Origin of the sequence: Streptomyces sp. CA-294286 (genome assembly GCF_050947155.1) — a bacterium.
Classification (GTDB): Bacteria; Actinomycetota; Actinomycetes; order Streptomycetales; family Streptomycetaceae; genus Streptomyces.
In genome coordinates, this window is the sequence record NZ_CP192005.1 from 5,092,561 (window position 1) to 5,149,726 (window position 57,166).

The following is a 57,166-nucleotide window of genomic DNA, read 5'->3' on the forward strand; positions in this document are numbered from 1 at the left end:
GCGCGAGCGCGGACACGACCTGGGCCAGCGCGAACGCGAAGGCACCGGTCGCCAGCCACGACTTCACCGCACCTGTGCTGCTGAACCCGGCGAGGTTGAACGCCGTGCCGGCCGGGTCGTGGATCCTCCCGTATGCCCCGAGTGCGACCGCGACCGCGACGGCGACCAGCGCCGGGACGATCCAGCGGGCGGCCCCGGGGCGGCCGCGGCCGCGCACGGGGGAGGGGAACGACACGGTCGGGGCATGGGGGTCGACGTTGCTCATGGCGGGGTCACTCACTCCCTGGGGGCGCCGGGCGGGAAGGGGGGCAGGAGCGGGTTCCGTCACGGGGAGACCGGGCGGGCGACGAGCCGTGTGTCGTCGACCAGCGCGGTTCCGGTGTCCGGGTCGAGCTCGGGCGCGGCGGCGGGCCTGCCGTCGCGGGTGAGGATGCCGACCTGGCGGCCGTCCGGCAGGACGATCCACCCTGCGTCGACCTCGGCACCGCGTACCTGCGAGGTCGCACGGTAGAGGCCGGCCGGCTTCGTCGCCCTGACGAGTGTGAAGTTCTGTTCCCGGCCGGTGACCGCGACCGTGCCCGTGAGAGTTCCCGCACGGGCGGAGGCTTCGAGTCCGGCGCCGTTCCTGCCGGTCAGACGCATGCTGCCGTCCTCCTTGACGGCGCCCTTCAACCAGGACTCACGGGTGCGGCCGTCGCAGTAGTACGCCACCGCCTCGCCGTCGCGCACGGAGACGGAGACCGCGGCCGACCCGTCGGTGGTACGGCCCGCGTAGACGGTTTCGGAGGCCGGGGCGGACGTCGCAGGGCGGGCCGGGGCAGAGGTGGGGACAGGCGGGGGAGCGGCGGACGAGGACGGCGCTTGCGTGGGTGGCGACGAGGTGGAGGAGACGGGCGGGGCGGGCGGGCCGGGTGTGCCCGGTGTGCCCGGTGTGCTGGAGGGTGCGCCGCCGCTCGCGTAACCCGATTCCTTCGTGCCGGTCGTCGCGTTGAGCGACAGCATGAAGGCGGCGAGTAGCAGCCCCGCCAGGAGCGTGTGGAGGGGACCGGAGCGTTTCAAGGAGGGCCTCCCCAGTGCGCCGGGTAGGCGGCGCCGGACCCACCATGCAAGCGGACCCGGGGGCGGCGCGTCCATAGCCAGGACGGGCCGGAACGCGCGGCCCGCAAGCACGTGGTGACTGCCTGAGTGGCGGCGTGACCGCGCCTGGGCGAGATTGATCGAGTCCGGCGAGTCCGTGACCGGACCTGGTCCTCGGACCCGTTCGCGTCTCGGCTCCCGACCCTCCTCGTACCTTCTCGAAAGGCTGGACCATGGCGGGCAACGACCTCGGCAGTCTCCTCGGCGGTCTTCTTGGCGGCAGCCAAAGCGGCAGCGGCACCGGCGGTGTCGGCGGCTCCGGTTCCGGCAGTGCCGGAAACATCCTGGGCGCACTCCTCGGCGCCCTCGGCGGCAGCAACGGCGGCGGTGGCAAGGAAGGCGGCAGCCCGCTCGACGGCCTCCTGGACATGCTCAAGAAATCCGGCCTCGGGGAGCAGGCGGAGTCCTGGATCGGCACCGGCGGCAACCAGCCCGTCAGCGGTGCGGAAGTCGCCCGAGCGCTGCCCGACGACGCGCTGCAACAGGCCGCGGGCCAGGCCGGTGTGAGCCCGCAGGAGGCTGCCGACACGCTGGCCCAGGCGCTGCCGCAGGCGGTCGACAAGCTGACCCCGACCGGCTCGCTGCCGCGGGCGGCCTCCCTGGAGGACCTCGTCCGCCAGCAGCAGCTCTGAACCGACGCGCGTCCCGCCCGGCCGCCCCTGCCCGTACGTACGACCCCACCACGGCACGGGCGGCCGGAGCCGTTGTCGGTGGCGGCCACTACGCTGATCGGAACGCCTCACCACCGCCTCGCCCCCGGCCCGGCACCCTCGTTCCGACCCGGCGCCCGCGCCGCCCTGCCCAAGGACCTCCCGTGAGAACCGCACTCGTCATCGGCACCGGCCTGATCGGCACGTCGGCCGCCCTCGCCCTCGCGGCGCGCGGCGTCACCGTGCACCTCGCCGACCACGACCCGGACCGCGCGAGCACCGCGGCGGCCCTCGGCGCGGGGACCGACGAGGCGCCGGAGGGCCCCGTCGACCTGGCCGTCGTGGCCGTGCCGCCCGCCCACGTGGCGCGGACCGTGGCGGACGCGATGCGGCGCGGTCTGGCGCGCGGCTACATCGACGTGGCCAGCGTCAAGGGCGGGCCGCGGCGCGAGCTGGAGGCGCTGGGCTGCGACCTCGCCCCGTACATCGGCACGCACCCGATGGCCGGCAAGGAGAAGTCCGGTCCGCTCGCCGCGAGCGCCGACCTCTTCGAGGGGCGACCGTGGGTGCTGACCCCCACCCGCGACAGCGACACCGAGGTCTTCAACCTGGCGCTGGAACTGATCGCGCTGTGCCGGGCGGTGCCCGTCGTCATGGACGCCGACGGGCACGACCGCGCGGTCGCCCTGGTCTCGCACACCCCCCAGCTCGTCTCCTCGATGGTCGCCGCCCGGCTGGAGGAGGCCGACGAGACGGCGGTACGGCTCTGCGGGCAGGGCATTCGCGACGTGACCCGGATCGCGGCGTCCGACCCCCGGATGTGGGTGGAGATCCTGTCGGCGAACCCGGGGCCGGTCGCGGACGTGCTGTCCGGGCTGGCCGCCGACCTGGAGGAGACCGTGCAGGCGTTGCGGGCCCTCCAGTCGGGGGACGAAGCGAAGCGGCAGGGCGGCGCGGACGGCATCGAGGACGTGCTGCGCAGGGGAAACACGGGGCGGGAGCGGGTGCCGGGCAAGCACGGGTCGGCCCCCTCCGCGTACGAGGTCGTGGCGGTGCTCATCAGCGACCAGCCCGGCCAACTGGCCCGGATCTTCGCCGACGCCGGGCACGCCGGGGTCAACATCGAGGACGTACGGATCGAGCACGCGACCGGCCAGCAGGCGGGCCTCGTCCAGCTCATGGTGGAACCCGCCTCGGCGGACCCCCTGGCGCGGACGCTGGTGGAGCGCGGATGGTCGCTGCGACGGTAGGAAACGCCGGCCCGCCGGCCCGGGAGACGGTGGTGGGCGGACCGCGGTGAGCGGGGTGGAGGCGGCCGTCCGGCCTGCCCGTAAGGGGTACGCCATTCAGCCGGTACCGTAGATGGTTGGCAGCACTGTGGTCTGCCTCGTCAAGCCCGTGTTCTCAGGAAGGTGCCCGACACCGTGGAAAACGCCGCCCGGACCGTCCCGGCCGCAGTGATCGTCGCCATCGACGGCCCCTCCGGCACGGGCAAGTCCAGCACGTCCAGGGCCGTCGCCGCCAAGCTCGGCCTCAGCTACCTGGACACCGGCGCGCAGTACCGGGCGATCACCTGGTGGATGCTGACCAACGGCGTGGACGTCACGGACGCCGCCGCCGTGGCCACCGCCTCCGCCAAACCCGTCATCGTCTCCGGCACCGACCCGTCCGCCCCGGCCATCACCGTCGACGGCCAGGACGCCTCCGGCCCGATCCGCACCCAGGAGGTCACCTCCCGGGTCAGCGCGGTCAGCGCCGTGCCCGAGGTGCGCACGCGCATCACCGAACTCCAGCGCGAGATCGCCCGCGCGGCCGAGGGCGGCATCGTCGTCGAGGGCCGTGACATCGGCACCACCGTGCTGCCCGGCGCGGACCTGAAGATCTTCCTCACCGCTTCGGCCGAGGCCCGCGCGGCCCGCCGCAGCGGCGAGACCAAGGGCGCCGACGTCGCCGCCACCAAGGAAGCCCTGATCAAGCGGGACGCGGCCGACTCCGGCCGGAAGACGTCCCCGCTCGCCAAGGCGGACGACGCGGTCGAGGTCGACACCACCGACCTGACCCTCGACCAGGTCATCGAGTGCGTCGTCACCCTGGTCGAGGAGAAGCGGGCCGGGAAGTGACCGACGCCAGCGCGCGCAGTGCGCGCGGCGCCGCCGTCGGGCGGGGCATCGGCATCGGCCTGATGTACGGGCTGTGGCGGCCGCGGGTGCTGGGCTCCTGGCGCGTCCCGGCCACCGGGCCGGTCATCCTCGCCGTGAACCACACCCACGGCATCGACGGACCGATGCTGATGGGGACGGCGCCGAGACCGGTGCACTTCCTCATCAAGAAGGAGGCCTTCGTGGGCCCCCTCGACCCGTTCCTGCGGGGTATCGGACAGCTGAAGGTCGACCGCCACGGCGTCGACCGGAACGCGATCACCGACGCGCTCGGTGTGCTCGGCGACGGCGGTGTGCTGGGCATCTTCCCCGAGGGCACGCGCGGCGAGGGCGACTTCGCGTCGCTGCGCGCGGGACTCGCCTACTTCGCGCTGCGGTCGGGGGCGCCGATCGTGCCCGTCGCGGTGCTCGGCAGTGCACGGCGCAGAAGCCGACTGATATCTGCGGTGCCGCCGCTGCGCAGCAGGATCGACGTCGTCTTCGGCGACCCGTTCGCGGCCGGCGACGGCAGCGGACGGCGTACGAGGAAGGCGCTGGACGACGCCACGGTCCGGATCCAGGAGCGGCTGACCGCCCACCTGGCCGGGGCGAGGCGGCTGACCGGCCACTGAGGCGAGGACGGCAGCGGGGGCGGGAACGGCCGCCGGGGCGGGAAGCGTCATCGGTGGCGGTGAGCGAGACTTGAGTAGTGGGCCGCGGGGAAACGCGGCTCATCGATGATGATTGAGGAACGGACTTCATGAACGACCAGATCCACTCCGGCGACGAGCACGGACCCGAGCAGGGCGCCTCGCACGGTGCGCTCGGCGACGCCGAGTACGCGGAGTTCATGGAGCTCGCCGCGCAGGAGGGCTTCGACCCCGAGGACATCGAGGGCGCCCTTGAGGAGGCGTCGGCCGGGCCGCTGCCCGTCCTCGCCGTCGTCGGCCGCCCCAATGTCGGCAAGTCGACCCTGGTGAACCGCATCATCGGCCGCCGCGAGGCCGTGGTGCAGGACAAGCCGGGCGTCACCCGCGACCGCGTCTCCTACGAGGCCGAATGGGCGGGCCGCCGCTTCAAGGTGATGGACACCGGCGGCTGGGAGCAGGACGTGCTGGGGCTCGACGCCTCCGTCGCCGCCCAGGCCGAGTACGCCATCAAGACCGCCGACGCGGTCGTCTTCGTCGTCGACTCGACGGTCGGCGCCACCGACACCGACGAGGCCGTCGTACGGCTGCTCCGCAAGGCCGGCAAGCCGGTCGTGCTGTGCGCCAACAAGGTCGACGGCCTGTCCGGCGAGGCCGACGCCGCTTCCCTGTGGTCGCTCGGCCTCGGCGAGCCGCACCCGGTCTCCTCGCTGCACGGGCGCGGTACGGGCGACATGCTCGACGCCGTCCTGGAGGCACTGCCGGACGCGCCCGCCCAGACCTTCGCGAACGGCACCCCGCTCGGCGGCCCGCGCCGCATCGCCCTCATCGGACGCCCCAACGTCGGCAAGTCCTCGCTGCTGAACAAGGTGGCCAAGGAGGACCGCGTCGTCGTCAACGAGCTGGCCGGCACCACCCGCGACCCGGTCGACGAGCTGATCCAGCTCGGCGGCGTCACCTGGAAGTTCATCGACACCGCCGGCATCCGCCGTCGCGTGCACCTCCAGGAGGGCGCGGACTACTACGCCTCGCTGCGCACCGCTGCCGCGGTGGAGAAGGCCGAGGTCGCCGTCGTCCTGATCGACGCCAGCGAGTCCGTCTCGGTGCAGGACCAGCGCATCATCACGATGGCCGTCGAGGCCGGACGCGCCATGGTGCTCGCCTTCAACAAGTGGGACACCCTCGACGAGGAGCGCCGCTACTACCTGGAGCGCGAGATCGAGACGGAGCTCGCCCAGGTCGCCTGGGCCCCGCGCGTCAACGTCTCCGCCCTCACCGGCCGCCACATGGAGAAGCTGGTGCCGGCGATCGAGACGGCGCTGGAGGGCTGGGAGACCCGCGTCCCCACCGGCCGCCTGAACGCCTTCCTCGGCGAGCTCGTCGCCGCCCACCCGCACCCGGTCCGCGGCGGCAAGCAGCCCCGCATCCTCTTCGGGACGCAGGCCGGTGCGAAGCCGCCGCGGTTCGTGCTGTTCGCCTCGGGCTTCCTGGAGGCCGGCTACCGGCGCTTCGTCGAGCGCCGTCTGCGCGAGGAGTTCGGCTTCGAGGGAACGCCGATCCACATCTCGGTGCGGGTGCGCGAGAAGCGCGGCCGCAACAAGTAGGCGGGCGGCGCCTCCACCAGGCGCTAGTAACCCCTGCGGGGGCCGGGCGGCAGTGCGGCGGGAACGTGGTTCCCGGGGTGCTGCCGCCCTTGGCCGTGCTGGGTGTGCAGGTTCTGCCACGTGCTGTACGGGGCGACGTAGTGGCCGGTCTGGTGCTGGCCGGGCTGCGGGTGCGCCGGGAGACCACTGCCGACCCGGTGGCCGTGGTGCAGGCCCATCCCGGTGCCGAAGGCCGTGAAGCCGAGGTCCTCCTCGCCGCTCCGGTCGCCCGGCAGGGCACGGAACGACCTCCGGTACTCGGAGTAGAGCGCGTCGTAGATCGGCGTGTACGAGGTGGGGTGCGGCTGGGGCTCCTGGGACGGCCGCATGGCGGGGATCTGGCTCTGGAACGGGCGAGTGGGGTCGTATGAGTGCACGTCTGTGCCAACGACCCCACTGCCTCGCGGATGCGGGTACGGAGTGCATCCGGACCCTCCGCCTCCGGATCACTCTCGCGCCGGATCTCCCGCCGCCCCGGCTGCCCCGCGCGGCCGGACGTGCCGGCGGCGAGCGACTGTCAGGTGCCCGCCAGCGGCAGCGTCGCGGCGACCAGCTGCCCCTCTGCGGCCGCCTTGTCCAGGGCGCTGCGCAGCAGGTCCTCACGCGGCTGCTGGCCGATCGAGCCGACCGGAGCCGCCAGCACGAGGACCTTCTGCGACTTGTTGGCGGCGGACCGCCACGAGTCGGTGACCTGGAGCGGACGGTGCGCCTGCCACCAGGCGACCGGGGTGCCGCCGGCGGCGCCGGGCTGCAGGACGGCGTGCAGCTGCCCGGCGGCGAGCAGTACGGACCACCCGGGCAGGGAGGCGGGCATCGCCTTCAGGTCGGCGACCGGCTGGAAGCCCTGTTCGATGAGCAGCGGCAGGAACTCGTCCCCCGCGTCCGCGCCCGGCCGGGCGACCGCCGAGGTCGGCTCCACGACCAGCGCGGGCTGCAGCTCGCCCTCGATGAGGACGAGCCCGCTGGTGACCCCGAGCACGGCCTGCTCGGGCGAGCCGTCCCCGGCCGAGCCGTCCTGGCTGGCGGTGATGGAACGGACCGCTCCCTGGAGCTGCTCCTCGGCGACCGGGACGACCTGGGAGGGGATGCAGGTGGCGTGCGCGAAGGCGAGCACGGCGGTCTCGTCGCCGACGAACAGCACGGTGGAGGTGGCCTCCTTCCCGGAGTCGCCGGGGGTGCGGCAGGAGGTGCAGTCGTAATTGCCGGGGGCGTTCTCGCCGGCGAGCAGCCGGTCGGCTTCTTCGTCGCCGATCTCGGCGCGTACGTCGTCGCTGACGTCGAGCATGCGCGACACGGTTGGCTCCTAGAGCTGAGTACTGGCGCCGGGCGGATCCCGGAGCTCAAGAAGACAACGGGCCATCCGCGGCCGGGGTCACGCGCGGAAGGGCACCGAATCGACCCGGACACGCCTCCCGGACCCGCCTGCGCGTACGCACGTTCCCTTGTGCCGGGCCCGCGCGGCACCGGAGCGCGGACGGCGGACAACGGGAGCCACGGCGAGCCGTCGTCGAGTGACGGCAGGCAGCCGCGACGGAGCCGGACCGGTCGCCCGACCGGGTGGGGGGCCGCCCTCGCTCTGCGCGCCGTGCGCGTGCGTGCGGGGCGGCGGTGATGGGGTGGCCCCGTGCTGAAGCCTCGATTCCGTCTCGCGTCCTGCGCCGTGCTCGGCGCGCTGATCGCCCTGGCCCCGCTGCCCGCCGCCGCAGCCCCTGCCGACCCGGCCGCCCCCTCCGCCCCTACCCGCGCGGCGCCACGCGCCGCCGGGATCTCCGAGGCCCCCGCGTGCGCGGCGAGCCAGTGGCCGTGGAACTGCCTCGCCGAGTGCGAGAGCGGCGGCGACTGGGCCGCCAACACCGGCAACGGCTACTACGGCGGGCTCCAGTTCGCGCAGCCGACCTGGGAGGAGCACGGCGGACTCGGCTACGCGCGCCGGGCCGACCTGGCGACCCGCACCCAACAGATCGAGGTCGCCGAGGAGGTGGTGAGCACCCAGGGGTGGGGCGCCTGGCCCGAGTGCTCGAAGCGGTACGGGCTCACCGACCGCCGTGTCCACATCGTGAAGGCGGGCGAGACGCTCTGGTCCATCGCGGCGAGGTACAAGGTCGCCGGCGGCTGGACGAAGCTCCACGAGGTCAACAGGGACGCGGTCGGCCCCCGTCCGGACGGGCTCCGCACCGGGACCTGGCTGGTCATCCCCGAGGGGGCGGGGCGGGGAAGGGGCGGACACGACGACCGCCGCCAGTTCGGCCCGCCGGCCGTCGTCACGCCGAGCGGGGCGAGGAACGCCTGAGCAGGGGCGGCGGGGGACACTCCGCGGCCGGGCCCGCCCACCAGCGACCGCGCCCGGCGCCCGCGGCCACGGCGGTTCGAACGCAATGCCCTGCATCCGACCCGTGTCCGGGGGCGGGCAAGTAAAGTCCTCAGCTGAAGGAACGGCGGCCGACCACACGACCGGGCCGTCGAAGACCAGGGGGACTCACCGGCGCATGCACATCTCTTTCCTGCTCCACAACGCGTACGCCGTAGGCGGCACGATCCGCACCACGTTCAACCTCGCCCAGACCCTCGCCGAGCAGCACGACGTGGAGATCACCTCGGTCTTCCGGCACCGCGACGAGCCCGCCATGACACCGCCTCCCGGCGTGCCCCTCAGTTACCTCGTCGACCTGCGCGGCCACAGCCCCGAGTACGACGGGAACCGGCCCGAGCACGCCAGGCCCGCCCGCGTCTTCCCGACCGGCGACGGCCGCCATCCCCAGTACAGCCGTCTCACCGACGAGCGGATCGGCGCCCACCTCCAGCGCCTGAAGGCCGACGTCGTCGTCGGCACCCGGCCGGGCCTCAACGTGCACATGGCCCGGCAGGCCCGCCGCGACACCGTACGGATCGGCCAGGAACACCTCACCCTGGACAGCCACCGCTACCGGCTGCGCCGCGAACTGCGCTACCGCTACGCACTCCTGGACGCGGTCACCACCGTCACCGAGGCCGACGCCCGCTCGTACCGGGAGAAGCTCAACCTGCCCGGTGTGCGCATCGAGGCGATGGCCAACATCGTCCCGCCCGCCCGGCTCGCCCCCGCCGACGGCGAGGCGAAGATCGTCGTCGCGGCGGGCCGGCTCGCCCCGGGCAAGCGCTACGACCTCCTCATCAGGGCCTTCGCACAGGTCGTCGCCGCCCGCCCCGACTGGAAACTGCGCATCTACGGAGGCGGCGAGACCGCCCCGAAGCTGCGCGCCCTCATCGACGAACTGCGACTGCACAACCACGTGTTCCTGATGGGCATCGCCAACCCCCTGGAAGCGGAATGGCCCAAGGGCTCCATCGCCGCCGTCACCTCCGACCTCGAAGCCTTCGGCATGACCATCGTCGAGGCGATGCGCTGCGGCGTGCCCGTCGTCTCCACCGACTGCCCGCACGGCCCCCGCGAGATCATCCGCGACGGCGTCGACGGCCGCCTGGTCCCCATGCGCGACGCGGACGCCGTCGCCCGAGCCCTCCTGGACCTCGTGCAGGACGACGGGCTGCGCAAGCGGATGGGCCGCGCGGCCTTCGAGAACTCCGCCCGCTTCGACCCGGCCGAGATCGCCGAACGGCACGCCGCGCTCTACGCCGACCTCGTCGCCCGCGGCACCAACGACCGAACCCGCGGCACTCTGCGGGACAACCTTCACCGCGTGCCGGGTGTCCTCATCGACGAAGCCTTCACCCTGCGCCGCAAGGTCCTCTCCACGCTCCGGAAAGGGCGTACCGCATGACCACCTCTTCCTCCCCCACGCCGCCGGCGGCCGGGGACGACGCCCCGGCCGTGCCGCGTGCCGACTGCACCGCCGACTCCGCGGGCGGAGTCACCTTCGACGTGGCGGTGGCGGCAGCGCCGGACGCCGCGCTCGTACTGCGCCGCAGCGGCAGGGCCGGCGAGGACGTACGGCTGCCGCTGACGCCCGTCTCGCCGGGCCGGCTGCGCGCCGTGCTGCCCAGCACGGTCGACCTCCCCGAGGGCCGCTGGGAGGCCCATGTGTACGGCGGCGGAGCCGACCTGACCGTCCGGCCCGGCATCCGTGACCTGCGGGCCCTGGTCAGCCGTACGCCCGACCCCCGCACCGAGGCCGTCGCCGTCCGCATCCCGTACGCCACCGCGGACGGCAGCCTCGCCGTCCGGAGCTGGCGCCGCGCCCCGCACGCCGAGGCGGGCGACATCCTCTTCGGCACCGGGTCGATGACCGTCGAGGGGCGGCTGTACGGCGCCGAGCTGGGCTCCGGCGCGGTCGTCGAGGCCCGGCTGCGCGGCGACCGGGACCGCGTCCACCGCGAGCCGGTGACGGGCGCGGAGCACGCGTTCTCCTTCACGCTGCCCTACACCCCTCTCGCCGCCGGACGGGACGGTGCCAAGCAGGCATGGGACCTGTGGCTGACGGCGGCCGACGGCACGCCTGCGATACGGGTGGGTCGCCTGCTCGACGACATCGCGGACAAGCAGCCCGTCTTCAAGTACCCGGTGCTGCCGGTGGGCGACGACGGCAAGACCGTGGCCTTCCCGTACTACACGCTCGACAACGACCTCACGGTCCAGATCGGCACTCCGTAGTCTCCCGGACGCCCTGCCCGCCCAGGTCTCGCGGACCGTACCTGTCCGCGCAAGACCTGGCAGACTCCGCACCATGTTGGAGACCTCGGCCAGGCTGCTGCGTCTGCTCTCGCTGCTCCAGGCCCACCGCGAATGGTCAGGACCCGACCTCGCGGAGCGGCTCGGCGTCACGCCCCGCACCGTACGGCGCGACGTCGACCGGCTCCGCGAGCTGGGCTACCCCGTGCACGCCAGCCCCGGCACCGGCGGCGGCTACCAGCTGGGCGTGGGCGCGCAGCTGCCGCCGCTGCTGCTGGACGACGACGAGGCGGTGGCCGTCGCCGTGGGCCTGCGCAGCGCGGCGGGGCAGGGCATCGAGGGCATCGGCGAGACCTCCGTACGCGCCCTCACCAAGTTGGAACAGGTGCTGCCGGACCGGCTGCGCCGCCGGGTCGGCGCACTGAACGCGTTCACCGTGCCCATGCTGCACGGCCGCCGCGGCGGCACCGTCGACCCAGGGGTCCTCACCGAACTCGCCGCGGCCTGCCGGGACTCGACGCGGCTGCGGTTCGAGTACCAGGACCACGCCGGCAGCACCACCCGCCGCACCGTGGAACCGCACCGCCTGGTGTGCACGGAGCGCCGCTGGTACCTGGTCGCCTGGGACACCGACCGCGCGGGCTGGCGCACCTTCCGCGCCGACCGGATCACGCCGAAGCCGCCGCACGGACCGCGCTTCGCACCACGGGAGGCACCGGCCGAAGACCTTGCGGCGTACGTCTCCCGGGGAGTCTCCACGGCGGCCTATCTGGAGACCGCCGTACTGCGGCTCCTCGTACCGCTGGAGGCGGCCCGGGAGGTCGTGGGCCCCAGCGACGGTGTCCTGGAGGCCGAGAGCGAGAAGACCTGCCTGCTGCGCACCGGGGCCACGAGCCTGGACGTGATGGTGATCCACGTACTGCTGACGGGTCTTGAGTTCGAGGTGGTGGAACCGGTGGAGCTGACGGAGCGGATCACTGCGGCCCGTGATCTCCTCGGGCGTGCTCTGGATCGAGCGGCCCCGGTGTGACCTGGGTCTCGCGCTGGAGCGCGGCGATCTCGGGGTGGTGGAGGTCGAAGGCGGGGGACTCGGAGCGGATCTTGGGCAGCGTGACGAAGTTGTGCCGCGGCGGCGGACACGAGGTCGCCCACTCCAGCGAGCGCCCGTACCCCCAGGGATCGTCCCGGTCCACCTTCGCCCCGTACTTCGCGGTCTTCCAGATGTTGTGGAGGAACGGCAGGGTGGAGAGGCCCAGCAGGAATGCCCCGCTGGTGGAGAGCATGTTCAGCGCGGTGAAGCCGTCGGCGTCGAGGTAGTCCGCATAGCGGCGCGGCATGCCCTCCGCGCCCAGCCAGTGCTGCACCAGGAACGTGGTGTGGAAGCCGGCGAACAGGGTCCAGAAGTGGATCTTCCCCAGCCGTTCGTCGAGGAGCCTGCCGGTGAACTTCGGCCACCAGAAGTAGAAGCCCGCGAACATGGCGAACACCACCGTGCCGAACACCACGTAGTGGAAGTGCGCCACCACGAAGTACGAGTCGGTGACGTGGAAGTCCAGCGGCGGCGACGCGAGCAGCACTCCGGTCAGCCCGCCGAACAGGAAGGTGACCAGGAAGCCGATGGACCACAGCATCGGCGTCTCGAAGGACAGCGAGCCCTTGAGCATGGTGCCCGTCCAGTTGAAGAACTTCACCCCCGTCGGCACCGCGATCAGGAACGACATGAAGGAGAAGAACGGCAGCAGCACGGCTCCGGTGGCGAACATGTGGTGCGCCCAGACCACCAGCGACAGCCCCGTGATGGCCATGGTCGCGCCGATCAGCATCACGTAACCGAAGATCGGCTTGCGGGAGAAGACCGGGATGATCTCCGTGATGATCCCGAAGAACGGCAGCGCGATGATGTAGACCTCGGGGTGGCCGAAGAACCAGAACAGGTGCTGCCAGAGCAGGGATCCGCCGACCTCGGGCGCGAAGACCATCGACCCGAACCGCCGGTCGGACTCCAGCACGAGCAGTGCGGCCGCGAGCACGGGGAAGGCCACCAGGATCAGGATCGAGGTGAACAGCACGTTCCAGGTGAAGATCGGCATCCGGAACATGGTCATGCCGGGCGCGCGCATCGCGATGATGGTGGTCAGGAAGTTCACCGCGCCCAGGATCGTGCCGAAGCCCGACAGGGCGAGCCCCATGATCCACAGATCGGCCCCCATGCCGGGGGAGCGCTCCATGCGGCTGAGCGGAGTGTAGGAGGTCCAGCCGAAGTCCGCCGGACCGTTGGTCACCAGCAGCGAGCCGAGCACGATCAGCCCGCCGAAGAGGAACAGCCAGTACGAGAACATGTTCAGCCGCGGGAACGCCACGTCGGGCGAACCGATCTGGAGCGGCATGACCGCGTTGGCGAACCCGGCGAAGGTCGGCGTCGCGAACAGCAGCAGCATGATCGTGCCGTGCATCGTGAACGCCTGGTTGTACTGCTCGTTCGACATGATCTGGATGCCGGGTCTGGCCAGCTCGGCCCGCATCAGGAGCGCCATCAGGCCGGCGATCAGGAAGAACCCGAACGACGTGATCAGGTAGAGGTGCCCGATCTTCTTGTGGTCGGTGGTGGTCAGCCAGTCCACGACCACCCGTCCGGGCCGCCGCTCGCGGCCGGGCTCCGCGGCAGTCGTCGCGACGGTCGTCGTCCCCATCGTGCCCCCTCGCAGTCCGCGCCCGGGTCAACTCGACACATGATGCGCGTGAGTACCCCGAACCGACAGAGGGCATGCGTGATCGGATGTGTGCGGCAGATGTGGTAGTCGGACGGGATCCGTGCGAGTGGAAGCGGAATCGTGCATTCCGAATCATTGGCCGGGTCTTCCGATTTCCCTCGAAAAGCCCGAGGGGTGGAGGAGGGGAAAAAGGAGCCGAGGTGAATTCGAAGTGAACGTGAGCACGTCAGAATCCTGAGGGCGAGGCGGCATTCGCCCGCACAGAAAGGGCCCTATCGAGTGAAAGGGCATCCGCCAAACTCCTGTCGTGATCTTGTGACACAAGCGTGACCGGGAAGGTATCGGGGACGTACGGTGGCACCCATGGCACCCCTACCGACACCACCCGCCCAGCCCGAGGACACCCCCGACCGCTACGTGGGTCTCGCCGTCGACGAGGCCACCAGGAGCGCCGAGGAACACGGCTGGAGCACCGTCAGGACGCTCCCGCCGGGCACGATCATCACCATGGAGTTCGTGCAGGGACGGCTCAACTTCGAGGTCCGGGACGACGCCGTGACCCGCTGCTGGGTCGGCTGACCGACCCCGTCGCGACGGGGACCGGGCCCGCATACGCGCGAAGGCCCCGGGCCGCTCGCCAGGAGCGGCCCGGGGCCTTCGCCGTGCCTTCGCCGTGCCTTCGCCGTGCCTTCGCCGGGCCCGCGCCGGGACTGCCCGGCGGGCAGTCCCGGCGCGGGCCGTCGGCCGGGTCAGCGCGTGGCGTGGGGCGCGTGCGTACCGCTCTTGTGCGGCTGCGGGGGCCGCCGGCTGCCCGCCGGGGCGACCGACGGGCGCTCGGACCGGACCGCGTGCGGACGGGCCTGGAGGTGTCCCGGAACGGCCTGGGACGCGGGACGCGCACTCGCGTACCGGCCGCCGCCCGCACTCACCGGCTCGCGGCCCGAGGCGGGCTCGACCGCACCCGGGAGTACGGCGGGCACCGTCGCCGGAGCCCCGGGAGGCACCGCCGCGGCGGAGACCGCGGCGGGGGCCGGTACCAACGCCCCGCGCGAGCGCCACCGCTCGCGCACCGCGAAGACGAACGCCTCGGCCCGCCCGATCAGCGGCTCGAACCAGGGCAGCGCCAGCAGGATGAGCAGCCCCGCCGCCCAGCCGAGCAGCACGTCGCTCAGCCAGTGCGTACCGAGATAGACGGTGGTCGCGCCCACGCTGAGGGCGACCACCGCGGAGAGCACCGAAAGCCAGCGTCTGGCCCTGGGCGTGGTGGCCAGATACGCGAGGATTCCCCAGGTCACGACTGCGTTGGCGGTGTGTCCCGAAGGAAATATATCGCCGCCCGCGTACAGCTCGGCGGAGCCGATCTGCGTCGCGTAGTGCGGGCCGAGACGGCCGAGGCCGATCTTCACCGCGCCCACCGTGACGTTGAGCAGCAGCAGCGAGGTGGCCAGCGTGAGCAGCGGGCGCAGCGTGTGCTGGCGCCAGGAGCGCCAGCCGAGCCAGGCCGCGACCATCACGGCGGTCGGGCCGCGCTGGCCGAGCACCACGAGGTAGTCCAGGAATGCGTGCAGTTCCGGCCACTGCTCGTACGCCCGGAAGAGCATGACCTTCCAGTCGAGCAGGACGAGCCAGGAGCTGACCAGCACGGCCCAGACGATGGCGAGGTAGAACGCCAGCGTCGAGCCGAAGAGAACCTTGCGGGTCCCGCTCATGCGGGGGATCTCTATCTTCGGCGGCTCCGGTTCCCGGTCCAGCCGGGCAAAGATTCGGTCGATACGCACCCAATCGACGTTACCGCGAGTGCGTGACGGGCCCGACCGGTCCGAGGTCTTTGTGATGACCATGTGATGTGGAGTGTGTCTCATCTCAAGGTTTGTTCCGGGCCGCGCGGGAAAAGGCGGGGGCGTTGTTCCCTATTCACTCCGGCACACTCCCGCAACTCGCTTTGAATTCGGTGAATTCCCGTGGGCGGGTCGTCATCAGAAATTCCGCCCTCCGCGCGACGGCCGTCCGGACCGCCCGCCCGTCGGCCGTCGCCGACCCGTGCCGCCGCCCGCGGCGGACCGGCGGGGGAACCGCGCGGGCCCCGTCGAGCGTGCTCCCGCGTGGCGCACGCCACACCTGCCGGGGCGTTTCCGTGAGAGATGGACCACGCGCCCGGGGGGTGAACTCGCGTACGCTGACGGCTCGCTCGCCCGTCGATGCCGGGCCCACCAGGTCGTATGAATTCGTGACGTATGAATACATACAGTGCCGGCGGTCCGCCGAGCGCGAGAGATTCTCTGGGAGGTCACGTACATGGCAGGGACAACCACGGCCGGCGCCGAGCTGACTGCGGGAGGTCCTTGGCGACGGCTCCTCTCGGGGCAGGGCGCCAACCGCTGGGTCGTTCTCGTGGTGCTCTGCGTCAGTCTGATCCTCGTCGCGCTCGACTCGACGATCCTGCACATCGCGGTCCCCTCGGTCACCGAGGACCTGCGTCCCGGCTCCGTGGAACTGCTCTGGATCGTCGACTCCTACCCCCTGGTCTGCGCGTCGCTGCTGATCCTCTTCGGCACGCTCGGCGACCGGGTGGGGCGCCGTCGCATCCTGCTCCTCGGCTACGGGCTGTTCGGCTTCGCCTCGGCGATGGCCTCTCTCTCCGAGACCCCCCAGTTGCTCATCGCGGCCCGTGCCCTGCTCGGCATCGGCGGCGCGATGATCATGCCCGCGACGCTGTCGATCCTCCGGCAGGTCTTTCCCGACCGGCGCGAGCGGGCGATGGCCATCGGCATCTGGGCGGCCGTCTCGGGAATCGGCGCGGCCGGCGGCCCGGTGCTCGGCGGCTTCCTGGTGGAGCACTACTGGTGGGGCTCCGTCTTCCTGATCAACATCCCGCTGATGATCGTGCTCCTCCCGCTCGGCCGGCTGCTGCTGCCCGAGTCGCGGGGCAGCGGCACGGGCCCGTGGGACGTGATCGGTGCGCTGATGGCCTCCGCGGGCGTGCTCGGCGTCGTGTACGGAGTGAAGCGAGCTGGCAGCGGCGACCCGGTGCTCGACGTGCTGACCCTGGCTCCGCTGCTGGTCGGGGCGGTGCTGCTGGTGCTGTTCGTACGTCGTCAGAGGCGCCGTGAGCACCCGCTGATCGACATGAACCTCTTCAGCCGGGTCACCTTCACCACCTCCGTGGGCTGTCTGGTGCTGGGCATGCTCGCGCTGGTCGGCCTGGAACTCATCGCCGTCCAGTACCTCCAGCTCGTGCTCGGGCTGAGCCCGCTGGAGACCGGCATGCGGCTGCTGCCGCTGACCTTCGCGGCGATGGCGGCGGGCGCGGTCGGCGGGTGGGTCCTGCACAAGGTCGGTCCGCGTGCCATGGTCGTCTTCGGCTTCACGCTCACCGCGGGCTCGGTCAGCCTGCTGACGCTGATGGGCCAGGAGGACCGGCCGTGGCTGATGGCGGGCGGGTTCGTCCTGCTCGGCTTCGGCATCCAGGCGACGCTGTTCGGCTCGTACGAGTCGATGCTCAGCGAGGCCCCCGCGGACTCGGCGGGCGGCGCGGCGGCGATCGGCGAGACCTCCTACCAACTTGGCGCCGGCATGGGCATCGCGCTGCTCGGCAGCGTGATGAACGCCACGTACGGGCCCGGCGTCAAGGGCGTCGAGGGCGTCTCGGCGGCGGAGACGAAGTCCGCCTCGAACTCGCTCGGCGAAGCGTACGAAGTGGCCAAGGAGATCGGCGGCACGGCGGGGGCCGCACTGCGCTCGACCGCGCGCGTGGCCTTCGTGGACGGTCTGCACGTCACCCTCCTGACCAGCGCCGGCCTGCTCCTCGTCGGGGCCTTCGCCGCGCTGCGGCTGCCGCGCGGCATGGAGCAGACGGCGACTTCCCCCGACGGCGGGGGCGGCGGTGGGGACGGCCACGGGGACGGGCCCACCGCGAGCGGTCCCTGCGTACCGGAGCAGCACGGCCCGGCCGGGCAGCACGACCTCACGAAGCAGCGCGACCGTGCCGAGCCGGACGACCGCACGAAGCAGGGCGATCGGCCGGAAGCGGGGTCGCAGGCGGCAGGGCGGGGGCAGGCCGAGTCCCGGCAGCTCCGCTCCACGCCGCGCGAGCGGGCCGACGCGACAGCGGGCCTGGACTGAACAGGGCCCCGGCCCGTACCGTTTCCCCGAGCGTTAACTAACAGCGCTAGTTAATTTCCGCGAGCCGTGTCCGAGAGCCGCCGGAGGGCAGCATGTCCGCACAGTCAGCGAAGCTTCCGTCGTTCGACCCCGCCGACCCGCTCGGCATCGACGACCTGCTCGGTCCCGAGGACCTCGCCGTCCGCGGGACCGTCCGCAGCTGGGCCGCCGACCGCGTACTGCCGCACATCGCCGACTGGTACGAGCGCGGCGAACTCCCGGGCATCCGCGAGCTGGCCCGCGAACTCGGGACCCTCGGCGCGCTGGGCATGTCCCTGACCGGCTATGGCTGCGCGGGCGCCACCGCCGTCCAGTACGGCCTCGCCTGCCTCGAACTGGAGGCAGCCGACTCCGGCATCCGTTCGCTGGTCTCCGTACAGGGCTCGCTCGCCATGTACGCGATCTGGCGCTTCGGCTCCGAGGAGCAGAAGCAGCGGTGGCTGCCGGGCATGGCCGCGGGCGAGACCATCGGCTGCTTCGGCCTCACCGAACCCGACCACGGCTCCGACCCGGCCGGCATGCGCACCCATGCGAAGAAGGACGGCGCCGACTGGGTGCTCACCGGCCGCAAGATGTGGATCACCAACGGCTCGGTCGCCGGGGTCGCCGTCGTCTGGGCGCAGACCGACGAAGGCATCCGCGGCTTCGTCGTCCCCACCGACAGCCCCGGCTTCTCGGCCCCCGAGATCCACCACAAGTGGTCCCTGCGCGCCAGCGTGACCAGTGAGCTGGTGATGGACGACGTCCGGCTGCCCGCCGACGCCGTGCTCCCGGACGTGGTGGGACTCAAGGGGCCGCTGAGCTGTCTGAGCCATGCCCGGTACGGAATCGTGTGGGGCTCGATGGGCGCGGCCCGTGCCTCCTTCGAGGCGGCGCTCGACTACGCGAAGTCCCGCGAACAGTTCGGAAAGCCGATCGGCGGCTTCCAGCTCACCCAGGCCAAACTCGCGGACATGGCCGTCGAACTGCACAAGGGAATCCTGCTCGCCCACCACCTGGGGCTGCGGATGGACGCCGGAAGGCTGCGCCCGGAACAGATCAGTTTCGGAAAACTCAACAACGTGCGCGAAGCGATCGAGATCTGTCGCACCAGTCGCACGATCCTCGGCGCCAACGGCATCTCGCTCGAATACCCGGTGATGCGCCACGCGACGAACCTCGAATCGGTCCTGACCTACGAAGGCACCGTGGAGATGCACCAGCTGGTGCTGGGCAAGGCGCTCACCGGACTCGACGCGTTCCGGTAGGGGCGTCCGGAACGAGGACGCCGGTGAGCGCCCTGCTCAGCTCTGGTTGAAGAAACCGCCGGTCTCGCGGCCGGCGGCCTCGCCGCTCACGATGCTGGTGTTGGCGGGGGTCAGCAGGAAGACCCGGGTGGCCACGCGCTCGATGGAGCCGCGCAGACCGAAGGTCAGGCCGGCGGCGAAGTCCACGACGCGCTTGGCGTCGCCCGGCTCCATGGCGGTGAGGTTGACGATCACCGGGACGCCGTCCCGGAACAGCTCGCCGATGCCGCGGGCGTCCCGGAAGCCGTCCGGGGTGACGGTGGCGATACGGCGGCCCTTGTCCTCGGCCGCCTCGGAGACGACACGGACCCGCGGGTCCGTGACCCAGGGCTCGGGTGTCTCGTTGTTCCCTTCGGCGTACTCGTCGTCGTAGTAGCGGTCGTCGCTGTCCTCGACGAGTCCGAGCCAGGCACTCGCCTTGCGCACCGATCCCATGAACGCCTCCTTTCACCGCGGTCTGCTTGTGTTCCGCTCCCCCTATGGTCGTCCATCATGCGGATTGCGCGCCAAGTGGATAGTCGGCGCGCAGGGTTTTCGTGACGGTACTGGTGCAGAAGTTGTGGCGATTTGCCTGTGCTCCGGCCGGGATTCGCCGTGCCCGTAGCCGCCGGGAGAGTGTAAATCGGACCATCGGGCCAGACGGGTGAGCAGGGGCACGGACGGGTGAACGTACGCCGTCGATACGGTGCCTGACGGACCGTCCTATGGGTGTTCGGAGCCCGGGGGACCGCACAACGGGGGAGCAATGTGTTCGGCATCGTCAGACCCTGCACGCACCGGCTCGGTGAAGGTCTCGCCACGGAATGGAGGGCGCATCTCTGCGGACTGTGCCTGGCGCTTCGCCGTGACCACGGCCAGTTCTCACGCGTCGTCACCCACTACGACGGCCTGATCGTCTCGGTTCTGACGGAGGCTCAGTCCGTGTCGTCGGCCGACCGGCGGCGTACGGCGGGCCCCTGCCCGCTGCGTGCGATGCGTACCGCACCCGTCGCGCAGGGCGAGGGCGCCAGGCTCGCCGCAGCGGTCTCGCTGGTACTGGCCTCCGCCAAGGTGCGCGACCACGTCGCCGACCGGGACGGCCTGTTGGCCCGCCGTCCGGTCGCCCTCGCCGCGCGGAGGATCGCCAGGAACTGGGACAGGGCGGGCGCCGGGACCGGGGCCTCGCTCGGCTTCGACACCTCGCTGCTCGTCGACGCGGTGGACCGGCAAGGGGGCATCGAGGCGGTCGCGGGAGTCGGCACACCGCTGCTCCTGGTGACCGAGCCGACCGAGACCGCCACGGCCGCCGCCTTCGCGCACACCGCGGTCCTCGCCGGACGGCCGGGCAACGCGGCCCCGCTCGCCGAGGCGGGCAGGCTCTTCGGCCGGCTCGCCCACCTGCTGGACGCCGTGGAGGACCAGGCCGTTGACGACGCGTCAGGTGCGTGGAACCCGCTGACCGCCACCGGGACCTCCCGCTCCGAGGCGCGAAGGCTGTGCGACGAGGCGGTGCGCGGGGTGCGGCTCGCGCTGCGGGACGCGGAGTTCGTCGACTCTCGGCTGGTGCACGTCCTGCTCGCCCACGAACTCGACGAGTCGGTCAACCGGGTCTTCGGCACGACCGGGTGCGGGCACGCCCACGACGGCAGGGCGCAGACCTACGGACCGCCGCCCGGCGGACAGCAGCCCGGCCACCCGGGGCAGGGCGGCCCCAACGGGTCCAACAATCCGTACGGCGGTGGCGGTTCCGGCCTTCCGTCCGGCGGCGGTCCGGGGCAGGGCGTGCCGCCGGGCGGCGGCGGACACGGCGGCGGTGGCTTCCTGGGCGGAGAGCCGACGCCGCCGGAGCGGAGGAAACCGCGCGGCTTCTGGTCCGGGTGTGCGGCGGCGATCGGCCTGTGCTGCACGTGCAGGGTGTGCTGCGCCAGCGAGTACGAGAGTGCCTGGTCGAGGAAGAAGCGCAAGGGCTGGTGCGACAAGTGCGACTGCGGCAACTGTGACTGCGGCTGTTGCGACTGCTGACCCGCCCGAGCACGTGGCGTGCGACCGCGGATCCGCCCCGGTGCGCGCGCTGATCCCCGGCTGCGGGGTCGACCGCAGGGCCCGCTCCGGCTGCCCCTCGCGCGGGTTCGGGCGATTGTCCGACCCGTGTGGAAGGCTGGTCGCATGAGCAGAGTCGACAGCAGTGGTCCGCAGGCCCAGGACGACCCGCGGCGGGACTGGCAGCGCTGGCACGACCGGCGCGTCGAAACGGTCGCCTCGCCGTACGGCCCGCTCTCCCTGTCGGGCACCCACTGGCTCGCCGACCATGCGGACGGTCGCATCGACGGGGTGCCCGGGCGGTGGGGGGACGACGGCGAGGAGGTCGTGCTGACCGCCGCGGAACAGGACGGCGTCAGCGTCGACGGGCGGCCGTTCGCCGGGGAGGTCCGGCTCGGCGCCGACCGGGGGCCGATCTCCGGCTCGCGGATCTCGGTGGGGGAGCGGCGACTGGTCGTGCTCCGCCGTGAGGGCCAGTGGGCGGTGCGCGACTTCGACCCGGGGTCGGCGGCGCGACGCGCCTTCGCGGGCGTCGAGGCCGGACCGTACGACCCCGCGTGGGTGCTGCGGGGCCGCTTCGTGCCCTACGGGGAGAACCGGACCCTCCAGGTCGAGAACGCGGACGGGCGCTCGCGCGGACTGGGCCTCGCGGGCGAGGTCGTCTTCGCACACGGCGGCGCCCAGCACTCGCTGCACGTCGCCGTCGAGGACGACGGTTCCCTCTGGGCGGTCTTCGCGGACGCGGACAGTGGCCGCAGCAGCTACCGGTTCCGCTTCCTGCGACCCGGGGCGCCGGACGCCGAAGGGGCGGTCACCGTCGACTTCAACCGGGCGCTGTTGCCGCCGTGCGCCTTCGCCGACCACTTCATCTGCCCGTTCCCGCCGCCGGGCAACACGCTGTCCTTCGCCGTGCCGGTCGGAGAACTCAACAAGCTGGAGAAATAAGGGACTTCGTCCTTCTTTCTGTCGGCGGACCCGGGACCTCGGAAGGCCCCGGGTCCGCCGCACGCCGGGCCGCCGTCGCCCGCGCAAGGCCGAAACGCGCCCTTGCGCGGGCGTGGAGGCCGTCGAATACTCCCGTCACAGCGCTTGTCAGGGGCACAGCGAGGCCGACGGCATCACACCGGGGCCCGCGCGGCCCCGGGCTGCGCCTCACGGGCCCCGGGACAGACCCAATCCGTACGGGCCCCCGATTCCCCTCGGGAGGAACGACAAGTGAGGAAAGAGCGCACCACCCCCACACCCCGCAGCGGTACGGCAAGACGCGCCCGATACCTGGGCGTGGCGGCAGGACTCGCCGCCGCTGTCGCCCTCGCGGTACCGAACGCCCAGGCCCAGCCGGCCGCCGCCCCCACCGCGTTGAGCGCCACCCAGCTCGCCTCCGTCGAGTCCGCCGTTCTCCAGGCGGACGTCGCGGGCACCGCCTGGCACGTCGACAAGGCGACCAACACCCTCGTCGTCACCGCCGACTCCACCGTCTCCCGCGCGGACATCGCCCGGATCAGCGCTGCCGCCGGTGACCAGGCGAGGGGCCTGCGCATCGAGCGCACCCCGGGCAAGTTCTCCAAGCTCCTGTCGGGCGGCGACGCCATCTACGCGCCGAGCTGGCGTTGTTCGCTCGGCTTCAACGTCCGCTCGGGCAACACGTACTACGCCCTGACCGCCGGGCACTGCACCGACGGCAACCCGACCTGGTACGCCAACTCGGGCCGCACGACGCGCATCGGCCCCACCACGGGATCCAGCTTCCCGGGCAACGACTACGGCATCCTGCGCTACGACAACAGCTCGATCGCCCGCCCTGGCACGGTCGGCAACGTCGACATCACCAGCGCGGCCAACGCGACCGTCAACATGGCCGTCACCCGGCGGGGATCCACCACCGGCACCCACAGCGGCCGGGTCACCGGTCTCAACGCCACCGTCAACTACGGCAACGGCGACGTCGTCTACGGCATGATCCGCACCAACGTGTGCGCCGAGCCCGGCGACAGCGGCGGCCCGCTCTACTCCGGCAGCCGCGCCATAGGTCTCACCTCCGGCGGCAGCGGCAACTGCCGTACCGGCGGCACGACCTTCTTCCAGCCGGTCACCGAAGCGCTGAGCGCGTACGGGGTCAGCATCTACTGACCCCCCTTCCGTCCCGTCCTTCCGTCACCCGGGGTCCACCGGGTACTTCTGAGAACCGCGTTGCCAGCGGACAGGCCCCCGCCCGGACTCCTCCGGGCGGGGGCCTGCCGCTTGTGCGGGTCCTGCGGACGGCCGAACCGGCGCCGCACAGCCGACATGCGCGACCTCCCGCGCGTCCCGCTGCCCGAAATGCGCCCCCCAGGGACCAGTACCGGACAGGAGTAGACCTCACCCTGGGGCTGCCACCCGTCGCTCGGGGTGTTCGCGAAGGTGACGAGGAAGGCACGGGTCGGGCACCGGACCGTCATGTCAAGAGAAGGAGAGCGTGCGGTAGTTGTCGTGTGCGCGTCCTGAAGTCGACCTTGTGTGCCCCCGTCCTCCTGGGAATAGTGAGGCTCCACCCGGGCCCACCCCCACAATTCGGGGCCCGGACCCCCCACAGGAGGTCATTTCGTGAAGCACCGACGCATCCCCAGGCGACGCGCGGCCGTGGTAGGGACCGCGGCCGTCGCTCTGATCGCCACGGGCGTCACCTTCCAGACCGCGAACGCCAGCGAAGACCCGGCCGCGGCGCCCGCCCTCAGGACGCTGTCCGCGACGGGCGCGAGCCAGCTCGCCTCGTCCCTGGCCGAGCAGCTCGGCTCCGAAGCGGCAGGGGCGTACTACGACGCCGAGGCCAAGTCCCTCGTCGTCAACGTCACCGACGAGGCCGCGGCCCGGACCGTGCGCGAGGCCGGCGGCAAGGCCAGAGTCGTCCAGCACTCGCTCGCCGAGCTGAAGTCCGCACGCGCGGCGCTGGCGGGGAAGGCGTCGATCCCGGGCACGTCCTGGGCGACCGACCCGGTCAGCAACAAGATAGTCGTGACGGCCGACCGCACGGTCAAGGGCGCGGCCCTCGCCCAGCTCACCCGCGAGGTCGAAGCGCTGGGTTCCAAGGCGCAACTGAAGCAGACGAAGGGGGAGTTCAAGCCGCTCATCGCCGGCGGGGACGCCATCTACGGCGGGAGCTCCCGCTGCTCGCTCGGCTTCAACGTGACCAAGGGCGGCGAGCCGCACTTCCTGACGGCGGGGCACTGCACGGCCGGCATCACGACCTGGTCCGACAAGCAGGGCGGCGCGGGGATCGGCACCACCGTCGACTCGAACTTCCCCGGCGGCGACTACGGCCTGGTGAAGTACTCGGGCGACACCCCGCACCCCAGCGAGGTCAACCTCTACAACGGCAGCACCCAGGCCATCAGCAGGGCGGGCGATGCCACCGTCGGCCAGAAGGTGACCCGCAGCGGCTCCACCACGCAGGTCCACGACGGTGAGGTCACCGGCCTCGACGCCACCGTGAACTACGGCAACGGCCAGGTGGTCAACGGCCTCATCCAGACCACGGTCTGCGCCGAGCCGGGCGACAGCGGCGGGGCGCTCTTCGCGGGCGACACCGCGCTCGGCCTCACCTCCGGCGGCAGCGGCGACTGCTCGTCCGGCGGGGAGACCTTCTTCCAGCCGGTGACGGCCGCGCTCGCGGCGACGGGCACCGAGATCGGCTGATCGAGCCCGCAGCAGGTGCGCGCGCACGCCCCGGCCGGGTGAGGCCGGGGCGTGCGCGCGCGTGGGGCGGGGGTCAGGGGCTTCCCGCCGCGTCGGCCGTGCTCACACGAGGGGGGTCCGCGCGGAGCGCACCTCCGTGGCACCGCCCGGCTCGTCGTCCGCACCCGGACGGCTCGACTTCACCCGGGAGGCCACCGCGAGGGTCAGGGCGGCGCTGACGACCGCCCAGGCGGCGAGGACCAGCAGCGGCCCCGTGATGTTGTTGCCCTTGAAGTACGCGATCGAACGCGCCACCCACGTCGCCGCACCCGGCGGCAGCGCGGGCCCGATGGCCTGCCAGAAGCCCGGCAGCATCGGACCGGGGAAAGCGCCGCCCGCACTGGGGTTGCCGGCGATCACGATGATCAGGATGGCCAGCCCGATACCGACCACGCCGAAGATTCCCTGGAGGGCGAGGGTCAGGGCGCCGACCGCGAAGACCGTGAGCGCCCCCAGCCCCCACAGCCCGAAGACGCTGCCCGGGAGCGCGTCCAGGACCGGTCCCGCGATGACCGCGCCGAGAAGGCCGGAGACGATTGCGTACAGGGCCATCACGCCGAGCCGGATCGCGGCCCGCTTGCCGTTCGCCGGGCGGGCCCCGGCGCTGATCGCGAGGATCGCCGCGCACAGGTAGCCGCCGACGCACCAGCCGACCACCAGGTAGAACGACGACAGCCCGTTGGCGTCCTTCGTGGAAGCGGGCGCGACGTCCTCGAAGGTGACGGTGCGCTGCTGGGACTTCGCGACCTCGGTGAAGACCTGCTCCAGTGCGCGGGTCTGCGAACCGCCCTGGCCCGAGGCGACCAGAAGGGTGTCGGAGGTGCCGCCCTTCGGGTCGACGAGAAGGGCCGCGTCGATCTTCCGGTGGAGCATGTCGTCGCGCGCGGCCGCCTCGGAGTCAAACACGCGAGGGTCGAGCGGCGAGCCGGGGAGCTTCCTGAGCTGCTCCGTGAACCTGTCCGCCGCCCCGCCGGGCGCGACCACCGCCACCTTGACGTCACGCGGTTCCGGGTGGTGCAGGGCCCCCACGTACGACGTGATGAACAGCAGTTGGAGGGCGAGCGCGCCGAGGACGAGCAGCGCGGCCCTGGGCGTGACGGCGTTCTTCAACTCGTCGGCGAATCTCATGCCCTCAACGCTCCGGCGCGCGCGGGCTTCCCGCAGGTGGGGTGAGCCGGACGAGTGAAGGGCGGGGGGCGGTGCGACGGGACGTCCGGCACGGACGTGCACCGGACATGAGCGTGCCGTCCGTTCCCCCCGGAACGGACGGCACGCTCAGCTGCGGGGATCAGCGGCCGTGACGCCCGCCCGTGGCGGCCCTGCGGCGGACCGAGCCGAACAGCAGCGCGGCGCCGAGCGCCAGCACGGCCGCACCGCCGACCGCGAGGTAGGGGGCGCTGCCGTCGCCACCGGTCTCGGCGAGGTTCTCGCCGTCGGCCGGAGCGGGGGCCGGAGAGCCGGCCGGGGCACCCGCCGGGGCCTGCGTCGGCGTCCCCACCGGGTCGGGCGAGCCGCCCTGCGGAGCGGGCGCATTGGCGTCGGCGGCAGGCGCCTGGGGGGCGGTGGGAGCGGACGGCTTCGCGCTCGCGTTCGTCCTGTGGTCGTCGTCGCCGTGGCCCCGGTGCTCGACCGTCGACTTGTCCGCGCCCGCCGCGATGTCCTCGTCGGACGGAGCGGTGGCGACCGGCGCGGTGGCGTTTCCGGTGCCCGAGCCGGCGGTGTCCTTGCCGAAGACCACGTCGGAGCAGGTGTAGAACGCCTCGGGGCTGTCCGAACGCTGCCACACGCTGTAGACGAGGTGCCTCCCGGACTTCTTCGGCAGGGTGCCCTCGAAGACGTAGTCCCCCGCCTCCATCCGCGGGTCGGTCACCGACGCGAACGGCTTGGCCTCAAGGTCCGACCACTTCAGCGGCTTCGTCGGGTCGTAGCCGTCCTTCGTGACGTACAGGTCGAAGGAGCCCTTGTGCGGGGCGGTGCCCTTGTAGCGGAAGGTGTGCTTGCCCGCCGTGAGCTTCGAGGACGGCCAGTCGGCGCGCGGCAGGTCCAGCCCCTTGTACTTGTCGTTGCCCGCGCTGCACAGCTTGCCGTCCGGGATGAGCGCCTTGTGGTTGCCGGCCGCGTTGGCGATGTTGACCGCGTTCCAGTCGTAGAACGCCTGGGCGCCGCTGGCGGCCACGGCCGCCTTGCAGGCCGCCGAGTCGGGGCTCTCCGGGCCCTCCGCGTAGCAGGCCGACACCCGGCTGACCGGGTCCGTCATCGAACCGTGCGCGGCCGCCGGGGAGGCGGCGAGACCGGTCAGGGCGAGCGGGGCGAGACCGAGAACGGCGACGGCGGCGGCCTTGCGGCGAGCGGTGGTCATCGTGGAGAACTCCTAGGCAGGGTGATGTTTCCGTGGCCGGGGGAGAGAGGGGCGGACTCCCCCGGCGCAACAGCACGCTAGACCCCCGGAACCGCGAAAAGCCCTGCTGAGGGCGGGGCGCGGAGTTCTTTATGGCCCGCTTAAGGGAGCGCTCAGTGGCGATTAAGAAGGCCCTGCGGCACGCTGCGGAACCTCACGCCCCGTCACCGGGCGGCACCCGCTCACCCCACCCACCGGTACCGCCGTTCCGGCCGTCCCGTTCCCCCGTACCGCAGGGTCACCTCGGCCCGCCCGGTCGCCGTGAAGTACTCCAGGTACCGCCGCGCACTGACCCGCGACAGCGTCCCGCCCTCGGCGCACTCCGTCGCCGACAGGCCCCCGGGATGTGCGCGCAGAGTGCGCTCGACCAGTTCCGCGGTGTGCGCGGCCAACCCCTTCGGCAGCTCCCGCGAACCGGGCGGGCGGGTCCCGAAGAGCTGGTCCACGTCCTCCTGCCGGGCCTGCCCGTGCACGGCGATCGAGTCGAACCGGGTCCGCAGTGACGCCACGTGCCGCAACTGTTCGCGGAGCGCCGCCTGGTGGAACGGCTTGATCAGGTAGTGCAGCGCCCCCGCCCGCAGCGCGGCCCGCACCGTCCCGGCGTCCCGCGCCGCCGTGATGAACAGCACGTCCGCGGTCGGCCTCCCCCCGTCCCGCGCCTCGGCCGCCCGCAGCCCGCGCAGTACGTCCAGCCCGTCCATGTCCGGCAGGTACACGTCGAGGAGCAACAGGTCCGGGCGCAACCGCTCGGCCGCCCGCAGGGCGTCCGCACCGCTGTGCGCGACACCGACCACCGCGAACCCGTCCATCGCCGACACGCAGCGGCTGTGGACCTTCGCCACCATGAAGTCGTCGTCCACGACCAGCACATTCGTCACCCGGTGAGGCTAGGCGCGCGACCACAACGACCACAACGTCCGTTGGTTCCGGAACGGCGACAGCTCCCTCACGCCCCGGCAACATGTCCCCACCTCCTCCCGCGTCACGCAACCGAAAGAAAGGCGGCACCCGTGCGTCTGCGCACCCCCCTCGCCCTCGCCGGGGCGGCACTCCTGGTGCTCGTGGGGCCACCGCTGCTCTCCCCGGGCGACGGCGCCGACACCGGCGCCCGGATCCCCGGCCTGCGCTTCATGGTCCCCAACACTCCGGGCGGCGGCTACGACATCACCGCACGCACCGCCGCCAAGAACGCCGAGGACGCCGGCCTCACCTCCGGCATCGAGGTGTTCAACCTGCCCGGAGCGGGCGGCACCGTGGGCCTGGCCAGGCTCGCCGCCGACCACGGGAACGGCAAGGTCGCCATGTCCATGGGACTGGGCGTCGTCGGCGCGGTCCACACCAACAAGGCGCCCAAGACGCTCGCCGACACCACGCCCGTCGTCCGCCTCACCGAGGAACAGGACATCGTGGTGGTGGCCAAGGACTCCCCGTACGAGAACCTCGGACAGCTCGTACGGGCGTGGCGGACGAACCCCGCCAAGGTCCCCGTCGGCGGCGGATCCTCGCCCGGCGGGCCCGACCACCTCGCACCGATGCTGATGGCACGCGCGGCCGGGATCAAGCCGAAGGACGTCAACTACGTCCCGTTCGACGGCGGCGGCGAACTCCTCGCCTCCATCCTCGGCGACAAGGTCCACTTCGGCGTCTCCGGCGTCGGCGAGTACCTGGACCAGATCAAGGCCGGTGAGCTGCGCGTCCTCGCCGTCACCGGGCCCCGGCGGGTGCCCGGCCTCAACGCCCCGACGCTCCGCGAGTCCGGCCTCGACACCGACTTCACCAACTGGCGCGGCATCGTCGCCCCGCCCGGCCTGACCGACGCCGAACGCACCAAGCTGATCACCCTCTTCGAGAAGCTGCACGCCTCGAAGGAGTGGAAGGACGCCCTGAAGAAGAACGGCTGGGACGACGCCTTCCTCACCGGAGACGAGTTCGGGGCGTTCCTCGACAAGGAGAACACGCGCGTGGACTCGGTCCTGAAGGAGCTCGGCCTGTGAGCGCCCCCCTCACCCCCACCACACCGGACAGCACCCCCGCCCCCGGGCGCCGGGCCTGGCTGCGCGAGCACTCCGAACTGGGAGTCAGCGCCCTCCTGTTGGTCATCGGCGTCCTCGTCCTCACCGACGCCCTCACCATGCACGTGGAGCTCACCCAGCGCGGCCCCGTCGGCCCCCGCACGGTCCCCCTCGTCGTCGGCGGAGCCCTCGTGCTGGTCGCCGTGCTCCTCGCCGTGGACGTCCTGCGCGGCGGACGAGGCGAGGCCGAGGGCGGCGAGGACGTCGACCTGTCCGAACCCGCCGACTGGCGTACGGTCCTGCTGCTCGCCGGGGTCTTCCTCGGCAACGCCGTACTGATCGGCCCGCTCGGCTTCCCGGTCTCCGGCGCGCTCCTCTTCTGGGGCTCCGCGTACGCGCTCGGCAGCCGGCACGTCGGCCGCGACACGCTGATCGCCGCCGGCCTCTCCCTCTTCACCTACGTCGTCTTCAACAACCTGCTGGGCGTACCGCTTCCCGGCGGACCGCTGATGGGAGTGCTCTGACCGATGTGGGACTCCCTCAACTCCCTGATGGGCGGCTTCGAGACCGCCCTCACCCCCGTCAACCTCCTGTGGGCCGCCGTCGGCGTGCTCCTGGGCACCGCCATCGGCGTCCTTCCCGGCATCGGCCCCGCCATGGCCGTCGCACTCCTGCTGCCCGTGACGTACGGACTGGAGCCGACCGGCGCGTTCATCATGTTCGCGGGCATCTACTACGGAGCGATGTTCGGCGGCTCGACCACCTCGATCCTCCTGAACACCCCGGGCGAGAGCGCGGCCGTCGTCGCCGCCATGGAGGGCCACCCGATGGCCAAGGCGGGCCGCGGCGCACAAGCCCTGGCCGCCGCCGCCATCGGCCACTTCGCGGGCGGCATGATCGGCACGATCCTGCTGGTCGCGCTCGCCCCCGCCGTCGCCGCCCTCGCCGTCGACATCGGGGCCCCCGACTACTTCGCGATCATGGTGCTCGCCTTCATCGCCGTCACCTCCGTCCTGGGCTCCTCCCGCATCCGCGGCCTCGCCTCCCTCCTCATCGGTCTCACCATCGGTCTGGTCGGCCTCGACCGGATGACCGGCCAGTCGCGCCTGACCTTCGGCTCCCTCGAACTCGCCGACGGCGTGGACGTCGTGATCGTCGCCGTCGGCCTCTTCGCCATCGGCGAAGCGCTCTGGGTGGCCGCCCACCTGCGCCGGGGCGGCGTGGAAGCGATACCGGTCGGCCGCCCCTGGCTCGGCAGGGCGGACGTCAAGCGCACCTGGAAGTCCTGGCTGCGCGGCCCGCTGATCGGCTTCCCGTTCGGCGCGATCCCGGCCGGCGGCGCGGAGATCCCCACCTTCCTGTCGTACGTCACCGAGAAGCGCCTCTCCAGGCACCGCGACGAATTCGGCAAGGGCGCCATCGAGGGAGTCGCCGGCCCGGAGTCGGCGGCCTCCGCCTCCGCAGCCGGAACGCTCGTCTCCATGCTCACCCTCGGCCTGCCCACCACGGCCGTCGCCGCCGTCATGCTGGCCGCCTTCCAGCAGTACGGGATCCAGCCGGGCCCGCTCCTGTTCGAACGCGAACCCGACCTGGTCTGGGGCCTCATCGCCTCCCTGTTCGTCGGCATGGTGCTGCTGCTCGCGCTCAACCTCCCGCTGGCCCCGCTCTGGGCGAAGCTCCTGCGCATCCCGCGCCCGTACCTCTACGCCGGAATCCTCTTCTTCGCGTCGGTCGGCGCGTACGCGGTGGGCGGTGAAGCACTGGACCTGGTGGTGCTTCTGATCATCGGGCTGATCGGCTTCGGCATGCGGCGGTACGGACTTCCCGTCCTGCCCGCCGTGATCGGAGTCATCCTCGGCCCGGCCGCCGAACAGCAGCTCCGCCGCGCCCTCCAGATCAGCGACGGAAGCATGAGCGGCCTGGTCGACACGCCCTTCTCGATCACCGTGTACGTCATCGTGGCGCTGCTCCTGGTGTGGCCGCTGGTGAAGAAGCTGCCCCCGCTGCGACGCGGAGCGCCGTCGTGACGTACGCGCACGACACCCGCCTCCGCCCGCCGGCTCCGTCCTCTTCGGGCCGGTTGTCGGAGGCGGATGCCACCATCGGGGCATGAAGTCCGAGAACCGGCATTCCGCGCCCGCGCCCCGGCACACCGAGGTGGTCGACGTCCACCTGATCCTCCGCCGGGGTGCGGACGTGCTGCTGGCCCGCCGTGCCCGCACGGGATACGCCGACGGGTTGTTGCACGGCCCGTCCGGGCACGTCGAGGACGGCGAGGACGTGCGGGCGGCGATGATCCGCGAGGCGTACGAGGAGATCGGTGTCACGCTCGGGCCGGACGAGCCGGCCGTGGCGCTGGTGATGCAGCACCGCGGGCCGGGTGGGCAGCCGCGTACCGGCTGGTTCTTCGAGGCGTGGTACGACCCGGCCGCCCCGCCCTTCAACCGGGAGCCCCACAAGTGCTCCGGTCTCTCCTGGCACCCCCTCGACGCGCTCCCCGACGACATGGTGGCGTACTGCCGGGCCGGCCTGGAGGCGTACAGGAAGGGCGAGCGCTTCGTCCTGCACTGGCACCAGGACGGCGACCCGATCGCGTACGAGGAGTCGGTGCGCGACCGGAAGGTTCCGCTCCGGGAGTCCGGGACCACCGGCCCGGTGCGCCGGCGCCGGGAGAGCCGGGACGGGAACGAGGGGGAGGCCGTGGCGGAGAACCACCCGTAGGGGAACGGACGTGCGGTTGGATGGGCGCATGAGATATGAGGTGCGGAGGGCGTCCGCCATGCTGCTGCTTCCGTTGGTGTCGGTACTGACCGGGTGCGGGAGCGAGGTGGTCGGCGGGGCGCAGGTGGACCGTGCGGAGCTGGAGAAGCGGGCGGGGGAGTCCGCGCTGGAGCACGTCTACGTCACCGAGATACCCGGGTTCACGCTGGCCGAGCAGTCCGTCAACGTCATCGGCCACGACGGCTTCTCCGCGACGTACTTCTCGCAGCGGGGCGGCCAGGTGCAACTCGCCGTGGACCGCGAGAAGTTGCCGGCGAACGGGTGCGACGGCTGCGTGCGGGACGGTGACCACTGGTACAGCTCTGCCGGCGGGGCGAGCGTGTACCTGAGGGCCGAGGGCGGACACGTCGTACGGCTCACCGGCTCCGACGGCGTGCCACGGGACGTCGTCAAGACCGCCGCGCAGAAGGCGCATCACGCCAGTCCGCAGGAGATGGACGCCGTACTGCCGAAGGTACGTGCCGAGGCTGACGGCGGCGCGGGCAGCGAGGCCCCCTCCGGCAGTGGCGGGGGACCGGTCGAGCGGGGCGACCTGCCGCCGGTGGGCGACGGGGCGCCCCGCAACGACGTGGGGGTCAGCGGCTGACCCGAGGCCGCCGGCTGACGTCAGCCTGCGGCATCGACGCGCAGCAGGTCGGTGAACCGCCCGCCGCGGGCGGCGCGTTCGAGGGCGTCCAGGGTGCGGGACGCCTCGGCGGCCGCTGCCGGGTCGCGGTCCGCGAGGCTGCTTCCGGCGAACTCGTCCTCGTCGAGCCGCAGCACCGTGGCGCCGTCCGCCGAGCGCCACAGGTCGAGATCCAGGTCCTCGACCTCCACCGTGCCGTCCCCGTGCACGACTGCGGGGCGGGCCACGTCGCAGTACCAGCCCTTGAGCGTGCCGTCGCCGGAACGGACCTCCTTCACCGCGTACCAGCGATCCCGCCAGTAGTGCTCGACGAAGACGTCGCCCGGTGCGAACCGCACGAAGCCGAAGTCCTTCGCCGTTTCCCGGGCCCAGGCAGCGCGCACGACGAGGTGGGTGCCGTCGTCGGAGAGCAGAACGGCGGGGTAGCGGATCTTGAGGCGGCCGGCCTTGGTGAGGGCGACCTCGATCATCTCGTGGCCTTCAGACGAGGGCGCGGACATATTCCACCTCCGTGGCGCAGGGGGCGTATCCGCACCAGCGGTTGACGGCGAGCATCGGGGCGTTCACGTCGTCGTTGCCGGTGTACGCCTCCAGGTAGCCGGCCGCCCGTGCCCGGCGCAGCGAGTCCGCCTTGGCGGCCTTCGCGAGCCCCAGGCCCCGGAACTCCTCGCGTACGCCGGTCATGCCGGACGCGTAGCGGGTACGGCCGTCGACGTGGGCCAGGGTGAAGGCGGCGACACGTCCGTCGTCGGCTTGCACGAGGGTGGTCGGGGCGCGGTCCAGCAGAGGGGCGTCCCAGGTGGTCCTCCGCCAGTCGTCGTAGTCGTCGAGGGACACCGGCACCGAGCCCGGCTCGTCGCGGGCGACCTCCGCGTCCGCCTCGTACAGCGGGCGCGGGTCGTCGCCCAGGGCGTCGGCGCCGCGCAGGCCGAACCCCGGTGGAAGCGCCGCGACGTCGGGAACGCCCTCGTCGGCCAGAGTCAGTCGCAGGTGGCGCATGGTGTGGCCGGGGGCGAAGCCGCGCTTCTCGGCGAAGGCACGGTCCCCTTCATCCGCCGTCCACACGTGCAGTGCGGTCGCGGCCAGCGCGGCGAGGTACCCCTCCGCCCTGCGCAACAGCTCCGAACCGGTGCCCCGGCCCCGGTGCTCCGGGTGGACGTGCGGAACGCCGAAGCCGTGGCCCGGCACGGGGCTCCGGTAGGAGAGTCCGGCGTGCAGGGAGCCGACGACCTGCCCGCTCGTGTCGTCCTCGGCGAGCAGCAGCCGGTACCCGCCCGCGGGATGCGCCTGTGCCATGCCGGAGGAGACGGCCTGCGCGGTGGTCACGACGAACGGGGCGGTGGCACGGCGGAGCCGGACGACGGACTCGGCGTCCGAGGAACCGGGACGGTACTCGCGGATGGTCACAGTCACGGGAAGGCACGGTACGCACCCGCCGGGCCGGGACGCCTCGCAATTTCCGGGCGTGGGGGACAATCCCTCGCGTGACCGTGACTCTGAAGATCGTCGTGGACGTCGACGACGCCACCGCCCCGTACGAGCAACTCCGCGCCCAGATCTCCGGGAAGGCCCGCTCCGGGAAGCTGCCCGTCGGCTACAAACTCCCCACCGTGCGCGGACTGGCCGCCGAGCTGGGCCTCGCCCCGAACACCGTCGCCAAGGCGTACCGGGCGCTGGAGGCGGACGGGGTCATCGAGACACGGGGGCGCAACGGGACGTTCGTGGCGGCGGCGGGGGACGCGGCGGGGCGGGCCGCGGCGTCGGCGGCGCGGGAGTTCGCCGAGCGGGCGCGGAGGCTGGGGCTCGACGAGGGGGACGCGGTGCGGGTGGCGGGGGAGGCGGTGCGGGCGGTGTACGGGGGGTGAAGGGGGTCGGGACGTGGGGGCCGGGGGCGGGACGAGGGTGGTGGGGCGTAGGGGAGCAAGTGCACCTCCGGTCGGGTCCGCCCCTTGCCCGCCCTTCCCCGAGCACTCCGTGGTGCTCGCGCAGGGAGATGTTCCCGCGCCCCCGCGGGGCGGCCCCGCCGGCCAAGGGGGCTCACCGGGGCCGGGCGCCCCCGGCGTCCGACGGGCCGGCGCGGGAACGGCCCGCCGCCCCCGGGGGCTGACGCGGGGAAACTCCCGCCCTTACCCTGACAGGTGATGGGACGACACGGCTGGAACCCGGGGGCGCGGCGGTGGCGGTTCGCCGCCCTGCTGGGTGTGGGCATGACCGCGCTGGCACTCGTGCTCACGATGTGCAGCGTCTGGCCGGGCGACGACGGCGCGGCCGTTCCCGGTACCACCACCGACGGGGCGCGCCCGCACGGCATCCCGCCGTCCGTTTCGGGCGCGCCGAAGCCCGAACTGGGCTGGGGCTTCACCCACACCCAGTACAGCGCCGACGACGACACCCCGGTCCCCGCGGCCCGCGCCCGTGCCGAGAGCCTCCTCGCCGACCGCGGGCTGCCGCAGGTCCAGCACCTGATGGGCTGGGGCTCCGACAACCCCGAGCCCTCACCCGGCCGCTACCGGTTCGACGCGATGGACAGCCGCATCGACCTCGTCCGCGCGTCCGGCGGCACCCCGGTGGTCACCCTGTGCTGCGCCCCGGACTGGATGAAGGGCGGGAAGCCGGGTGCGAAGACCGACTGGTCCCCACAGGCCCTGGAGACGGCACCCCGCCCCGAGCACTACGCGGACTTCGCCAAGCTCGCCGGAGTCGTGGCGCGACGCTACCCCGACGTCAAGCACTTCATCGTCTGGAACGAGTTCAAGGGCTTCTTCGACGACCGCGCCAAACGCTGGAACTACGAGGGCTACACCGAGCTGTACAACCTCGTCCACGCGGAGCTGAAGAAGGTCGACGCGGACATCCTGGTCGGCGGCCCCTACCTGGTCATGGACAGCCACGAGCCGCGCGCCACGGAGTACGCGTCGCACGTCAAAGGGCCGTGGGGCAGCATCGACCAGCGGTCCCTGGACGCCTTCACGTACTGGAACGAGCACAAGGCCGGCGCCGACTTCGTCGTCGTCGACGGCTCCAGCTACACCCGGGACGACGAACTGCTGCCCGACGAGTTCCGTGCCACCGACAAGTTCACCGCGGTCAGCCGCTGGGTCCGCGAGCAGACCGCGAACGAACTGCCTCTCTGGTGGGCGGAGTACTACGTCGAGCCCGGCGACAGCAACGACGCACGCGACGACTGGAGCGAACCGCGCCGCGCCGCCGTCCATGCCACCGGCATGATCGCACTCGCACGGGGCGGTACCGGCACCGCCTTCTACTGGAACCCGCAGAACCAGGGCGCCCGGTGCGCGGGCTGCCTGTGGAAGTCCACGCAACTCGCCGACGGTGGGCGGGAGTTGCCCATGATGGCGCTGCTCTCCCGCTTCGCGAAGGAGTTCCCGCCGGGCGTCCGTCGCGACGACACGGTGGCGGTCGCCGCCGCCGGCGCCCCGCACGTCCGCGTCCTGGCGAACGACAGGACGGCTCTCGTCGTCAACACCCTCGCCCGCCGCGTGGAGACCGAGGTCGACGGCCAGGAAGTCGACCTGGGCCCGTACGAGGTCCGCTGGCTCACGCGCCGCTGAGCGGTTCCACGACGCCTGTGCCCCACTTCCCCCCGACCGGCTCCTTCAGGCCAGCACTCCCGACAGCGACAGCAGCCTGATCACCAGGGCCGCCAGCAGCACCGCCAGCAGCGGCAGCGCGAACCAGTACGTGGACTGCATCCACTGGAGCTTGCGCACGCTCTCCCCGCGTGCGACCCGCACCAGCTCCCGCGCCGACAGCAGCACGATCAGCGCCACCGCCGCGAGCGCGCCGACCACCGACCACGACGTCCACGTCACCCGCGGACCGGCGGGGCCCGGGTCCGCCTTCTCGACGGGCCCGTCCGGCTGTTTGCGCAGCGTGTAGAGCGTGACGTCGGGATTGGCCAGGACCTTCTTCAGCTCCGGCCGGGCGTCCAGGTTCTGGACCAGACGCTTCTCCCAGGCCGTGCCGTACCCCGCGTCCATCTGGAGGTAGACGACCTGGCTGCGGTTGATCATCAGGTACGAGTTCGGTCCGGCGTCCTTCAGCTTCTTGACCAGCCCGGCGACCAGCACGGGATCGCGCGGCGCCTCCGTCGGCTCGTAACGGACCTTCTCCATGTCCCGCGCGCCCCACGGCAGCGCGGGCGTCACGTTCTCCATGACGTCGCTGCTCATCCACAGCAGCCGTGCGGTGGGCTCGTCGTGCGCGTACACGTACTCCATCGCCGCGACCTCGCCCGCCCGGGTCCGTTCGAACGCCTCGTTGCCCCAGCGGGCCACCAGGAAGCCGCCCATCAGCACCAGGCCCGCCGTCAACGCGGCCAGCGGCGCGAGGCCGGTGCGCTCCGCGTCGCGCTCGGCAGCCGTCGCCCCCGTGCGGGGGAAGAAGCCGAGACCGGCCAGCAGGGCGGCCCCGGGCAGCGCGAACATGAAGACCCGCAGGGCCATCTCCCCGCCGTACGACTGCATTCCGAGCATGAGGAACGGGACGAAGGCCACGACGATCAGCGAACGCTCCGCGTACCCCGCGAAGCGTCGGCGCAAGACGCCCCAGCAGGCCAGCGCCAGCACGCCGCCGGCCAGTGCCACCCGCACGTACAGCACCAGTTTGTGCGTGGAGCTGCCGCCCTCGATGCGGCCCGCCACCGACGACGACACGTTGTCGCCGAGACCCCCGATCCCGCCGAACAGCTCCTGGAAGTGCCCCGACCAGTACGGTTCGGCGAAGAAGCCGATCCACGCCGCGACCAGGACCGTCAGCAGGACCGGCAGGCCGCGCAGCGTGCAACGCCCGAGGACCACCAGCAGCGTCACCACGCCCAGCATCACGAACGGGGTGAGCTGATGCGCCGGTACCGTCCCCGCGAACAGCGCGATCAGCACCACGAGCAGCGTCGCCTTCTCCCGCCGCCCGGCAGGCACCACCTCCGCCTCGCCCGGCCGCCGCTTCGTCCAGATCACCCGCGGCTCCCGGAACCACACCAGCAGGATCGCCACGAACACGAGGTGGAGGAGGTACGTGTAGCCCTGCGGCGAGAAGTAGTCCTGCCCCACCCAGCCGCTCAGGACGAAGAACCAGGCACCCGTCCACTTCGCCCGCCAGCTCGCCCGCATCGACTTCGTGAGGAGGAACAGCGGGGGCAAGTAGAGGAGTTGGATGAGCGTCGGCCACCACCGGATGACCTCCGTCAGGTCCGAGATCCCGCACGCCTGGGCGACGAAGGCGGCCGCCGCGAAGAAGCCCGGCCAGCTCCAGCGCGCGTCCAGGTCCGGCACGGAGGAGCCGGTGCGGTCGATGTACTCGACGAAGCCGAGGTGCTGCCAGGCCGTGGCGAAACGCGGTGCGTCCTCCAGTACGGCGGGCAGGGCGTGCAGCGACACGACGGTGGCGACCAGGGCCAGCCCGAGTAGGACGGTGCGCGGGCGCTCCAGCCACAGCAGCGACGCGAACGACACCGCGAGCAGTCCCGCTCCGACGAGGGTCGCCCACGGCAGCACGGAGACGAGACCGAGCCCCCCAATCCGGTCGAGATCGGCCTCCTCGACGCCGTGCAACGGCAGCCAGTACAGCAGCAGCGCCGTCAACAGGAGGAGAGTCGCGGAGAGTTCGGGAGCGCGACGGCGCAGGAGGCCCGGCGCCCGCACAGTCGGGGGCGGAGCGGCCTCGCGCCCGGTGGGGTCCGACGCGGCGGAGTCCGGCCCCGCCGGGCCCACCGCCGCGCCCCCGGCGGCCGGTGCACGCGCCGTTCCGGCCGTCGCTACGGGCTTCTCGCTCTCGTCGACGGACGGGACGGACGCGAGTGAGGAGGCCGTGGACGCGGGTGGGGACGCGCCCGAGGCCGCGGCGGGGGAGACCGTAGATGGCGATGGCGATGGCGATGGCGATGGCGATGGCGACGGCGACGGCGACCGCGACGGCAGCCGCAGCGCCCACGTCGGCCGGTGTTTCCCCGCGTCCCCTGACGTCTCTCCCATGCCCTGTACGACGCCGGAGGCGCCCCGGGGGATGTACAGCCCGGCCGCCGGGGTTTCCGGGCCGGGCCGCACGTCCGGCCTGCGTTCTTGGTGGTCGAAGTCGGCGTGCGCGCCGAGCGGCAGGGCGCCCGTCTCGCCGAACCCGGTCCGCTGCGCCCAGCGCGGGCCCTCGCGCAGGGGTCCTGGGGGCGCTCCCGCCACCGCGGCGGGCTCCGCCGGACATTCCGGGCCTTCCGGATCTTCCCGGTCCGCCGTGGCCCCGGCCGCCCCCGGTGCGTCCGGAGCGGAAGCCGCCGTGTCGCCGACGGGCTCCGGCACCTCCGCGGCCCGCACCGCTCCCGCCTCCGGCCCCCCGGGGCGCCGCACCACCCCGTACAGCTTGAAGGCGGCGACGGCGGCGATCACGGCGAGGCTCGCTACCTCCGCGACGCCCGCGCCCGTCAGGCCCATCCGGGGCAGCAGCACCAGCGTCAGTCCGAGCACCAGGACGCACAACCCGCCCTGGAGATAGGCGAGTCCGGCTGTGCGGCTCTGTGCCCGCAGCACCGCGAAGTACACCTCGATGACCACGCGCAGCAGGGCCCCGACCGCGAACCAGCGCAGCAGCGGCGTCGCGGCCACGGCGTACTCCGGGCCGAAGACCCCCAGGACGTACGGCGCCCCGAAGAAGAGGACCGCCGCCACCGGCACCATCAGCTTCGCCATCTTCGCCAGCGCCGCCCGGCAGTTGCGCGCCAGCGAAGCCGGATCGTGCGCGCCCTCCACCGTCAGCGACGCGCCCATGTTGATGGCGAGCAGGTTGACGGTGCTGACGATCGTCACGGTGATGTAGAAGTACGCGTTGTCGGCCGGGGCGACCTGCGAGGCGACGATGACCGGCACCAGGTAGACCACGGCGAGCGAGAACAGCGATCCCGTGTAGTCCCCGGCCAGGAACCGCCCCAGCTGCCGCGCCGTCGGCGGCTCGGCGAGCCCCTTCGTCGCTTCGACGTGCCGGGGCACCAGCCTGCGGAACACCAGGAATCCCAACGGGATCACCGACACCGAGATCGCCGCCACCCACGACACGAACACGCCCGCGGTCGGGACCGACGCCGCGATCAGCACCAGCAGGACCAGCTTCACCGCCGAGAAGACGGTGTTGCCGACCGGTACCCACAGCGCGCTGCGCAGCCCGGTCAGCACCCCGTCCTGGAGCGTCAGCAACGACCAGCCGATCACGGCCAGTACGAACCCGAGCCCGTTCAGCGGCCCGTGCAGGAACCTGTACGACGGCCCCCACAGGTCCAGCGTGAGCAGGAAGATCCCGGCCGCCACCGCCACCACCGCGGAACTGCCCGCGTAGGTACGGAACACCAGCCGCCCGGTTCTGGCGCCGGACACCGGGATGAAGCGCGCCAGTGCCCCGGTGAGGGTCAGCGCGGTCAGCCCGGCGAGCAGTTTCATGGCGGCGATCGCCGCCGACCCCTGACCGACCGCCGAGGGCGCGTAGTAGCGCGCGGCGACCAGCCAGAAGCCCAGGCCGAGGATCGCGCTGACACCCGTGTTGAGCATCAGCGCGTAGGCATTGCGGAAGAGCGGACTGCCACCGCCCCTCCTCGCGGAGAGCAGCCCGGCCACCGACGGCAGCCGCGGCCTGCGCCCCGGCGGGCGTTCCCCGGTACCGACGTCCTGCACGGCATCGTCCTGCACGGCATCGGGCACTGCGTCGTGCACGGCGCTGTTCTCCCCGGTGTCGTTCCCGGCCTGTGCGGTGGTCGTGTCAGACACGGCCGGCGGCTGCCTCTCGGATCTGCCGTGGGATGCGGGCGGCGGCCCGGGACCTGCGCAGCAGCGCGTACCCCCGGGTGAGTGTCCGGTCCTTCGCGAAGTCGCGGCGGGTCGCCCGGTTCTCCACCATCCGCTCGAACCGTCCGATGCCGGTGGTGCGCCGCACGGTCACCCGGCGCAGCGCGTACGGCCCCTGGCAGCGCGCCGCGAGGCAGTTGTTCACCGCCAGGGCCTGCGCGAACCCGGCGTCCCGCACCGCCTGTCTGACCCGGCGGCTGGAGTAGCCGTACGGGTAGGCGAACGAGACGGGAGCGCTGCCGAGTTCGCCGACGGTCAGCTCCCGGCAGTGCCGCACCTCGTACCGCAGCCGTGCGTCGTCGAGCTGGTCCAGCTGCGGGTGGCTGTGGCTGTGCCCGCCGATCTCGGTTCCGGCGGCGGCCAGTTCGCGCACCTGGGCCCAGTCGAGCATGGTGTCCGGCGCGCCCGGCCCTTCGTACGGTCCGCGCAGCCAGCCCGTGGAGACGAAGAGGCTGGAGCGGAAGCCGTGCCGGACGAGGGCGGGCAGCGCGTACCGGTGCACGCCCTCGTACCCGTCGTCGAAGGTGATCACCACCGGCTTGGCGGGCAGCACCACGCGCCTCCCGCGCCAGGCGTCCCCCAGCTCCTGTGCGGTCAGCGGGGTGAAGCCGTGCGCGTCGAGCAGGGCCATCTGCGCGGCGAAGGACTCCGGCGAGACGGACAGCCGGTACGCGGCGTCCGCCGGCCGGTGCCCGACGGCGTGGTACATCAGGATCGGAACAGGTGCCGTGCTCATCCGTACGCCCCCTCGCGTTCCTCGCGACCGCCGCCCGCGCCGTTCACAGGCGGGGCGAGCGGTGTGACCGGCGCGACCGAGAAGCCGGCGGCCCCCCTGCGGGCCCGGACGCTGCCGACCACGTACCCTCCCGCCGCGGCGGCCACTCCGGACACGATGGCCCCGGCCCGGCCCACCGCGCCCGGCCGGCCCAGCGCCGCGTCCCGCAGAGCGCGCAGCACGCCCGCGGGCAGCACCCTGCTCGTGTAGCGGCGCTCGGACTCAAGCCCCCTGCCCGCGCCGACACTTCGCGTCACGAGTGCCTTCGACAGGCCCTCGGCCCAGGTCCGGGAGCGGAAGTAGCCGAAGCGCTCCCGGCCGGCGGGCACCTTGTGGTGGATGACCGCCCGGTCGTCGATCAGGAGCACCGCGTCCGGGAGCGCCCTGCTGAGCCGGATGCACAGCTCCGTCTCCTCGCAGCCCAGCGGGCGCCTGTCGCCGTCCCGGCCGATACCGGTGGCGAACCCGCCCGCCGCGTCGAAGGCGGACCTGCGGAACGAGGCGTTGCCGCCCAGCACGTTGCGCACCCGCACCTTCCCCGGCGGGATGCCCCGGTAGGTGCAGCCGACGACCCAGTCGAACTCCTCGGGGAACCAGGCCGGGCGGCGGCCCGAGGACCACGCGGGCACGGTCCGGCCGCCCACCGCCATCACGTGCGGATCCGCGTAACCCCGGACGAAGTGGTGCAGCCAGTCCCGCTCGGCGACCGCGTCGTCGTCGAGGAACGCGACGATCTCCCCGCGCGCGGCGGCGATGCCGGTGTTGCGGCCCGCGGACAGGCCGCGGGGGCCCGCGTTCGCGAGCACCCGCACCCCTGCCGCGGGGCCCCCGCCCGCCCGCTCCCCGAACTCCTTCGCCAGCCGCTCCCGCAGCGCCGGATTGTGGTCCACGACCAGCAGCGTCTCCGCCGCCGGCCGGGACTGCGCGCGCACCGAGGAGACCGCCGCGAGGATGTCCTCCCAGCGGTCCTCGGTGTACACGCAGATCACCACGGTGACCGTCAACCGGTCCACGTCCGAGGGGTGTTCGGCTCTCAAGACACCTCTCCCGGGCCTGCCACCCGGCGGGGTGCGACCGCGGGCAGGCCGGCGCGGCGCCTGCCGTGCCGTTTGCCGTGCTCCTTGAGGATCACCCGGAGCACCCGCAGTCCGTCGCGGACCGCGCTGAGGTTGCTCAGGCCGTGGATGCGCTCGTACTCGTGGCTGGGTATCTCCTGGACGCGCAGGCCGGCCTTGACGACCCGGATGTTCATCAGGGTCTCCACCTCGAAGCCGGTGCAGTCGAGGTCGATCTTGTCGAGGCAGTGCCGCCAGAAGGCGTTGTAGCCGTAGCAGAGGTCGGTGTAGCGGGCGCCGAACTTGGCGTTGACGACCGTGCACAGTACCGAGTTGCCCAGCTTGCGGACGGGGGTCATGTCGTCCGTGCCGCCGCCGTTCGCGAACCGCGACCCCTTCGCGAAGTCGGCGCCGGAGACGAGTGCGGAGACGTAGCTGACGATCTCGGCCCCGTCCGCCGAGCCGTCCGCGTCGACCATCACGATGATCTCGCCGGTGCAGGCGGCGAAACCGGCGATCAGCGCGTCGCCCTTGCCCTTCCCGGTCTGCCGCACGACTTTGACGTCCGGCCACAGTTCACGAGCCACCCGGACGGTGTCGTCGGTGGAATTCCCGTCCACGAGGACGACTTCGTGAATCCATTCCGGCAGCGTCTTGAAGACGTACGGAAGGTTCTCCGCCTCGTTCATGGCGGGGATCACGACGCTGACGGGCGGAGTGATCGCGAGATGCGAAGAGATCGGCCGGTACGTGAGACTCTTCTTGATCGCCCTTCGGTCTTTTCCGTTCGTGGACGGCGCGAGAAGCGGATCTTGTCCCGGTACCGCGGGTCGGAGAAATGAGCTCATGAGTCTTTTCCCTCTCCACCGGTGGACCGCCCGCCCCCGGGCGGTCCGGATGAGTTTCCGGTTTGAAGGGGGGTTTCACCCCGGCACAACGGAATCGAACTCCGTGCTGACGTACTTCCGTTCCGACTGGGTGAGCTGGCTGATGCTCTGCGCGGAACGTGCCTCGACGCCAAAACGCTCGCCGAGCACGGCACCCCCCTGCCCGCGCGCCCGCCCCGGACCCCCTCGCGGCGCCTGAGCCCTCCCCTGGAGCCGCTGTGCTCGATGGACCGATGCGGGTCGATGTACGACGGTATTGATGCCGAGGACCTTATGGCAAGACCTGGAACCCGACCTCGCTCTATTGTGACTTTGGCGGTTCTTCGACGGTCACTTCCGGAATCGTCCCGATCGGATTTCGCCCATCCGCTTGAGCAGTCTGTCGGCGGGTTCGAACAGTTCCGGCCGCGCCACCACCGTATTCCGTAGCGCGCGCACCGGAGTGCGGTGTGCGCGATGACCGAACGCGACCGGATGGTGTCGCATCACCCACCCCTCGGAAACCATGACCTCCCGCGTTTTCAGAGCGTCCTTGTACTCTTTCTGGCCGCGCCCGAGATCGATGTACGCGATCCCCCCGGACGCCGCACCCTCCGCGATCTTGAGCTGCAACAGCAAACCCGGAGAATACTTTGCGAACTCCGGGTCGTAGGCCGGGAACCAATTAGCGAGGATGCGTTTCGAGCGCGGGCCGAAGTGCGCGGCGACGGGCCACCCGTCGGCGTAGAGCACCGACAGGAGCCCACTGAAGGTGTCGGTGCGGGTGTGGAACAGCTGCTCGACCAGGTGGACGATCCAGTCCTGGGCGAAGCGGTCGCTGCGGCCGGTCCTGCGGTACTGCGCGGACTTCCACCGCATCAGCGTCCGCAGCACCGCCGGGTCGCGTTCGTCGTGCACGTAACGCACGTCGCCGACCTGCCGCTGGAGCCGGCGTTCCTTGGCCAGCGTGGACTTGAGGAACTTCGGCGCGTGCGTCCGCAGGTGGGCGAGGTAGCCGTCGTAACCGCCGAGGGTGTCGACCACGGGGGAGGGGAAGCTGCCGCTCGCCCCCGCCTCGAACGGGCCCTGCCCCTGCACGAGATGGTCGAACTCCCACACGGCGAGCCCGCAGGCCCGCAGCATCCCCCGGGCGTCCCACGTGAACCCGGGCCGGTGCACGACGCCCTGGCTGTCGGAGACGCCCAGCCCCAGGGCCCGCCCCACGCCCGCGGCGGACCGCTGGTACGCGAAGAACGCGACGGGCTCCCCGCCCTCCCGTACGACGGCGATCCGCACCCCCCTCCGGCACCGGCCGAGCGCCAGCGCGAACTCCGGCGAGAGGAACGGATTGGCCAGCTCGGGCGCTCCGTGCAGATGGGCCTCGGACTGCAGGGCGCTCCACGCCGCCCGGTCGGCGTCGCTGAGCTCGGCCGGTCGGTACACGGTGACGCCGTCGGCGCCGTGGACGTGCGCACCGCCGCCGGCGGAGCGGAGCGCGTCGGTGTCGTCGTGGTGGATGCCGTCCGTGCGCCTGCTGTTCGGGTCGGGGGAGTTCACGTCACGTGCCCTGCCTTCCCGCCGTACGGCTGCCCGGCCGGCGTACCAGGGTGAACAGGAGGAGAAGGACGCTGATCCCGCCGACGGCCACGACACCGCCTTGGACCGACCAGAGGTGCACGGCCAGCATCGTCTGGGCGACGAGGAGGTTGAGCGCCAGCGCCGCCGCGGCCGACACCACCGCCCGGCCCGGCGGCGACAGCCCGCGCAGCAGGCCCGCCACCGCCGCAGCCGGAGCGACGAGCAGGAAGAACACGGTGAACGGCGCGCGCAGCGGCGAGGACAGATCGGTGAACGCCAGCCCCGCGCCCGCGACGGCCACGGCGAACGCCGCTCCGCCCGCGAGCGGAAGAAGCTCGCGCGAACTGCCCGAGCGGCTCCCCGACGGCACGTCAAAGTTGGTCTGCATGGGTGACTTTGCCCCCCGAAGCACCGGATGCCGGACTTCAATGTCGCCCAGTCGGCTCGGCCCCGTCAAGGATGCGGAGAGAGTGTGCAGAAGATCCCGGCCGAATGTCCTTGGCATGGACACTACCGGCGAGTCACTGGGGCTGGTACCAACGGTTGAGGCGGCCTGCTCAATCTGATGCGGCCCCCCCACAGGGAGGTTCCATGAAACTGTCCCGAACCACCGCGCTGTCCTCGTCGTTGCTGCTCGCCGGAGCCCTCGTCCTCACCGGGGCCGGGACGGCACAGGCGGATCAACAGGCCCAGGCCGTCGACTACGTGGCCCTCGGCGACTCCTACTCCTCAGGCGTCGGCGCGGGCAGCTACGACTCCGCGAGCGGCAACTGCAAGCGCAGCACCAAGGCCTACCCCGTCCTCTGGGCCGCCAAGTCGGCGCCCGCCAGCTTCAAGTTCGCCGCGTGCAGCGGCGCCCGTACCGGCGACGTGACCAGCGGGCAGCTGAGCGCGCTCAGTTCGGCGACCGACCTCGTCAGCATCACCGTCGGCGGCAACGACGCGGGCTTCGCCGACGTCATGACCACCTGCGTGCTCCAGGGCGAGTCCGCGTGCATCACCCGCATCAACAGAGCCCGCGCGTACGTCGACAGCACGCTCCCCGGGCAGCTCGACACCGTCTACCGCGGTATCAGGGCCAAGGCCCCCGCCGCCCGCGTCGTCGTCCTCGGCTACCCCCGCTTCTACAAGATCGGCGGCAGCTGCGCCGTCGGCCTCAGCGACAGATCCCGCAAGGCGATCAACGACGCGTCCGACTACCTCAACACCGCGACCGCGAAGCGCGCCGCCGACCACGGCTACACCTTCGCCGGAGTGACCGGCACCTTCACCGGCCACGAGATCTGCACCGGCGCACCGTGGCTGCACAGTCTGAAGTGGAGCAACATCGGCGAGTCCTACCACCCCACCGCCGCCGGACAGTCCGGCGGCTACCTGCCGGTCATGACCTCGGCGGCCTAGGAGACCATGCCGGCAGCCCCTCAGTAGGGCGTGGCCGGAGGTGCGGAGCCTTCGCCCGTGGTGGGCGGAGGCTCCGCACCGTCGCAGGTCACCGAGAACGCGACCGGGGTCGAGGTCACCGTGCGCGGGCTCCGGATCCTGAGCAGCACAAACTCCTGCCAGGTCTCACCGGCCCGGTGGGCCGACTCGGTGTGCCGCACCTCCTGGTTGGTGGTCCCGGCCGGGAAGTCCAGCGTTCTCCACTCACCGTCCGAGGTCTCCCCGCTCCGGGTCGTCCACTGGTACTCGACCTTCTCGGGCGAGCGGTCGATGGTGATCGTCGCGTGGAAGGCGGGCGCCTCGTCCTCGGGAGCCGGACACCTGCCCGTATAACTGTCCCGCTCCGCGTGCACACTCACCCGCACCCCCTGCTTCGGCGGGGCGGTCGTCGTGCCGCCGGCACCGTTGCCGGTGGCGCCGCTGCCCCCGGTGGAACCGCCGGTGGCGTCGTTGCCCGAAGGTGTGCTGTCCTCGGTGTCGCTGGGGGCAGGCGTAGCGCCGGCGCCGTCGGCTGCGCCCGAACTCCCCCCGGCACCGGCGGAGTTGCTGCTGCCGCCCGAGCTGCCGCCACCCGCCTCGCGGTCCCTGCCGGTGTCCCGCGTGAGGGCGTGGACGAGCGCCGCGACGCCCAGCAGCAGCACCGCGACACCCGCCGCGAGCAGGGCCACCGCCCGCCGGGGCCGGCCCGCGACGGTGGAGGTGACCCCCGTCCGACCGCCCGCCGGCCCGAACGACCCGCTGCCGGTGCCGCCCACCGGCAGCGGCACGGGCACGGGCCGCGCCGGAGTCGGGTACGGGGTGCTCGCCGTGACCGTCGGGCTGCCGTGCGGCCCCGTGTCCGCGGCCCCCGGCGCCCGCCCGCCCGCAGCCACGGTCCGCAGCCACCGCTCCGCGTCCGCCGCCGGCATCCGGTCGGACGGGTCCTTCCTCAACAGGCCCTCGATCACCGGCCGCAGCGCCCCCGCCCGGGAGGGCGGCGGCAGTTCCTCGTCGACCACCGCCCGCAGCGTGGAGAGCGGGGTGTCCAGCCGGAACGGCGAGTTCCCCTCCACCGCGGCGTACAGCAGCACCCCGAGCGACCACAGGTCCGACTCCGGGCCCGGCGTGCGCCCCAGTGCCCGCTCGGGGGCGAGGAACTCGGGCGATCCGATCAACTCGCCCGTCATCGTCAGCGCGGACGTGCCCTCGACGGTGGCGATGCCGAAGTCCGTGAGGACCACCCGCCCGTCGTTCCCGAGCAGTACGTTGCCGGGCTTCACGTCCCGGTGCAGCACCCCCGCCTCGTGCGCGGCCCGCAACGCCGCGAGGACCTCCGCCCCGATCTGCGCCGCCCGCTGCGGCGTGAGCGCCCCCTCGGCGTCGAGGACGTCCGACAGGCTCAGTCCGCGCACCAGCTCCATGACGATCCACGGCCGGCCGTCCTGGGTCGCCACGTCGTACACGGTCACCACGTTGCGGTGCGAGACGCGGGCCGCCGCCCACGCCTCCCGCTCCAGCCGGGCGTACAGCCGCTGCTGGTCCGTCCCGCCGAGTCCGGCCGGCGCCCGGACCTCCTTCACCGCGACCTCGCGCCCCAGCACCTCGTCGCGGGCCCGCCACACGACGCCCATCCCGCCCTGCCCCAAGGGGGCCAGAAGGCGGTACCGACCCGCCACCACCCGTTCCTCGCCCGGAACTTCGCTCACTGGACGCATCCCCCGATCCGCACGATCCGCAGCAGGGCGGCATCATGGTCGAAACCACTCCAAGTTAGCTCAACTCCGCTGTGCTGCGGCCCCTTTGTACCGTCACGGTCCGTCAACATCCGTACGCCTGTAATGAATCCCGTGGGCGGGATACACGTGGGTGACGACGGGGAGATAGGGTTAACCTGCCCGGTGACGGGTGCCCTCGTACGGGTGGGGAGTGACATGGAACAGATAACGGTGCGCAGCAGGCCCCGGGTGCCTGCCATTACATGCGGGAGCAGTGCGACCAGCACGCGGCTCGACCGCCATCTCGCGGTGCTCGGCGGCCCAGCCGTCCCGCAGCGGGAAACGGCCGAGGCGACGATGCTGATGCGTGAGCTGACCTCGCGTGAGGTGCCGCGCACGCGCAACACCAGCAGGGGCACGCGCATCTCGCGGGTCTCGCTGTTCGCGCCGCTGAGGCGGCTGCGGAGATCGCTGTTCGGGAATCGCGGCTGAGCGCAGCCGCCTTCCTTCCGGACGTGAGAGCACCGCGCTCCGGCGAGCGCACCGTCTCGACGCCGTCGCCCCACTGCCTGTCCATCCGTCATTCCCTGGGCAGGGGGCGCGTGCGGGGAGACGGGGGGATTGTCGGGGGCGGTGTTTTTTGCGTGCGGACGCGGGCACGGGGCGCGTGCGGGGGGCAAGCGGGCGGCTGTCGAGGCCGGGGGTGCCCGACGCGCCCCTACAGCAGGGCGAACTGACCGCCCGGCCCCTCCTCCGGGTGGTCCAGCACCGACGCCGGTCTGCGCGCCCGGGGCGGGGCGGGCAGGACCTCCGCCGCGCACAGTTCGTCCCGGCCCAGGACCGCCGCACCGGGATCCCGCCGGGCGTCCCTCGCCCGGGCCAGCAGAGCCAGCACCGTCACCAGCTCCAGCAGCTCCGACGACCACTCCTGCGGCCACGTCCTGGGCCCGATCGCCTCCAGCGAACCGGCCCGCGCGGCAGCGGTCCTTTCCCCGAACCAGCGCTCCAGCACCCGCACCCCGCCCACCTCGAACTCCCAGGCCGACGGCGGCACCGGCGAGATCCGGCCGGTCGCGCCCACCAGCAGGGCGGCCTCCTCCGCGTCGTACGACAGGGTGCCCGGCCGCGCCGGGATCGCCGCCCGTACGTACGGGCGCCGCCCGCCCGGCAGCCGCGGGCGTTCCCCGCCCCGCGCCCCGCGCAGCAGCAGTGCGAGCACCCGGTGCCCCGACTCCACTCCCGCGCGCCAGACCTCCGGGTCGCGGGGCAGCGGCACCACCACTCCGCGCGCCGACGGCTGCGCCGCGTCCAGCGCCCACGCCAGCACGTCCTCCGGGACGACCCGGTACCCGTACCGGCCGCCGAGGAAGTCGAGCAGACCCGGGGCCAGGTTCGGCTCCCGGCCGCCGGGGCGGCGGTACAGGGGACGGATGCGGCCGGGGCGCCCGGCGGGGGAGCGGCCGTCGGGCAGCAGGGCGGTGGCGAGGAGCGCGGGACCGGACGAGCCCGGGACGTACCCCTGTTCGACGGCGAAGACCTGGTGGGTGGAGTCGACGACCCGCCACAGCTCGGGCCGGGCGGCGTCGATCAGCCGGTGGTCGGGGATCAGCCACTGTTCGTCGAAGGCCCCGTGCAGCACGCGGACCGGCTCGGGGCAGCGCCCGGACTCGGTAGCGAAGCGGGTGGTGGCGGTGCGCCGGCCGGGCAGTGCGGCGACGGCGGAGCGCGGCGTACGCAGCCGGGTCGGTCCGAAGAGCGCCTCCCGGTCCGCCTGCGCCCCGGCCCGTACCAGCGTGTCCCAGCGTGCCCGCAGGGACGCCGGGTCGGGGCCCATGACCCACCCGCGCCCCAGACGCAGCGGAGCCACGGACCACGGCATCAGGTCGTCGAGCAGCACGGCCCGCGAGGCCGCCCGCGGCGCGTCGGGCGCGGGCCGCGGGGTGCCGGGAAGGGGTTGCGGTGCCTCGGGAACGTCGCTCACGCCCCGCATGGTAGGCGGTGCGGGGCTCGGCGGCCGAGCCGTCAGTCCGCCTCCACCGTCACCGAGAAGGAGAACCGGTCACCGCGGTACCGGATGCGCGCCACGTCCACCACGCGCCCGTCCACGTCGTACGTCACGCCCGTGTAGTGCAGGATCGGGGAGAGCAGCGGGACGTTCAGCAGCCCGGCCGTCTCCGGGTCGGCGAGCCTGGCCTCGATGGTGTCGGTGATGCGGCTGATGCGCACGCCGACGAGGTCGCGCAGCACCTTCGTCATCGGCCAGCGTTCCAGGTCGCCGGCTTCGAGAAGCTCCGCGATCTCCGGACGGACCGCGTTCTCCGCCCAGTTGGTGGGTTCGCCGCTCTCCGCGTCGTGCCGCAGCCTGCGGTACGTCATCACCTCGGCCACGTCCGGGAAGTACTCGGCCAGTTCACCGGGAACCGGAACCGGACCGTGCCCCAGCAGCGTCGTCGGCTCGCCCGACTGCTGAGCCACGACGGCGTCGATCGAGCCGAGCAGGCGGCGCGGGGCGCCCCGCCTGGCCCCCGGCTCGATGAACGTGCCGCGCCGCCGGTGCCTGCTGATCAGGCCCTCCGCCTCCAGCTCCTTCAACGCCTGACGCATCGTCAGAACGCTGACCCCGTAGTGCGCGGCCAGGTTCTCCTCGGTGGGCAGGCGCAGCGAGGCGTCGGACGTGCGGCCCAGTATCGAGGCGCGCAGCGACTGCGACACCTGGTACCACAGCGGGAGTTTGCGGTTCAGCACGAGGGAGTCGGGGGCGAAGGCGGTCACCGGGGGTCTCCGTATGAGCGGTTACGGGCGGAAGTGGCGCTCAAGACCCTGCCACACCGCGTCGTACGACGGCTGGAGGTGTTCGGCCTGCGCCGCCTGCCGCGTCGCCGTCACCGGCCAGCGCGTCTCGAACATGAACGCCAGACCGTCGTCGATCTTCTGCGGCTTCAGCTCGGCCGCGCTCGCCCGGTCGAAGGTCTCCCGGTCGGGGCCGTGCGCGGACATCATGTTGTGCAGGGAGCCGCCGCCGGGGACGAAACCCTCCGCCTTGGCGTCGTACGCGCCGTCGATCAGGCCCATGTACTCGCTCATCACGTTGCGGTGGAAGTACGGCGGCCTGAAGGTGTCCTCGCCGACCAGCCAGCGCGGCGCGAACACCACGAAGTCCACGCCCGCCAGGCCCGGGGTGTCGGTCGGCGAGGTCAGGACGGTGAAGACGGACGGGTCCGGGTGGTCGTAGGAGATCGACCCGATGACATTGAAACGGTGCAGGTCGTAGACGTACGGCACGTGGTTGCCGTGCCAGGCGACGACGTCGAGCGGCGAGTGGTCGTACGTCGCCGACCAGAGGTTGCCGCAGAACTTGTTGAGCACCTCCACCGGACCCTCGACGTCCTCGTACGCGGCGACGGGAGCCCGGAAGTCCCGCGGGTTGGCGAGGCCGTTGGCGCCGATCGGGCCGAGATCGGGGAGCTGGAAGGGGGCGCCGTAGTTCTCGCAGACGTAACCCCGGGCGGTGGCGGTCAGCAGCTCCACGCGGAAGCGGATGCCGCGCGGGATCAGGACGACCTCGCCCGGTTCGGCGCGCAGCAGGCCGAACTCGGTACGGATCAGCAGGCCGCCGTGCTCGGGGACGATCAGCAGTTCGCCGTCGGCGTCGCTGAACACCCGTGTCCGCATGGAGGCGTTGGCGTGGTAGAGGTGGATCGCCATGCCGGTGCGCTGGGCGGCGTCGCCGTTGCCGCCCACGGTCCACAGGCCGGCGACGAAGTCGGTGCCGGGGGCGGGCTCGGGAAGCGGATTCCAGCGCAGCCGGTTGGGGTCGGGAACGGTCTCCGTGAACGGTGCGCTGCGCAGGTTTCCGTTGTCGGCCCGTTCGAAGGCGGGATGGGCGGCGGACGGGCGGATGCGGTACAGCCACGACCGGCGGTTGTGGGCGCGCGGCTCGGTGAAGGCGCTGCCGCTCAGCTGCTCCGCGTACAGGCCCAGCGGGGCGCGCTGCGGCGAGTTCCGGCCATGGGGGAGTGCGCCGGGAACGGCTTCGGAGCCGTGTTCGTTGCCGAAGCCCGAGGAGTACGTCAGGGCCTCGGCGGTCTTCCGCGCCTGCTCGACGTCCTGCTCGATGTCCCGCGGGGCGCGCCGCCCGCCGCTCTGCTCCGTGCTGTTGCCGCTCATCGTCCACTCCCGGTGAAATAAGGGGCTCAAGAGAATCCTATGGGTGACAGTAGGATTCCGCATCCGGGACGTCAACGGGGCGGGTGGGGTCGCGGGCGTGAGCGCGGCTCCGGTGCGGGCGGCCGGGTGTTCCCGGCCTCGTCCCGTTCCGCCATTCCCGACAGGCGTACCGGTCGGTATGCTCGCGGTGCCCGTACGCCGTCGTGCCCCCGGAGGGCCCCGTGTCCCGTACCAGTGCCGAGCCCCGTACCGCGTCCAGTGCCGAGCCCCGTACCGCGTCCAGTGCCGAGCCCCACGCCCCGACCGGCGCCGTCTCCCGTGCCGCGCCCCGTTCCGCATCCCGCGCCCCGACCGGCGAGGGATCCCGCACCGCCCTGCGGATCTGCCCGCTCTGCGAAGCCACCTGCGGTCTGACGCTCACCCTGGAGGGCACCCGCGTCACCCGGGCCAGAGGGGACGTCGACGACGTCTTCAGCCGGGGCTTCATCTGCCCCAAGGGCGCCGCGTTCGGTGAACTGGACGGCGACCCCGACCGGCTGCGCGCGCCCCTCGTCCGCACGGAGGGCGGTGGGTTCAGGGAAGCGAGCTGGGCCGAGGCCTTCGACGTGATCGCCGCCCGGATCCGGCCGGTGATCGAGGAACACGGGGGTGACGCGGTCGGCGTCGTGCTCGGCAACCCCAACGTGCACACCATGGCGGGCGCCCTCTACCCGCCCCTGCTGCTGACCGCCCTGCGCACCCGCAACCTGTTCACCGCGAGCACCGTCGACCAGATGCCCAAGCACGTCTCCAGCGGACTGCTCTTCGGCGACCCCTTCGCCATCCCGGTCCCCGACCTGGACCGCACCGACCACCTGCTGCTCCTCGGCGCCAACCCCCTGGAATCCAACGGGAGTCTGTGCACGGCACCCGACTTCCCCGGCAAGCTCAAGGCGCTCAAGGCGCGCGGCGGCACCCTCACCGTCGTCGACCCGCGCCGCACCCGTACCGCCAGGCTCGCCGACCGGCACGTGGCGATCCGGCCCGGCGCCGACGCGGCCCTGCTCGCCGCGCTCGCCCACGTCCTCTTCGACGAGAAGCTCCTCGCGCTCGGGGAACTGGCGGAGCAGGTCCAGGGCGTGGACGAGGTCGCCGAAGCGGTGGCCACGTTCAGCCCGGAGGCGGTCGCCGACGTGTGCGACGTGCCGGCCGACGAGATACGGGGGATGGCGCGCGAACTGGCCGCCGCGCCGACCGCCGCCGTGTACGGCCGGGTCGGCAATTCCACCGTCGAGTTCGGCACCCTCGCCAACTGGCTCGTCGACGTGCTGAACGTGCTGACCGGCAACCTGGACCGGCCGGGCGGCGCCCTGTTCCCGCTCTCCGCGACCTCCCCCGCACCGCGGGCCCCCGGGCCAGGCAAGGGGTTCGCCCTCGGGCGCTGGAAGAGCCGGGTCGGCGGCCACCCCGAGGCCAAGGGGGAACTGCCGCTCGCCGCCCTCGCCGAGGAGATCGAGACGCCGGGGGAGGGCAGGATCCGCGTCCTGATCACCATCGCCGCCAATCCCGTGCTCTCCGCCCCGGACGGCGACCGGCTCGACCGGGCGCTCGCCGACGGCCTCGACCTCATGGTCAGCGTCGATCCCTACCTCAACGAGACCTCCCGGCACGCGGACGTGATCCTGCCGCCTCCGCCGCCGTCCCGCAGCGCCCACTTCGACTTCGCCTTCAACGGGTTCGCGGTGCACGACCAGGTGCGCTTCACGCCCGCCGCCGTCGAGCTGGACCCCGACGGCATGGACGAGTGCGAGATCCACGCCCGGCTGGTGCTGGCCGTCAGCGGCATGCACGGGGCCGACCCCTCGGCGGTGGACGACACCGCCGTCGCGCGTCTGCTCGCCAAGGCGGAGGTCCCCGACCCGGAGGCCCTGGCCGCGCAGCTCACGGGCGCCGACGGCCCGCAACGCCGCCTCGACCTGATGCTCCGGCTCGGCCCGTACGACGGCCTCACGCTCGACGCGCTGCGAGCGGCCCCGCACGGCATCGACCTCGGCCCGCTGAAGCCGCGTCTCGGCCAGGTCCTGAAGACGCGGAGCGGACGCGTGGAGCTCCTGCCCGCTCCGATCGCGGGCGACCTCCCCCGGCTGCGGAGGGCCCTGGACGCGCGGAAGGACCCGAACGCGTTCGTTCTCGTGGGGCGCCGCCACTTGCGCTCCAACAACAGCTGGCTGCACAACGTGCCCGCGTTGAACGGCGGTTCGAACCGGTGCACGGTGCAGATCCACCCGCAGGACGCGGAGCGGCTGGGCGTGACGAACGGCGCTCAGGTACGGGTGCGCGGCGCGGGCGGCGCGGTCACGGCCCCGGCCGAGGTCACGGACACGCTGCGCCGCGGAGTGGTGAGCCTGCCGCACGGGTGGGGGCACGACCGGCCGGGCACGCGGCTCTCGGTGGCCGAGGCGAAGCCGGGGGTCAACGTGAACCAGCTGCTGGACGGGTCGCTGCTGGACCCGCTGTCGGGGACGGCGGTCCTGAACGGCTTCGAGGTGGAGGTGGAGGCGGTGTAGCGGGCGAGGCGGACGCGTCCCGGGGCGCAGTGCCCGGAAGGCACCCCTGGCGCCCAAAAACTAACACCGCTAGTTTGAGTGGGCGTGCCCCGGGAAGCGCGCCCCATCCACCCCACCACCCCGCAGCGGAGGACCCCATGCAGGCGCAGAATCGCATGTACATCGGCGGCGAGTGGCGCCCCGCCCTCGGCCAGGAAACGATCCCCGTCGTGAACCCCGCCGACGAGCAGGTCATCGGCCACGTTCCGGCAGGCACCGCCGCGGACGTCGACGCGGCGGTCGCCGCCGCACGGGCCGCGTTCCCCGCCTGGGCCGCCACCCCGCCCGCCGAACGCGCGGCCCGGCTCACCGCCCTGCGCGACGGCCTCGCCGCCCGCAAGGGCGACGTCGCCGCGACCGTCACCGCCGAACTGGGCGCCCCGCCCGCCCTCGCCGAAGCCGTGCACGCGGGCCTTCCGATCGTCGTCGCGGGCACCTACGCCGAACTCGCCGCCACCCACCCCTTCGAGGAGAAGCTCGGGACCTCCACCGTCTACGCCGAGCCCGTCGGCGTCGTCGGCGCCATCACCCCCTGGAACTACCCGCTGCACCAGATCGTCGCCAAGGTGGCACCCGCCCTGGCGGCGGGCTGCACGGTCGTCCTCAAGCCCGCCGAGGACACCCCGCTGACCGCGCAGCTCTTCGCCGAGGTGGTGCACGAAGCCGGTCTGCCCGCCGGGGTGTTCAATCTGGTGACCGGCCTGGGTCCGGTCGCCGGACAGGCACTCGCCGGACACGAGGGCGTCGACCTGGTGTCCTTCACCGGCTCGACCGCCGTCGGCCGGCAGATCGGGGCGGTCGCGGGCGCCGCCGTCAAGCGGGTCGCCCTGGAACTGGGCGGCAAGTCGGCGAACGTCATCCTGCCCGGCGCGGACCTCGCCAAGGCGGTCAACGTCGGCGTCGCCAACGTGATGTCCAACTCGGGGCAGACGTGCAGCGCGTGGACCCGCATGCTGGTCCACCGGGACAGCTACGACGAGGCCGTCTCGCTCGCCGCCGCCGCCGTCGCCAAGTACGTACCGGGCGAGCGGGTCGGCCCGCTCGTCAACGCCAAGCAGCAGGACCGTGTGCGCGGTTACATCGAGAAGGGGGTCGAAGAGGGCGCGCGCCTCGTCGCCGGCGGCCCCGAAGCCCCCCTCGACAAGGGGTACTACGTCTCGCCGACGGTCTTCGCCGACGTCACCCCGGACATGACGATCGCCCAGGAGGAGATCTTCGGCCCGGTCGTCTCGATCCTCCGCTACGAGGACGAGGAGGACGCCCTGCGCATCGCCAACGGCACGGTCTACGGGCTCGCGGGCGCGGTGTGGGCCGCGGACCCGGAGACCGCCACCGCCTTCGCCCGCCGCATGGACACCGGCCAGGTCGACATCAACGGCGGACGCTTCAACCCGCTCGCTCCGTTCGGCGGCTACAAGCAGTCCGGCGTCGGCCGCGAACTGGGCCCGCACGGCCTCGCGGAATACCTCCAGACCAAATCCCTCCAGTTCTGACCGCACCGCCGCCCGCGCCCGCTCGGGCGGCGGGCCGCCTCCTGCCACCCGCCCCCGCCCCGGCTGCTCCCTCGGGCGGCGGGGCGGCCGTTGAGGGGGCGCAAGGGGCGGGCCGGGGGCGGCCCCCGCCGAGTGCCCCGCGCCCGGCCCCGTACCCGTCCCCGTCCCCCCAGCGCCCCCGGCACCGCCGGAAGCTCGCCCCCGGCCCCGTGCAGCCCGCCCCCTACGCCCCGCCCCCGCCCCCGGAAACCCGCCGCGACCCCCAGGAGCCCGTCCCATGCCCCGCGCCGCCATTCTCCGCGCCCCGCACACCCCCCTCGAAGTCACCGACATCACCCTTCCTGCCCCCGCCCCCCACCAGGTGCGCATCCGCCTCACCACCGCCGGCGTCTGTCACTCGGACCTCTCCCTCACCAACGGCACCATGCGGCTGCCCACCCCCGCCGTCCTCGGCCACGAGGGAGCGGGCACCGTCACGGAGGTGGGCGAAGCCGTCACCGCCTTCGTCCCCGGCGACGAGGTCGTTCTCAACTGGGCTCCCTCCTGCGGCGTCTGCCACGCCTGCTCGCTCGGCGAGATCTGGCTGTGCGCCGACGCCCTCACCGGCGCCGCCCGTCTGCACGCCCGTACGACGGCCGACGGCACGGACCTCCACCCCGGCCTGAACGTCGGCGCCTTCGCGGAGGAGACCGTCGTCGACGCCTCCTGCGTGCTGCCCGCCCCGCCCGGCATCCCCCTCGCCGACGCGGCGCTCCTGGGCTGCGCGGTCCTCACCGGATACGGGGCGGTCCACCACAGCGCCCGGGTGCGCGAGGGGGAGACCGTCGTCGTCCACGGGGTCGGCGGCGTGGGCCTCGCCGCCCTCCAGGCCGCCCGCATCGCCGGAGCTTCGCAGATCATCGCCGTCGACGTCTCCCCGGCCAAGGAGGAACTCGCCCGCAGGGCCGGAGCCACCGACTACCTGATCGCCTCCGACACCACCGCCCGGGAGGTACGGAAGCTGACCGGCGGTCACGGCGCGGACGTCGCCGTCGAGTGCGTGGGCCGCGCCGCCACCATCCGCACCGCCTGGGAGTCCACCCGCCGCGGGGGCCGTACGACGGTCGTCGGGATCGGCGGCAAGGACCAGCAGGTCACCTTCCACGCG

49 protein-coding genes and 1 pseudogene (2 of these 50 running past the window's edge) are annotated in these 57,166 nt (G+C 72.6%); 28 read left to right on the plus strand and 22 right to left on the minus strand.

Annotated elements, in window-relative coordinates; all coding sequences use genetic code 11:
* Both ACQPZG_RS27200 and ACQPZG_RS27205 read right to left on the minus strand, forming a co-directional pair.
* Positions 1 to 265 carry the beginning of a DUF6529 family protein gene (locus ACQPZG_RS27200; RefSeq protein ID WP_433548333.1) on the minus strand. The gene continues 332 nt to the left of window position 1, outside the view, so the window shows 265 of its 597 coding nt (coding positions 1–265); it begins with the start codon at positions 263 to 265; its stop codon lies off the left edge, out of view.
* 59 nt (positions 266 to 324) lie between these two features.
* Positions 325 to 1,059 (minus strand): hypothetical protein, encoded by a 735-nt coding sequence (locus ACQPZG_RS27205; RefSeq protein ID WP_433548334.1) that lies wholly within the window; start codon positions 1,057 to 1,059, stop codon positions 325 to 327.
* A 251-nt stretch (positions 1,060 to 1,310) separates the two neighbouring features.
* On the opposite strand from ACQPZG_RS27205, the gene ACQPZG_RS27210 reads away from it, so the two are divergent.
* The 5 genes from ACQPZG_RS27210 (at position 1,311) to der (ending at position 6,176) form a co-directional block, all read left to right on the plus strand.
* Positions 1,311 to 1,769 (plus strand): YidB family protein, encoded by a 459-nt coding sequence (locus ACQPZG_RS27210; RefSeq protein ID WP_433548335.1) that lies wholly within the window; start codon positions 1,311 to 1,313, stop codon positions 1,767 to 1,769.
* A gap of 182 nt (positions 1,770 to 1,951) precedes the next feature.
* Positions 1,952 to 3,037 (plus strand): prephenate dehydrogenase, encoded by a 1,086-nt coding sequence (locus tag ACQPZG_RS27215; protein WP_433548336.1) that lies wholly within the window; start codon positions 1,952 to 1,954, stop codon positions 3,035 to 3,037.
* Between the two features lie 174 nt (positions 3,038 to 3,211).
* Complete coding sequence (gene cmk, locus ACQPZG_RS27220) at positions 3,212 to 3,907, plus strand: (d)CMP kinase (protein WP_433548337.1); 696 nt, start codon at positions 3,212 to 3,214, stop codon at positions 3,905 to 3,907.
* Complete coding sequence (locus ACQPZG_RS27225; RefSeq protein WP_433548338.1) at positions 3,904 to 4,557, plus strand: lysophospholipid acyltransferase family protein; 654 nt, start codon at positions 3,904 to 3,906, stop codon at positions 4,555 to 4,557. Before cmk ends, ACQPZG_RS27225 begins: the two co-directional genes overlap by 4 nt.
* A 128-nt stretch (positions 4,558 to 4,685) precedes the next feature.
* The gene (gene der / locus ACQPZG_RS27230) at positions 4,686 to 6,176 is read left to right on the plus strand and encodes a ribosome biogenesis GTPase Der (RefSeq protein WP_433548339.1); all 1,491 of its coding nucleotides are present in this window, start codon (positions 4,686 to 4,688) and stop codon (positions 6,174 to 6,176) included.
* 23 nt (positions 6,177 to 6,199) lie between these two features.
* On the opposite strand, the gene ACQPZG_RS27235 is transcribed toward der, so the two are convergent.
* Both ACQPZG_RS27235 and ACQPZG_RS27240 read right to left on the minus strand, forming a co-directional pair.
* Positions 6,200 to 6,544: a hypothetical protein gene (locus ACQPZG_RS27235; RefSeq protein ID WP_433548340.1), complete on the minus strand. Its 345-nt coding sequence runs from the start codon at positions 6,542 to 6,544 to the stop codon at positions 6,200 to 6,202.
* 188 nt (positions 6,545 to 6,732) lie between these two features.
* Entirely contained in the window at positions 6,733 to 7,509 is a 777-nt protein-coding gene (locus tag ACQPZG_RS27240; RefSeq protein WP_433548341.1) for a hypothetical protein, read from the minus strand.
* A gap of 330 nt (positions 7,510 to 7,839) precedes the next feature.
* On the opposite strand from ACQPZG_RS27240, the gene ACQPZG_RS27245 reads away from it, so the two are divergent.
* The 4 genes from ACQPZG_RS27245 (at position 7,840) to ACQPZG_RS27260 (ending at position 11,851) form a co-directional block, all read left to right on the plus strand.
* Complete coding sequence (locus tag ACQPZG_RS27245) at positions 7,840 to 8,505, plus strand: transglycosylase family protein (RefSeq protein ID WP_433548342.1); 666 nt, start codon at positions 7,840 to 7,842, stop codon at positions 8,503 to 8,505.
* A 196-nt stretch (positions 8,506 to 8,701) separates the two neighbouring features.
* Complete coding sequence (locus ACQPZG_RS27250) at positions 8,702 to 9,973, plus strand: glycosyltransferase family 4 protein (protein ID WP_433548343.1); 1,272 nt, start codon at positions 8,702 to 8,704, stop codon at positions 9,971 to 9,973.
* Positions 9,970 to 10,803: a transferase gene (locus ACQPZG_RS27255; protein WP_433548344.1), complete on the plus strand. Its 834-nt coding sequence runs from the start codon at positions 9,970 to 9,972 to the stop codon at positions 10,801 to 10,803. The genes ACQPZG_RS27250 and ACQPZG_RS27255 overlap by 4 nt, the downstream gene beginning before the upstream one ends.
* Before the next feature lie 73 nt (positions 10,804 to 10,876).
* Positions 10,877 to 11,851 (plus strand): helix-turn-helix transcriptional regulator, encoded by a 975-nt coding sequence (locus ACQPZG_RS27260; protein ID WP_433548345.1) that lies wholly within the window; start codon positions 10,877 to 10,879, stop codon positions 11,849 to 11,851.
* Here the strand turns inward: ACQPZG_RS27260 and ctaD are convergent.
* Positions 11,796 to 13,511 (minus strand): aa3-type cytochrome oxidase subunit I, encoded by a 1,716-nt coding sequence (gene ctaD / locus ACQPZG_RS27265; protein ID WP_433548346.1) that lies wholly within the window; start codon positions 13,509 to 13,511, stop codon positions 11,796 to 11,798. The genes ACQPZG_RS27260 and ctaD overlap by 56 nt on opposite strands.
* A 384-nt stretch (positions 13,512 to 13,895) precedes the next feature.
* On the opposite strand from ctaD, the gene ACQPZG_RS27270 reads away from it, so the two are divergent.
* A complete protein-coding gene (locus tag ACQPZG_RS27270) occupies positions 13,896 to 14,111 on the plus strand; it encodes an I78 family peptidase inhibitor (protein WP_433548347.1) in 216 nt (71 codons plus the stop codon).
* A gap of 170 nt (positions 14,112 to 14,281) precedes the next feature.
* On the opposite strand, the gene ACQPZG_RS27275 is transcribed toward ACQPZG_RS27270, so the two are convergent.
* Positions 14,282 to 15,310 carry a phosphatase PAP2 family protein gene (locus ACQPZG_RS27275; RefSeq protein ID WP_433548348.1) on the minus strand — a complete coding sequence of 343 codons (1,029 nt, stop codon included), beginning with the start codon at positions 15,308 to 15,310 and terminating at the stop codon, positions 14,282 to 14,284.
* A gap of 517 nt (positions 15,311 to 15,827) precedes the next feature.
* Between ACQPZG_RS27275 and ACQPZG_RS27280 the strand changes: the two genes are divergently transcribed.
* Together ACQPZG_RS27280 and ACQPZG_RS27285 are read left to right on the plus strand one after the other, a co-directional pair.
* Positions 15,828 to 17,654, plus strand: a complete 1,827-nt coding sequence (locus tag ACQPZG_RS27280) for an MFS transporter (RefSeq protein ID WP_433548349.1) — start codon at positions 15,828 to 15,830, stop codon at positions 17,652 to 17,654.
* Between the two features lie 92 nt (positions 17,655 to 17,746).
* Positions 17,747 to 18,940, plus strand: a complete 1,194-nt coding sequence (locus ACQPZG_RS27285) for an acyl-CoA dehydrogenase family protein (RefSeq protein WP_433548350.1) — start codon at positions 17,747 to 17,749, stop codon at positions 18,938 to 18,940.
* A gap of 36 nt (positions 18,941 to 18,976) precedes the next feature.
* Here the strand turns inward: ACQPZG_RS27285 and ACQPZG_RS27290 are convergent, their stop codons facing one another.
* Complete coding sequence (locus tag ACQPZG_RS27290; protein ID WP_433548351.1) at positions 18,977 to 19,414, minus strand: cell division protein SepF; 438 nt, start codon at positions 19,412 to 19,414, stop codon at positions 18,977 to 18,979.
* Positions 19,415 to 19,726: 312 nt separating this feature from the next.
* Here ACQPZG_RS27290 and ACQPZG_RS27295 point away from each other — a divergent pair, with 312 nt between their 5' ends.
* The 4 genes from ACQPZG_RS27295 to ACQPZG_RS27310 all read left to right on the plus strand — a co-directional run bounded on the left by ACQPZG_RS27295 (position 19,727) and on the right by ACQPZG_RS27310 (position 24,670).
* On the plus strand, positions 19,727 to 20,980 hold the full coding sequence (locus tag ACQPZG_RS27295; RefSeq protein WP_433548352.1) for a DUF5685 family protein: 1,254 nt from the start codon (positions 19,727 to 19,729) through the stop codon (positions 20,978 to 20,980).
* A gap of 144 nt (positions 20,981 to 21,124) precedes the next feature.
* Entirely contained in the window at positions 21,125 to 21,943 is an 819-nt protein-coding gene (locus ACQPZG_RS27300; protein ID WP_433548353.1) for a DUF1684 domain-containing protein, read from the plus strand.
* A gap of 270 nt (positions 21,944 to 22,213) precedes the next feature.
* Complete coding sequence (locus ACQPZG_RS27305) at positions 22,214 to 23,128, plus strand: S1 family peptidase (RefSeq protein WP_433548354.1); 915 nt, start codon at positions 22,214 to 22,216, stop codon at positions 23,126 to 23,128.
* Positions 23,129 to 23,581: 453 nt separating this feature from the next.
* A complete protein-coding gene (locus ACQPZG_RS27310; RefSeq protein ID WP_433548355.1) occupies positions 23,582 to 24,670 on the plus strand; it encodes a S1 family peptidase in 1,089 nt (362 codons plus the stop codon).
* Positions 24,671 to 24,772: 102 nt separating this feature from the next.
* On the opposite strand, the gene ACQPZG_RS27315 is transcribed toward ACQPZG_RS27310, so the two are convergent.
* From ACQPZG_RS27315 to ACQPZG_RS27325, 3 genes are all read right to left on the minus strand, one after another.
* Positions 24,773 to 25,837, minus strand: coding sequence for a DUF3533 domain-containing protein (locus tag ACQPZG_RS27315; protein WP_433548356.1), 1,065 nt, complete (start codon positions 25,835 to 25,837; stop codon positions 24,773 to 24,775).
* Between the two features lie 160 nt (positions 25,838 to 25,997).
* Positions 25,998 to 27,068, minus strand: coding sequence for a lytic polysaccharide monooxygenase auxiliary activity family 9 protein (locus ACQPZG_RS27320; protein WP_433548357.1), 1,071 nt, complete (start codon positions 27,066 to 27,068; stop codon positions 25,998 to 26,000).
* 221 nt (positions 27,069 to 27,289) lie between these two features.
* Positions 27,290 to 27,976 carry a response regulator gene (locus ACQPZG_RS27325; protein ID WP_433549572.1) on the minus strand — a complete coding sequence of 229 codons (687 nt, stop codon included), beginning with the start codon at positions 27,974 to 27,976 and terminating at the stop codon, positions 27,290 to 27,292.
* Between the two features lie 141 nt (positions 27,977 to 28,117).
* Here ACQPZG_RS27325 and ACQPZG_RS27330 point away from each other — a divergent pair, with 141 nt between their 5' ends.
* The 5 genes and pseudogenes from ACQPZG_RS27330 (at position 28,118) to ACQPZG_RS27350 (ending at position 32,486) form a co-directional block, all read left to right on the plus strand.
* Positions 28,118 to 29,101, plus strand: a complete 984-nt coding sequence (locus ACQPZG_RS27330; protein ID WP_433548358.1) for a Bug family tripartite tricarboxylate transporter substrate binding protein — start codon at positions 28,118 to 28,120, stop codon at positions 29,099 to 29,101.
* Complete coding sequence (locus ACQPZG_RS27335) at positions 29,098 to 29,643, plus strand: tripartite tricarboxylate transporter TctB family protein (RefSeq protein ID WP_433548359.1); 546 nt, start codon at positions 29,098 to 29,100, stop codon at positions 29,641 to 29,643. Before ACQPZG_RS27330 ends, ACQPZG_RS27335 begins: the two co-directional genes overlap by 4 nt.
* A 3-nt stretch (positions 29,644 to 29,646) precedes the next feature.
* Positions 29,647 to 31,146: a tripartite tricarboxylate transporter permease gene (locus ACQPZG_RS27340; protein WP_433548360.1), complete on the plus strand. Its 1,500-nt coding sequence runs from the start codon at positions 29,647 to 29,649 to the stop codon at positions 31,144 to 31,146.
* Positions 31,147 to 31,255: 109 nt separating this feature from the next.
* Positions 31,256 to 31,840, plus strand: a pseudogene (locus tag ACQPZG_RS27345) (NUDIX hydrolase); the annotation flags it as partial.
* Between the two features lie 28 nt (positions 31,841 to 31,868).
* Positions 31,869 to 32,486: a hypothetical protein gene (locus ACQPZG_RS27350; RefSeq protein ID WP_433548361.1), complete on the plus strand. Its 618-nt coding sequence runs from the start codon at positions 31,869 to 31,871 to the stop codon at positions 32,484 to 32,486.
* A 20-nt stretch (positions 32,487 to 32,506) separates the two neighbouring features.
* Here ACQPZG_RS27350 and ACQPZG_RS27355 read toward each other — a convergent pair whose 3' ends face one another.
* Together ACQPZG_RS27355 and ACQPZG_RS27360 are read right to left on the minus strand one after the other, a co-directional pair.
* Positions 32,507 to 33,025 (minus strand): DUF402 domain-containing protein, encoded by a 519-nt coding sequence (locus ACQPZG_RS27355; protein ID WP_433548362.1) that lies wholly within the window; start codon positions 33,023 to 33,025, stop codon positions 32,507 to 32,509.
* Positions 33,006 to 33,938 (minus strand): N-acetyltransferase family protein, encoded by a 933-nt coding sequence (locus tag ACQPZG_RS27360; protein WP_433548363.1) that lies wholly within the window; start codon positions 33,936 to 33,938, stop codon positions 33,006 to 33,008. The genes ACQPZG_RS27355 and ACQPZG_RS27360 overlap by 20 nt, the downstream gene beginning before the upstream one ends.
* Before the next feature lie 77 nt (positions 33,939 to 34,015).
* Here ACQPZG_RS27360 and ACQPZG_RS27365 point away from each other — a divergent pair, with 77 nt between their 5' ends.
* Both ACQPZG_RS27365 and ACQPZG_RS27370 read left to right on the plus strand, forming a co-directional pair.
* Positions 34,016 to 34,390 (plus strand): GntR family transcriptional regulator, encoded by a 375-nt coding sequence (locus ACQPZG_RS27365; protein ID WP_433549573.1) that lies wholly within the window; start codon positions 34,016 to 34,018, stop codon positions 34,388 to 34,390.
* A 276-nt stretch (positions 34,391 to 34,666) separates the two neighbouring features.
* On the plus strand, positions 34,667 to 36,097 hold the full coding sequence (locus tag ACQPZG_RS27370; protein WP_433548364.1) for a xylan 1,4-beta-xylosidase: 1,431 nt from the start codon (positions 34,667 to 34,669) through the stop codon (positions 36,095 to 36,097).
* A gap of 45 nt (positions 36,098 to 36,142) precedes the next feature.
* On the opposite strand, the gene ACQPZG_RS27375 is transcribed toward ACQPZG_RS27370, so the two are convergent.
* The 6 genes from ACQPZG_RS27375 to ACQPZG_RS27400 all read right to left on the minus strand — a co-directional run bounded on the left by ACQPZG_RS27375 (position 36,143) and on the right by ACQPZG_RS27400 (position 45,028).
* Positions 36,143 to 40,288, minus strand: coding sequence for a lipopolysaccharide biosynthesis protein (locus tag ACQPZG_RS27375; RefSeq protein ID WP_433548365.1), 4,146 nt, complete (start codon positions 40,286 to 40,288; stop codon positions 36,143 to 36,145).
* Positions 40,281 to 41,102, minus strand: a complete 822-nt coding sequence (locus ACQPZG_RS27380; RefSeq protein ID WP_433548366.1) for a polysaccharide deacetylase family protein — start codon at positions 41,100 to 41,102, stop codon at positions 40,281 to 40,283. Before ACQPZG_RS27380 ends, ACQPZG_RS27375 begins: the two co-directional genes overlap by 8 nt.
* Positions 41,099 to 42,178, minus strand: a complete 1,080-nt coding sequence (locus ACQPZG_RS27385; RefSeq protein WP_433548367.1) for a glycosyltransferase family 2 protein — start codon at positions 42,176 to 42,178, stop codon at positions 41,099 to 41,101. Before ACQPZG_RS27385 ends, ACQPZG_RS27380 begins: the two co-directional genes overlap by 4 nt.
* Positions 42,175 to 43,044, minus strand: coding sequence for a glycosyltransferase family 2 protein (locus ACQPZG_RS27390; protein WP_433548368.1), 870 nt, complete (start codon positions 43,042 to 43,044; stop codon positions 42,175 to 42,177). Before ACQPZG_RS27390 ends, ACQPZG_RS27385 begins: the two co-directional genes overlap by 4 nt.
* A gap of 369 nt (positions 43,045 to 43,413) precedes the next feature.
* The gene (locus ACQPZG_RS27395; protein WP_433549574.1) at positions 43,414 to 44,505 is read right to left on the minus strand and encodes a GNAT family N-acetyltransferase; all 1,092 of its coding nucleotides are present in this window, start codon (positions 44,503 to 44,505) and stop codon (positions 43,414 to 43,416) included.
* A 115-nt stretch (positions 44,506 to 44,620) separates the two neighbouring features.
* Complete coding sequence (locus tag ACQPZG_RS27400) at positions 44,621 to 45,028, minus strand: hypothetical protein (protein WP_433548369.1); 408 nt, start codon at positions 45,026 to 45,028, stop codon at positions 44,621 to 44,623.
* Positions 45,029 to 45,231: 203 nt separating this feature from the next.
* On the opposite strand from ACQPZG_RS27400, the gene ACQPZG_RS27405 reads away from it, so the two are divergent.
* Positions 45,232 to 46,041 (plus strand): SGNH/GDSL hydrolase family protein, encoded by an 810-nt coding sequence (locus tag ACQPZG_RS27405; protein ID WP_433548370.1) that lies wholly within the window; start codon positions 45,232 to 45,234, stop codon positions 46,039 to 46,041.
* Positions 46,042 to 46,061: 20 nt separating this feature from the next.
* Here the strand turns inward: ACQPZG_RS27405 and ACQPZG_RS27410 are convergent, their stop codons facing one another.
* Entirely contained in the window at positions 46,062 to 47,765 is a 1,704-nt protein-coding gene (locus ACQPZG_RS27410) for a serine/threonine-protein kinase (protein WP_433548371.1), read from the minus strand.
* 225 nt (positions 47,766 to 47,990) lie between these two features.
* Here ACQPZG_RS27410 and ACQPZG_RS27415 point away from each other — a divergent pair, with 225 nt between their 5' ends.
* A complete protein-coding gene (locus ACQPZG_RS27415) occupies positions 47,991 to 48,266 on the plus strand; it encodes a hypothetical protein (protein ID WP_433548372.1) in 276 nt (91 codons plus the stop codon).
* Between the two features lie 226 nt (positions 48,267 to 48,492).
* Here ACQPZG_RS27415 and ACQPZG_RS27420 read toward each other — a convergent pair whose 3' ends face one another.
* The 3 genes from ACQPZG_RS27420 to hmgA are packed head-to-tail and all read right to left on the minus strand — an operon-like array spanning position 48,493 to position 51,941.
* Complete coding sequence (locus ACQPZG_RS27420) at positions 48,493 to 49,764, minus strand: type ISP restriction/modification enzyme (protein WP_433548373.1); 1,272 nt, start codon at positions 49,762 to 49,764, stop codon at positions 48,493 to 48,495.
* Between the two features lie 32 nt (positions 49,765 to 49,796).
* The gene (locus ACQPZG_RS27425; protein ID WP_433548374.1) at positions 49,797 to 50,546 is read right to left on the minus strand and encodes a GntR family transcriptional regulator; all 750 of its coding nucleotides are present in this window, start codon (positions 50,544 to 50,546) and stop codon (positions 49,797 to 49,799) included.
* 21 nt (positions 50,547 to 50,567) lie between these two features.
* Entirely contained in the window at positions 50,568 to 51,941 is a 1,374-nt protein-coding gene (gene hmgA, locus ACQPZG_RS27430; RefSeq protein ID WP_433548375.1) for a homogentisate 1,2-dioxygenase, read from the minus strand.
* Between the two features lie 374 nt (positions 51,942 to 52,315).
* Here hmgA and ACQPZG_RS27435 point away from each other — a divergent pair, with 374 nt between their 5' ends.
* The 3 genes from ACQPZG_RS27435 to ACQPZG_RS27445 all read left to right on the plus strand — a co-directional run.
* Positions 52,316 to 54,487 carry a molybdopterin oxidoreductase family protein gene (locus ACQPZG_RS27435; RefSeq protein ID WP_433549575.1) on the plus strand — a complete coding sequence of 724 codons (2,172 nt, stop codon included), beginning with the start codon at positions 52,316 to 52,318 and terminating at the stop codon, positions 54,485 to 54,487.
* Positions 54,488 to 54,624: 137 nt separating this feature from the next.
* The gene (locus ACQPZG_RS27440) at positions 54,625 to 56,019 is read left to right on the plus strand and encodes an aldehyde dehydrogenase family protein (protein WP_433548376.1); all 1,395 of its coding nucleotides are present in this window, start codon (positions 54,625 to 54,627) and stop codon (positions 56,017 to 56,019) included.
* Between the two features lie 277 nt (positions 56,020 to 56,296).
* Positions 56,297 to 57,166: the 5' portion of a Zn-dependent alcohol dehydrogenase gene (locus tag ACQPZG_RS27445; RefSeq protein WP_433548377.1), read on the plus strand. The gene runs 213 nt beyond the window's last position; 870 of the gene's 1,083 nt are visible here — the first part of the coding sequence; it begins with the start codon at positions 56,297 to 56,299; its stop codon lies off the right edge, out of view.

Excerpts from the sequence above, each read along its gene's own strand:
- ACQPZG_RS27390 (WP_433548368.1), bottom strand. The coding sequence starts at position 43,044 with ATGAGCTCATTTCTCCGACCCGCGGTACCGGGACAAGATCCGCTTCTC.
- ACQPZG_RS27420 (WP_433548373.1), bottom strand. The coding sequence starts at position 49,764 with ATGCGGGGCGTGAGCGACGTTCCCGAGGCACCGCAACCCCTTCCCGGC.
- ACQPZG_RS27260 (WP_433548345.1), top strand. The coding sequence starts at position 10,877 with ATGTTGGAGACCTCGGCCAGGCTGCTGCGTCTGCTCTCGCTGCTCCAG.
- ACQPZG_RS27440 (WP_433548376.1), top strand. The coding sequence starts at position 54,625 with ATGCAGGCGCAGAATCGCATGTACATCGGCGGCGAGTGGCGCCCCGCC.
- ACQPZG_RS27350 (WP_433548361.1), top strand. The coding sequence starts at position 31,869 with ATGAGATATGAGGTGCGGAGGGCGTCCGCCATGCTGCTGCTTCCGTTG.
- ACQPZG_RS27370 (WP_433548364.1), top strand. The coding sequence starts at position 34,667 with ATGGGACGACACGGCTGGAACCCGGGGGCGCGGCGGTGGCGGTTCGCC.
- ACQPZG_RS27380 (WP_433548366.1), bottom strand. The coding sequence starts at position 41,102 with ATGAGCACGGCACCTGTTCCGATCCTGATGTACCACGCCGTCGGGCAC.
- ACQPZG_RS27405 (WP_433548370.1), top strand. The coding sequence starts at position 45,232 with ATGAAACTGTCCCGAACCACCGCGCTGTCCTCGTCGTTGCTGCTCGCC.
- ACQPZG_RS27355 (WP_433548362.1), bottom strand. The coding sequence starts at position 33,025 with ATGTCCGCGCCCTCGTCTGAAGGCCACGAGATGATCGAGGTCGCCCTC.
- ACQPZG_RS27320 (WP_433548357.1), bottom strand. The coding sequence starts at position 27,068 with ATGACCACCGCTCGCCGCAAGGCCGCCGCCGTCGCCGTTCTCGGTCTC.
- ACQPZG_RS27340 (WP_433548360.1), top strand. The coding sequence starts at position 29,647 with ATGTGGGACTCCCTCAACTCCCTGATGGGCGGCTTCGAGACCGCCCTC.
- ACQPZG_RS27290 (WP_433548351.1), bottom strand. The coding sequence starts at position 19,414 with ATGGGATCGGTGCGCAAGGCGAGTGCCTGGCTCGGACTCGTCGAGGAC.
- ACQPZG_RS27415 (WP_433548372.1), top strand. The coding sequence starts at position 47,991 with ATGGAACAGATAACGGTGCGCAGCAGGCCCCGGGTGCCTGCCATTACA.
- hmgA (WP_433548375.1), bottom strand. The coding sequence starts at position 51,941 with ATGAGCGGCAACAGCACGGAGCAGAGCGGCGGGCGGCGCGCCCCGCGG.
- ACQPZG_RS27280 (WP_433548349.1), top strand. The coding sequence starts at position 15,828 with ATGGCAGGGACAACCACGGCCGGCGCCGAGCTGACTGCGGGAGGTCCT.
- ACQPZG_RS27400 (WP_433548369.1), bottom strand. The coding sequence starts at position 45,028 with ATGCAGACCAACTTTGACGTGCCGTCGGGGAGCCGCTCGGGCAGTTCG.
- der (WP_433548339.1), top strand. The coding sequence starts at position 4,686 with ATGAACGACCAGATCCACTCCGGCGACGAGCACGGACCCGAGCAGGGC.
- ACQPZG_RS27270 (WP_433548347.1), top strand. The coding sequence starts at position 13,896 with ATGGCACCCCTACCGACACCACCCGCCCAGCCCGAGGACACCCCCGAC.
- ACQPZG_RS27315 (WP_433548356.1), bottom strand. The coding sequence starts at position 25,837 with ATGAGATTCGCCGACGAGTTGAAGAACGCCGTCACGCCCAGGGCCGCG.
- ACQPZG_RS27285 (WP_433548350.1), top strand. The coding sequence starts at position 17,747 with ATGTCCGCACAGTCAGCGAAGCTTCCGTCGTTCGACCCCGCCGACCCG.
- ACQPZG_RS27255 (WP_433548344.1), top strand. The coding sequence starts at position 9,970 with ATGACCACCTCTTCCTCCCCCACGCCGCCGGCGGCCGGGGACGACGCC.
- ctaD (WP_433548346.1), bottom strand. The coding sequence starts at position 13,511 with ATGGGGACGACGACCGTCGCGACGACTGCCGCGGAGCCCGGCCGCGAG.
- ACQPZG_RS27235 (WP_433548340.1), bottom strand. The coding sequence starts at position 6,544 with ATGCGGCCGTCCCAGGAGCCCCAGCCGCACCCCACCTCGTACACGCCG.
- ACQPZG_RS27210 (WP_433548335.1), top strand. The coding sequence starts at position 1,311 with ATGGCGGGCAACGACCTCGGCAGTCTCCTCGGCGGTCTTCTTGGCGGC.
- ACQPZG_RS27300 (WP_433548353.1), top strand. The coding sequence starts at position 21,125 with ATGAGCAGAGTCGACAGCAGTGGTCCGCAGGCCCAGGACGACCCGCGG.
- ACQPZG_RS27250 (WP_433548343.1), top strand. The coding sequence starts at position 8,702 with ATGCACATCTCTTTCCTGCTCCACAACGCGTACGCCGTAGGCGGCACG.